We start from the raw sequence: 57017 nt of genomic DNA on the forward strand, positions 1-57017 counted from the left end.
GGCGCCTGTTCCGGGTATGTCCTGCGGAGCGGTACCGCGCGCCGAATTCATCTCGTTTTAGCCCCGGACGACACCCCACCCCGTCCCCGCCCCCTTGCGTCCGTTGTCCGGCCGCCCGCCCGTGGTTTGCCCACGCAGGTGTGCTGCTCCAGCTTGGCCGGCAACTCCAGCCTCGCCGGCGTTTGAGGCGCGGGGGTCTGGGGGCTGGCCCCCGGGAAACGGTCCGCAGGCGGGCGGGCTGCGCAGGCACATCCAGCCTCGCCGGCGTTTGAGGCGCGGGGGCTGGGGGCGGAGCCCCCAGGAGGGGGCCGCGCGGCGCGTCAGGTCAGGGGCAGCGGCAGCGTCGTGGCGTGGACCGCCGTCAGGCCGGACACGGCCCGGGTGAGGCACACGTACAGCCGGCGCAGCCCGGTCCGTTCGTCCGGCTCGCCGTCGACGATCGCCGCCGGCTCGTCCAGGACCACGTAGTCGTACTCCAGGCCCTTCGCCAGCGACGCCGGGACCAGGGTGAGGCGGGACTCCGCCGTGGTTTCCTCGCCCGGGGAGAGGTACGGCAGGCCCGCCGCCGCGAGGGCCTCCGCCAGTACCGGGATCCGGGCGTCGGCCGCGATCAGGCCGATCGAGCCCTCGTGCGCGAGGGAGGCGCGGCAGGCGGCGATGACGTCCGCCGTCAGGTCGGTGGACGGGGTCACCTTCAGGGACCCCGGCGTCTCGCGGACCGAGGAGACCGGGGCCAGCCCCGGCGAGATCGAGGGCAGCAGCCGTGACGCGTACGCGATCACCTCGCGCGGCACGCGGAAGCCCGCCGTCAGCTCCTCCAGCACCGCTTCCGGCTTGCCCAGGTGCGTCAGCGCCTCCTCCCAGCTGCGCGTCGCCCATGGGGTGGTGCCCTGCGCGAGGTCGCCCAGTACCGTCGCCGAACCCGTCGTGCAGCGGCGGCCGACCGCCCGGTACTGCATCGGGGACAGGTCCTGCGCCTCGTCGAGGACGACGTGGCCGAGCGAGGGCGTCCGTTCCACCAGGTCCGCCGCCTCGTCGATCAGCACCAGGTCCGCCGCCGACCACTTCGCCGACTTCACGCTCCGGAAGGGCTTCGGCCACAGCAGCAGCTTCTGTTCGTCGGCCGTGAGGACGCCCTCGGCGTGCAGGGCCAGGAAGTCCGCGTCCGACAGCAGGCGCAGGACCAGCTTCGCCGGCTCGACCGCCGGCCAGACCGCCTTGACCGCGGCCTTCACGGCCGCGTTGCGGGCCACCGCGTCCTGCACCCGGTCGTCCGGCGCCTCGCCCGCCTGCTCCATGCGGACGAGGACCGCGTGCGCGATCCGCTGCGGCAGCGCGTCGCGGGCGGCGCCGTAGCGGATGTCGCGGTCCTGGAGCTCGGTCACGATCTCCTCCAGCTCGTACGCGGGCACCCGCCAGCGGCGCGAACCGCGGACCACCATCAGGGGCTCGGCGGGCGGGGTGACGTGCGAGCGGACGGCACGGCGCAGGACCTCCGCCATCCGGGCGTCGCCCTTGACCACCGCCGTGGCGGCGGAGTCGGTGCCGCGTACCTCCAGGCCGTCGCGGGCGACGAGGTCGTCGACGGTGGCCTGCTTGACCTCCAGCTCGCCCAGCGCCGGCAGGACCTGCTCGATGTAGTGCAGGAAGGAACGGTTCGGCCCGATGACGAGCGTGCCGGTGCGGGCCAGGCGCTCGCGGTGCGCGTAGAGGAGGTACGCGACCCGGTGCAGGCCGACGGCGGTCTTCCCGGTGCCGGGGCCGCCCTGGACGCAGACCGAGCCGGAGAGCCCCGAGCGGACGATCTCGTCCTGCTCGGGCTGGATCGTCGCGACGATGTCGCGCATGGGGCCCACGCGGGGCCGCTCGATCTCCTGCTGGAGCAGCTTGCTGACGGCCGGGGACTCGGCGGGGTCGCTGAGGTGCTCGTCCTCGTACGCGGTCAGTTCGCCGCCGGTGTAGCCGAAGCGGCGGCGCAGCACGACGTCCTGGGGGTCGGCCTTGGAGGCGCGGTAGAAGGGCTGGGAGACCGGCGCCCGCCAGTCGATCACCATCGGGTCGCCCTCGGCGTCGTGGACGTGGCGGCGGCCGATGTAGAACTGCTCGCCCTCAGCGCCCTCGGCGAGCTCCGCGCCCGGGGCGTGCAGGTAGTCGAGGCGGCCGAAGAACAGCGGGGTGTGGGCGAGGTCGGCGAGGGCCTTGATGCGGTCGTCGATCTGGGCCTGGAGGACGATGGCGTTGACCCAGTTCGCGGTGACGTCGCGGATGTCCAGGGCCTCGACGTCCTCGCGCATGGCGCGCAGCGCGGAGCGGGAGGCGGCCAGGTGGGCCCGTTCCCGGCCGAGGGGACCGGTGGTGTCGGGTGCGGTGGTGTCGGGGGCGTGCGCGGACACGGAAGGGCCTCCAGCTGCTGGTCTGTGCGGTACGGAAGCCCCCGGTTTCCGTCCGGAAGGCGGCTCTCCCCGCTGCGGCGGCGGGGGGCGGCAAGAGCGGAGAGTGTAGTCAGCCGGGCGGGGCGGCGCGAATGGATATCCGGGCCGGAAGCCCGGAGGGGGTGGGACCTCCGTACGGGTGTCATACCGGGGAGTGTCAGACCTCCGGCAGAGCCACTAGGGGATGCCATGGGCCGCGAGGAGGAGCCGGGAGAGCTGGGGATTCCATCCCGAGGGCGATGTGCGGGGAGGGGCGGAGAAGGACCATGGACACATGAGCACCGCAACCTTTGTCCCGGTCCAGGGCGGGCCCGGGGCCGGAGGCGCCACCGCCGCCTCCGGCCCCCGTCCCCGCCACCGCGTCGGCGATGTACTGCGCGCCGCCAAGGTCTTCGCCGCCGCCGCCGTGAGCGTCGCCGTCCTCGGTGAGTACGCCCATGACGCGGGCGTCATACGCCGCTGACGGATACGCAGGCTTTGGCCTGAACCCGGCGGCAACCGCACGTTGATCCACTAGGGTCACGCGCGTGACCCGCAGCCCCGATTCCGCTTCCTCTTCCTCACCGCTCGCGGGTGTGCTGGTCACAGGCCCGCTGCTCGCGCTGGGCGTCCTGTGCATCGCCCTGCGCGTCCCCGTCGCCGACGCCGTCCTCAGTGGCTTCTCCGCCGCCGAGTGGCATCCGCCCAGCGCCTATCCGCCGTTCGCCGCGATCCTCTTCACGCCCGCCGCCTGGCTGCCGGCGGGTGTGCTCAAGGCCGTCCTCGTCCTCGGGAACGCCGGCCTGCTCGCCCTGCTGGTCCTGCTGTCCTGCCGGCTCGCCTCGGTACGGGCCCGGCGGGGCCCCGTCCTGGCCGCCACCATCGCCGGGCTGTGGCTGGAGCCCCTGTTCCAGAGCCCGCTGCCCGCCCAGATCAACCTGGCGTTCGCCTGCCTCGCCGTCTGGGACCTCGGCCGGCCGCGCACCGCCCTCGGCAAGGGCTTCGCCCTGGGCATCGCCGCCGGGATCACCCTGACCCCGGCGCTCTTCATCCCGTACCTGCTGCTGACCCGGCGCGTCCGGGCCGCTCTGACCGCCCTGGCCGGTCTCGCCGGCACCGCCCTGCTCGGGCTGCTGGTGCTCCCGGAGGCCTCCGCCGACTTCTGGGCCCACCACGTCCCGCTGACCGGCCGGGCCCTGCTGCGGGAGTGGCCGCACCTGTGGGTGTGGGCCGTACCGGCCCTCACCGCCCTGACGGGCGCGGCCTGCCGACGCATCCGCCACCGCCCGGCGCGGGGCCGGATCCCCGCCCCGCGCCCGGCTCCGGAGGACCGGGTCAGTCGCTCGCCAGCAGCTCGTCCGCGTCCATGATCCGGTAGGCGTAGCCCTGTTCCGCCAGGAAGCGCTGGCGGTGCGCGGCGAAGTCCTGGTCGATCGTGTCGCGCGCGACGACCGAGTAGAACCGCGCCTCGTGCCCGTCCGCCTTCGGCCGCAGCACCCGGCCCAGGCGCTGCGCCTCCTCCTGACGGGAACCGAAGGTGCCGGACACCTGAATGGCGACGGTGGCCTCCGGCAGGTCGATCGAGAAGTTCGCGACCTTGGAGACGACCAGCACGCTGATCTCGCCCTCGCGGAAGGCGTTGAAGAGCTTCTCCCGCTGCGCGTTGGAGGTCTCGCCCTTGATGACGGGCGCGTCCAGGTGCTCGCCGAGCTCGTCGAGCTGGTCGATGTACTGCCCGATGACCAGCGTCTGCTCGCCCCGGTGCTTGCGCACCAGCGCCTCGGTGACCTTCCGCTTCGTCGCGGTCGTCGCGCAGAAGCGGTACTTCTCCTCCGTCTCGGCGGTCGCGTACGCGAGCCGCTCGGACTCGGTCAGATTGACGCGGACCTCGACGCAGTCGGCCGGCGCGATGTAGCCCTGCGCCTCGATCTCCTTCCACGGCGCGTCGAACCGCTTCGGCCCGATCAGCGAGAACACGTCGGACTCCCGCCCGTCCTCCCGCACCAGAGTGGCCGTCAGACCGAGCCGCCGGCGCGCCTGGAGGTCGGCGGTGAACTTGAACACCGGCGCCGGCAGCAGGTGCACCTCGTCGTAGAGGATCAGCCCCCAGTCCCGGGAGTCGAACAGCTCCAGGTGCGGGTAGACGCCCTTCCGCTTGGTCGTCAGCACCTGGTACGTGGCGATCGTGACGGGCCGGATCTCCTTGCGCGTACCGGAGTACTCGCCGATCTCCTCCTCCGTCAGCGAGGTGCGCCGCACCAGCTCGTGCTTCCACTGCCGCGCCGAGACGGTGTTGGTGACCAGGATCAGCGTCGTCGCCTTCGCCTTCGCCATCGCACCGGCACCGACCAGCGTCTTGCCCGCGCCGCACGGCAGGACGACCACCCCGGACCCGCCGTGCCAGAACCCCTCGACGGCCTGCGCCTGGTACGGGCGCAGCGCCCAGCCGTTCTCCTCCAGGTCGATCGGGTGCGCCTCGCCGTCCACGTACCCGGCGAGGTCCTCGGCGGGCCAGCCCAGCTTCAGCAGGGTCTGCTTGATCTGCCCGCGTTCCGACGGGTGCACCGCCACCGTGTCGGCGTCGAGCCGCGCCCCGACCAGCGGGGCGATCCGCTTCGAGCGCAGGATCTCCTCCAGCACGGGCCGGTCGGTGCTGGTCAGCACCAGCCCGTGGACGGGGTGCTTGGACAGGGTCAGGCGCCCGTAGCGGGCCATGGTCTCGGCGACGTCGACCAGCAGCGCGTGCGGGACGGGATAGCGGGAGTACTCGACGAGCGCGTCGACGACCTGCTCGGCGTCGTGCCCGGCGGCCCGGGCGTTCCACAGCCCGAGCGGGGTGATCCGGTAGGTGTGGATGTGCTCGGGCGCCCGCTCCAGCTCCGCGAAGGGGGCGATGGCGCGCCGCGCGGCCCCGGCGAGCTCGTGGTCGACCTCGAGAAGGAGGGTTTTGTCGCTCTGGACGATGAGAGGCCCGTTCACGCCTGTCCCTTTCCGGCGGGGTGGCGGCCGCCCGGGCGCGGGCGGCCAAACCTCCAGTCTGCCGTATCCCGCCCCGGGGTGGAGGGTCCCGCCGGCCCCTGCCGGGAAAACGCGCTGACGCGGCCCACCGGTGCCGCGTACGGTCCGGTCCATGAATGAAGATCAGCAGTCCTTCGTGCCCGACGGCTTCGACGTGCCGCGCACGCTCGCCTGCGACGGTTTCCGGCTGGAGCCGCTCGGGGCGGAGCACAACGCGCGGGACCTCGCCGCCTGGAGCGGGAGCATCGCGCACATCCGGGCCACGCCCGGCTTCGAGGGCCGCGCCTGGCCGCCGCCCGAGGGGATGTCCGTCGAGGCGAACCTGGCCGACCTGGAGCGGCACGCGCGGGACTTCGCGGAGCGGCGCGGGTTCACGTACAGCGTGCTGGAGGGCGCGGACGAGGTCATCGGGTGCCTCTACGTCTACCCCGCCAAGGAGGATCCCCGGCGGGTGCACGTCAGCTCCTGGGTACGGGCCGACCGCGCCCACCTGGACGCCCGCGTCCACGGGGCGGTGAGCGCCTGGCTGCGCGAGGCGTGGCCCTTCGACCCCGCGCTGGTGGACTACGCGCCCCGGTGAGCCGGGGGCGGCGCGGCGGGCCCCGGGGCTCCGCTACGCGCCCAGGTGGGGCAGCGGGCCCGCCGGGTAGGGGGTCTCGGCCGGAAGCAGCGCGCGGGCGGCCCCGGTGTCGCCCGCGCGGACCAGGGCGTGGATCTCCCGGGCCAGCGGGGTGACGTCGCGGATGGACACCGTCCACTCGTCGGCGTACGCCCGCGAAGCCCATCCGGACAGACCCAGTTGCAGGGACCGGTGGGGCAGCGCGTTCAGGTGCAGGTCCCGCTCCGGGTCCCACTGCACCCGGGCCGGGGAGCCGGCCAGGGACGCCCGCCACGCCTCGCGGTCCGCGTGGACGCCGGGCACGTAGTGGGAGAGGCAGGCGCGGGCGAGCGCCCGGTCGAAGCCCTCGCGGGTGACCTCCACCGCCAGGACGGTCTCCTGGTCGGCCTTCGTGGCCCAGCCGCAGCGGTACATCATCCACAGGAACGACGGCTTGATCCACGTCATCCGCTCCCGCTTCCACGCGGGCGGGAAGCGCCCGTCGCGGGCCGCGGGCACGCCGAGCCGCGGGGCGTAGGCCTGGTAGACGGTGACGGTGGCACCGGTGTGGGCGGCGCGGATCTGGTACCGGGGGACGGGCGACGGGGACGGGGCCGGGGACGCGCATCCCTGTGCGGGTGCGGGCGCGGGTGCGGGCGGGGAGGCGGACGCGGATCCCGGTGCGGACGCGGGTGCGGGCGGGGAGGCGGGACCCGGTGCGGACGCGGATCCCGCTTCGGGCAGTGCTTCGGGCATGGCGCCAGAGTGCCGGTCGGCCCCCGCCCCGGCCAGCGGTTTTCCCGCCGGCCGCGTCTAGACCTGGTCCTCCGCCAGCTCCGCCACCCCCGTGATGCGGTGCAGGGCGTACGTGCGGACCTCGTCCGCCGTGTGGTCGTAGCCCGTGACGAAGCCGCCCTCCACCCGCACCGGGGCGATGACCCGCTGGCTCGCCGCGCCGTCGGCGTTCACGTACCCGATCCACACCGCCGACCCCGTCAGCGCCGCCGCCTGCACCGTGGCCAGGGTCTCCGCCGCGCTCGTGCGCGGCAGTTCCCCCGGAGCGCCCGAGGAGGCGGCCGCCGGCTCCTTGCGGACCGCCGTCGCCGCCAGATCGCCCGCACGGATCGCCCGTACCGCCGCCCCCAGCAGCGTCGCGTCCGGCACCGGCGGCCCGTCCGGCACCGGCACCGGCGCCGAACGCGCCGGGGTGCGGTGCGCGTCGGCCCGCGACACCAGCACGTCACCGGTACGGGACTCCGCCGCCGGCGCGTACCCCATCGCCCGCAGCCCGTCGAGCAGCGCCGCCGGATCCGCCTGCGCCGCCAGCACCGTCGGAGCGAGCCGCCGCAGCCCCAGCGACGCCGACCGCTTGTCCGCGAGGATCTCCCCCAGCATCGCGTCGTCGTCGCACCGTACGTACGAGGACGCCGCCCCGACCCGCAGGTGCCCGTGCCGCCGCGCCACGTCGTCGATCAGGTACGCCAGCGGCTGCGGCACCGGCGTACGGCTGTGCTCGGTGAGGAAAGCGTGCAGGTCCGAGGCCGTCTGCCCGGCGTCCAGCGCCCGCCGCACCGAACCGGGCGTGAACCGGTACACCGTCGCCCCGCCCTTGGACTCCACGTCCGCGAGCACGGCCAGCATCTCCGCCAGCGGCCGCAGCAGCGGACCGGGAGCCACCGCCGTCAAGTCCGCCTGCAACAGCACGTGGTCCACCGGCTCCGGCAGCAGCGGCGCCAGCGGCCCCGCCGCATCACGGTGCTCCAGCAGCGCGCGGCCGAACACGCTGAGCGCACCCCGCCCGGTGACCCCCAGCACCTCGGCCTCGTGCAGCGTCCACCGCGCGAGCCGGGCCCGCAGATCGCCCGTACCGCGCGCCGGACGCTCCCACGCGAGCCGCTCCAGGACCGCCTCCGGGTCCGGCACCCCGCCCTCGGGCAGCTCCCCGATCAGCTCCAGGACCCGGCGGCGCACCTCCGGCGCCGCCGAACGGTCCAGGTCGGGGCCGAGCGCCGACAGGGAGCGCCCCTTGGCGTCCTGCTCCCCGACCAGCCCCGGCGTGCGGGTGGCCGGCAGCCAGGCCCGGGCCAGCGCCGCCCACCGCTCGGCGGGCGGCAGCTCGCGCCAGCCGTCGAACGCGGGCGTGGGCGCGTACCGCTCGTCGGCCTCGCCGTCGGTGGCCAGCAGCCCCGCCGCGTAGGCCAGTTCGATCCAGAACGCCGCCGCGCTCTCGGTGGTGTCCAGCGCGGCCGCCGTCCGCTTCAGGTCCCGTACGGCCAGCCCGCCCGCCCGCAGCACCAGCGGTCCGGCGTGCTCCCAGGACTTCACCAGCTCCTCGACGGTCGACAGCGCCGCCAGCGCCTGCCCCGCCGCGTTCGCGTCCACAAGCTGTGGACGGTGCTCCCGGTGCACGCCCACCGGCGGCGGGAGCGGAGCCGTCCGCCGGTGCGCGAGCCCGCCCCGCAGGTGCAGCGCGACCTCCCGGGGCAGTACGACCGTCCGCGGCGAAGCCGGCAGCAACAGTCCCCGGTCGCGCAGCCAGCGCACCGGCGGCGTCGGATTCGGGGTCACCTCTCCGTACGGCGGCCCCCACACGAGCCGCCCCAGCACCTGGTGCGCCTCCGCCGGAGCCTCGTCCAGCAGCGCCGACATCCGCTCCGGGTCGGTGAACAGCCCGGTCAGCGCGGACACCGCGGAGACCGGGTCGTGCGTCGCGGGCAGCCCGGCCGCCGCCACGATCTCCTGGATCCGGGTCGGCGACATCCCCGCCACCGCCTCCGCCACGGTCGGCCCCAGCCCCGTCGGCGAGGGCCGCTGCGCCGACGGGGCGAGCAGCTCCCGGGCGGTGCGGACCAGCCGCAGCCGGTCCTCGTCCCCCCACACCAGAGCCTGGTCGCGCAGGGTCCCCAGAGCCCGGGGGAGCGCGTCGCGGGCCTCGGTGTCCTCGCCGCCGGTCCCGGTCAGCAGCGACTCCAGCACCGGGTACGGGCACGGGTCCGGGGCGACCGCGAGGGCCTCCGCCGTCTGCAGCGCGAACCGGTCCAGACGGTCCAGGGCGCGCACCACGGAGGCGCGGGTGCCGGCGCGGGTGGCCAGCTGGGTGACGTCGCCGGGCACCGGGTTCAGCAGGTCGGGGCGGGCGTGCAGCAGGGCGGCGAGCGCCACGTCGTCGCGGGCGCGGAGCGCCTCGGCGAGGGAGCGCGGGGCGTTCGCCGCAGCGGTACTTGCCTCGGGCACGTTGGTCGCCTCCTGGTCACGCCGGCCGGACCGCCGTCCGGTCCCCATCCGGCCAACGGTATCCGCTGAGCCGTCGGCCGCTCCACGGACGCACGCGCTACCGTCGGGGGCGTGGGGATCGAGAGCGACCATCTGGTCTACGAATACCTGAGCCGCGTCGGGGACTTGGCGCAGCGCCGGCAGCTGTCGTCCGGAGACCGGATGCGGCTGGTCGCGGGGCTGCGGGACGAGATCGACCGCCGGCGCGCCCGATACGAACCGGACACCCCGGCGGCCGTACGCGGCATCCTGGACCGGATCGGCACGCCGGAGGAGGTCCTGGACGGGGTGACCTCCACCCGGTCCGCGCCTCCGGCGGCTCCGGGGGCTCCGGAGGCTCCCGCCGCTCCGGCCGCGGTTCCGGCGCAGCGCGGGCCGCAGAACGTCCCGCAGAACGTCCCGCCGCACCTGGCCGGCCTCGACGAACTCGGCTCCTCCGCCGAAGCCGAACCCGACTGGTGGAGCCTGTCCCCGGGCGCGCTGGGGGCGGGGCCGCAGGTGGAGGGCTTCGCGGGCGGCATCGAGTTCCCGGACCACTTCCGGGAGCGGGGGGACGAGGACGCGGAGAGGGAGGGGGCGGGGGCCGAGCCGGACTCCGCCGCGGGCCCGGGCGCGGCGGCGGGGGGCCTCGTACGGTTCCTGCGCGACCGGCGCCGGAAGAAGAAGGCCGCCGCCCCGGAGGGGGAACCGAGGCCCCGCCCCCACGCGTTCCTCCTGCTGGCGGCGGTAATGCTCCTCGCGGGGGCGCTCACCGCGTACTGGCCGCTGCTCGGCGCCGGCGCGCTGGTGGCGTACGCCTCGCGCGTGCTCGGACCCCGCGAGCGCAAGTGGGTCCTCCTCGGCCTGCCCGCCTCGGTCTTCGCCCTGGCCATGCTCTGGCTCTGGGGCCGCGCCTCCGGCCACTGGGGCACCCCGCTCCCCTCCGACCAGCTCGGGCCGGCCTTCCGCTCCCTCTGGCCCACCCTGGCCCGCACAGCGGCCGCCACCACGGCGGCGTACCTCCTGTGGCGCGCGCGACGACGGTAGGGGGTGGGGGTGGGGCGGGGTTTCGGGGGGCGGGGTTTCGGCGGGGCGGTGTCGGGGCTGGTTTGGGGGTTTCCCGTCAGTCCCATCGTCCTTCCGTGTCGTGCCGGTCCCTCAAGGGCGCTCACTGCGTTCGCGTCGCTTCGCGATGGCCTTCGGCCACCCTTGACCGACCGTCCCGCCCCGGAAAGACAAGGACTGCCGGGAAGCCCCCAAAGGAACGGTCACGGGGCAGGAGAAGGGGAGCGGGTCCCTCAGTGACGAGACGAGGGGCCGGGCGTCGGCCTGCTCCCGGATCCGGGCACGCCAGCCATCGAAATCCGAGCCAGGGGCCCACTACCCGCACCAGATGCCGACCAGAACAGCCAGGGAAGCGGATGGGCGCGTCAGATCGCTACGCGCTCCTCTCGGCATAGCGTCCGACGGCCGTCCGGGGCCGATACCCGCACCAAATGACGAGCAGGGCAGCATCCGGGACTGGTGGGCGCGACAGATCGCTACGCGCTTCTGCCCGGGAGGCGTCTGCGGCCTGCCTGTGGTGATGTGGACCGGCAGCGAGGTTCGTCAACGCCGCTTCCGCGTCAGATCAGGGCCGGGAGTGTGCACCTACGACGTTCACGGGCACAGCGGGCCGCCCGGCCTGTCGTTGCAGTTCATCAGCCAGTCGGTCCACGTGCCGTTGGCCCCCCGCAGACGGAACCAGACCTTGCCGTCCGCGCCGATGGCCGAAATGATGACGGGGTCGGTGCTGCGCTCCTGCCTGGGGGTGGCGGTGATGCGGCTCTTGACCCATCCGCCCATGGACACCCAGCCGTTCCAGGAGCCGCGACCCCAGTTCGTCCACACCGCGTGGTCGGTACCGACGACGAACTCCTGCACCGTCCCGTCGGCGAGTACCGTCCGCGAGACGCCGTACTCACAGATGTACGCACCTCCGTTCAGCTGGCACGTCGAGGCCTGGGCCGGCGCGGTCGACACCGCAAGGCCGGCCAGGGCGGTGACCGCGACGAGGGCGGCCTGCAGTCTTTTCGCTCTGAACAAGGGATGCTCCCGAGGAGGGTGGGGGGCTGTCATGTGCGGAATCGGGCGGGGTGCCGCCGATACCGGTCCCAGTGTCCGGTTCGCCGCTAACGGTCCGCTGACGTTCCTCGGCCGCCCAGCCGATCTGTCAGTAACAGCAGCGCTCAGTAGTCATCCCCGTCACCAACGCCAGCGCACGGGCAATGTCTTCGCCCTCGCCGCAGGCGTCTGCTGCTACGAGCGGCGCGTCCACCTCGCCACATGGGACATCGTCTGAGCCGGGAGGGGCGCGGAGCGATCCGGTGCGCGGGGGTGGACCGTTGAGGGCCCCTGGGGGCCCGGAAGTCCGGCCGGCCGGCGCCCGGCCCGTCGTCTCGTCACCCCAACGCGGCTGTGATGCCGTCCCGACGAAACTCCGGCCCCGCAGCCCCACCCCAGCGGAGAATCCACCACGCAGCAGACATTTCGCCAAATAAGGGCATCTGCTAAGCCAACCTCCGCTTAGCTTCCCTCAGTCCGGTGGAGCCTCGGCACAATGGCGCTATGACCTCCCACATCCCGCAGCAGCTCACCGTCGGCTTCGACCTCGACATGACGCTCATCGACTCCCGCCCCGGCATCAAGGCCGCCTACCAGGCGCTCTCCGCGAAGACCGGGGCGTACATCAACGCCGACGAGGCCATTACGCGCCTCGGGCCGCCGTTGGAGGAGGAGCTCGCGTACTGGTTCCCCGAGGAGGAGATACCGGCGATGCGGGACCTCTACCGGGAGCTCTACGTCGACCACGCCATCGAGCCGACGCCCGCGATGCCCGGCGCCCGCGAAGCGATCAAGGCCGTCCAGGCCCTCGGCGGACGGGCGATCGTCGTGACGGCCAAGAACGAGCCCAACGCCCGCCACCACCTGGAGCACCTGGGCATGGAGCCCGACGCCGTCATCGGCTGGCTCTGGGCCGAGGCCAAGGCCGGGGCGCTGCGCGAGTACGGCGCGCAAATCTACGTCGGCGACCACATCGGGGACGTGCGCGGCGCCCGCACGGCCGGCGCGCTGTCGGTGGTGGTGCCGACCGGCCCGTGCACGGAGTCGCAGCTGCGGGAGGCCGGTGCGGACGTGGTGCTGGGCGACCTCACCGCGCTGCCGCAGTGGCTCGCGGAGTACGAGCGGGCCCGGGCGGCCTGAGGCGCCGGGCGGCGGCGGCCCGTCAGGCGGCCTGCGAAGCGCGGGCCGCCCGGCGCTGGGCGGCGGCCGAGCGGAGTACGCCAGCCGCGGAGATGGCGAAGCCGACGCCCATGAGCATGCAGACGGCCCACGCGTACGACGGGAACGGGTCGGTGCCCAGGAACAGCGGGGCCATCGTCGCGAGGGTCGCCACGGCGCCCACGATGAACACGATGCCGCCGGCCTTGACCAGGCCGTCGCCGGGCCGCGCTTCGTCGGGATGAGGAGTAACAGTCACCCCACCAGGGTAGTTCCCTGGCCGAAGCGGTGGAGCGGGAAGGACCGGGGAACGTCTTGTCAGCGGTTTCTGGACCATTAGCCTGGAGGTGGCGGGTCGGAGGACCCGCTGTACTGCTATCCGGAGCCGTTCACGACGGCCGACCGGACCCGACGAGCACAAGGACAGAGGACGGACGTGCCTACCGGCAAGGTCAAGTGGTTCAACAGCGAGAAGGGCTTCGGCTTTCTCTCCCGTGATGACGGCGGCGACGTCTTCGTGCACTCGTCGGTGCTTCCGGCCGGGGTCGACGCCCTCAAGCCCGGGCAGCGGGTGGAATTCGGAGTGGTCGCGGGACAGCGCGGTGACCAGGCACTTTCGGTGACGGTGCTGGATCCGGCGCCTTCGGTCGCGGCCGCGCAGCGCCGCAAGCCCGATGAGCTCGCCTCCATCGTGCAGGACCTGACGACCCTGCTCGAGAACATCACCCCGATGCTGGAGCGCGGCCGCTACCCCGACAAGGTGCACGGCACGAAGATCGCCGGCCTGCTGCGCGCGGTGGCCGACCAGCTCGACGTCTGACCGGCTCGACGTCTGACCGTCGCGGAACCACGGTGCCCCGCCGCTCCCACCGAGCGGCGGGGCACCGGCGCGTCAGGTCACGGGAAGCGCAGCGCGTCCGCCGGGATGGCCGGTACCAGCCCCTCGGCGGCGGCCCTGGTGAGCAGCCCGCGGACGGCCGCGTACCCGGCGTCGCCGAGGTCGGCGGTGAACTCGTTGACGTACAGCCCGATGTGCTGGTCGGCGACCGCCGGGTCCAGCTCCTGCGCGTGGGCGCGTACGTACGGCCGTGAGGCCTCCGGGTCGTCCCACGCCATCCGCACCGACGTACGGGCCGCCTCGGCCAGCGCACGCAGCCTCTCCGCGCCCAGCGAGCGCTTGGCGATGATCGCGCCGAGCGGGATCGGCAGGCCGGTGGTGGACTCCCAGTGCTCGCCCATGTCGGCCAGCCGGTGCAGTCCGTAGTCCTGGTAGGTGAACCGGGCCTCGTGGATGACCAGCCCGGCGTCCACCCGCCCGTCGCGCACGGCCGGCATGATCTCGTGGAACGGCAGCACGACCACCTTGCCGACCCCGTCCGGCAGTACGTCCGCCGCCCACAGCCGGAAGAGCAGGTACGCGGTGGAGCGTTCGCTCGGCACCGCCACCGTGCCGGTGCCGAGGTCCACGCCGGGCCCGCGCGTCAGCACGAGGGGGCCGCAGCCGCGCCCCAGCGCCCCGCCGCAGGGCAGCAGCGCGTACTCCTCCAGCACCCAGGGCAGCACGGCGTACGACACCTTCAGCACGTCGAGCTCGCCGCGCTCGGCCATGCCGTTGGTGACGTCGATGTCGGCGAAGGTAACGTCGAGGGCGGGTGCGCCCGGGACGCGTCCGTGCGCCCAGGCGTCGAAGACGAAGGTGTCGTTCGGGCAGGGCGAGTAGGCGATCGCGAGCGGTTCAGCGGTGCTCATGGCGTTCTCCCCAATGGACGAGTACGGGTCCCAGCGCGCGGAATCCGGCGGTGAGGGCGTCCATCGCCTCCGCGATCCGCCAGGCGGCCCGGTCACGCGGTCCGACGGCGTTGGACACGGCGCGGATCTCCAGTACCGGCAGCCCGTGCGCGGCGGCGGCCTCCGCCACCCCGAAGCCCTCCATCGCCTCGGCCCCCGCGAGCGGGTGGCGGGCGGCGAGCTCGGCGGCGCGGGAGGCGCTGCCGGTGACGGTGGACACGGTCAGGACGGGCGCCAGCAGGGCCCCGGTGGCCTCGGCGGCGCGGGCGGCGAGCCCGGCGGGCGGCAGGTGCACGTTGCGGCCGAAGCCGAGCTCCTGCACCGGTAGGAAACCCTCGGGGGTCTCGGCGCCCAGGTCGGCGGCGACGAGCGCGTCGGCGACCACCAGCGAGCCGGGCGGGGCGGCGGGAGCGAACCCGCCGCCGATGCCGGCGGAGACGACGAGGGAGTAGTCGGCCAGCGCGAGCGCGGTGGCCGTGGCGGCCGCGGCGGCGGCCGGGCCGACACCGCCGACGAGGACGTCGGCCGCGAGGCCGGGCAGGTCCCGGCGGGTGATGGGGTACCCGCCGGGCAGGGTGCGCGGCTCGGGCGTGACCGGGTCCGGATGAGGGGTCAGGCCGGCGGCCACGGAGTCTGCCTCCGCGGCCACCGCGGTCACGATCAGCGCGCGCACGCCGCCGCCCGCCTTCCGTCCGCTAGTTCTTCAGCTTGAGCTTGAAGGACCAGACGGATAGGGGCTTGCCGTCCTCGCCGACCTGGACGAAGCCCAGCAGCTTCGACTGGGGCGCCTCGCCCTGGCCGCCGGTCGCGAAGACGTCGGCGCCCTGGAAGCTGCGGTAGGTGTTGGCGGAGGGCTCGGTGATCGGCTGGCCGTCGAGGACCGCCTGCCACTTCTTGCCGTCCTCGACGATCTCGGGCTCGACGCCCAGGCGCAGCGTGTCCCCGCGGCCGTACTCGATGGTCTTGGCGTTCTTGGGGTCCGTCAGGCACTCCTGGACCCTGTCCATGGAGAGGTCCTTGCCGTCGGTGCGGCACTCGGACTCGGCGGACACCGACGAGCTGCCGACGGTCACCGTCGCGAGCGGCGTCGGCTTGTCGCAGGCGGACAGGAGGAGGAGGCCGGCGGACACGGCTCCGAGGGCCGCGACGCTGCGGCGGGCCCTACCCGGGAAAAGCGGTGCGGTCATGAGCCGAAGGCTATCGGGCCGGTGGGCCGCACCGCCGCACGGGGGTCCTGCGGCGGGGCGGGCCGCCCCGGCGGGGCTCCCGCGGGCCGGACCGGGGCCCTTACGCCACCCGGGTGCGGGAGGAGCCGTGCTGCCGTTGGTGGTGCGGGGAGGTCAGGAAGCCGCGCAGGGCCATCAGGGTGCCCAGGGCGACCACGGCGGCGGCCACCGACATGCCGAGGACGCCGTTCAGCGGCAGGGCGATCCCGATCGCACCGCCCATCACCCACGCCACCTGGAGCAGCGTCTCCGAACGGGCGAAGGCCGACGTGCGCACGGCCTCGGGCACGTCGCGCTGGATCATCGCGTCCAGCGACAGCTTCGCCAGCGCCTGGCAGAAGCCCGCCGTGCCGGCCAGGAAGGCCATGAACAGGCCGCTGAACAGGATCGCCGCCACGACCGCCACGCCCAGGGTGACCGACAGGACGGACGCGATGATCGCCTCGGGCGCCCGGGCCCGCAGCCACGCCCCGACGGCCGTCCCGCACGCGTTGCCGATGCCCGCCGCGACACCGACGATGCCCAGCGACACCGCCGCGCTCTGCCCGGCCAGCGGGTGCTCGCGCAGCAGGAACGCCAGGAAGAAGATCAGGAACCCGGACAGCCCGCGCATCGAGGCGTTCGCCAGCAGCCCGCACAGCACCGGACGGCTGACCGTCCGCAGCCCCGGCCGCTTCGAATGCGCCTCGTGCGTGGACAGCCGCGCCCGGCGCTCGCCCTTCGCCTCGTCCACCTTGTGCGGCAGCTGGAACGCCGCGAAAGTGCCCCAGACGAAGATCGCGCAGGCCCCGTACAGCGGCCACGGAGGCCCGATCGTGTGCAGTCCGGCCGCCACCGGCGCCGCCGCGCCCGTCGCGAGCAGGCCCGCCAGCGTGACCCGGGAGTTCGCCTTGACGAGTGAGAACTTCGGCGGCAGCAGGCGCGGGACCACGGCACTGCGTACGACGCCGTACGCCTTCGAGGCCACCAGGACGCCCAGGGCCGCCGGATACAGCTCCAGCCCGCCCGTGGCGACCGCGCCGGACATCATCACCGCCAGCAGCGCCCGCGTCAGCATCGCGCCCGCCATCGCCGCCCGCCGGCCGTGCGGCAGCCGGTCCAGCAGGGGACCGATCACCGGGGCCAGCAGGGTGAACGGAGCCATGGTGATCGCCAGGTACAGGGCCACCCGCCCGCGCGCCTCGTCCGTGGGGACGGAGAAGAACACCGTCGAGGCCAGCGCCACGGTGATCATGACGTCCCCGGCGCCGTTGATCGCGTGCAGTTCGATCAGCCGGCCCAGTCCCGACTCACCGGCCCCGTGGGCGTGCGTGGCACGCCGGATCCCGCGCGCCGTACCGGTGAAGGGGAGGTGCAGGGCACGCCCGACAGCCCGGCCGGCCCGCCTGGCCGGTCCCGAGCCGTCTGCGGACGACCGTGCGGGTGCCACGTGGCCCATAGTGCCCCAAGAGGCCGTGCGGAACCCCTCCCGGCACGTCCCCGGTGCGTCTCCGGGAGGTGCCGCACGGACCCGGCACGCCGGCCCCCCGCGCGTGCCGTGTCCGCGAATCGGACCTCGCATGTGGGCCGAAGGCTTCGGAGGAGGTAGCGTGCGTAGCGCGCCACCGGCGGTTGCACTTGGCCGCGCGCCTCTTCGTGATCCCGCAGAATGGATCACAGTGGGGTGCGCCCGAGGCCGATCGGGGCGCGGACGTCGACGCGGCCCTCTGGTCCGCTCCGCCCGCGCTACGTACGGACGAGACCGACGGGTCGTTGTGGACGACAGTACGGACGGCGCACTCGTGAGACGGCGTAGGAGAGAACGAGACCTGTGAGTGCTGCGACGACGCGAAGCCGTACCCCGCGTACCCCGCGTACGCCCGCCCCGGACCGCCTCTGCGCCGAGGCGGTGGAGTTCGCCCGTGCGGCGGCCGAGGAGGCCGCCCACCCCGGTGTGGTGGGCGCGCACGTCTCCGCCGTAGCGGAGGGCGACCGGGTCGTGACGCATTTCTTCGAGTGCAAGGAACCGGGCTACCGCGGCTGGCGCTGGGCCGTCACCGTGACCCGCGCCTCCCGCGCGAAGAACGTCACCCTCAACGAAACGGTGCTCCTCCCCGGCGACGACGCGCTGCTCGCCCCCGAATGGGTGCCGTGGAGCGACCGGCTGCGCCCGGGCGACATGGGCCCCGGCGACCTGCTGCCCACGGACGCCGACGACCTGCGCCTGGAGCCCGGCTGGTCCGGTGAGGACACGCCGCCGCCGAACTCGGTGGTCTCCACCGAGATGGCCGAACTGGTCGAGGCCGAGGACGCCGACGTCACCGACCGGGTGGTCGCCCCGGCGCGCGGCTCCATCACCGCGGTGGCGGAGGAGCTCGGCATGCGCCGCGCCCGCGTCCTGTCGCGGTACGGGCTTCACACGGCGGCCGACCGGTGGGACGAGGCCTTCGGCGCGAAGACCGCGATGGCGCAGGCGGCGCCCGCGTCGTGCGTCTCGTGCGGCTTCCTCGTCGCGATCGGCGGCTCGCTGGGCCAGGCCTTCGGCGTCTGCGCGAACGAGTTCAGCCCGGCGGACGGCCGGCTCGTGTCCCTCTCGTACGGCTGCGGCGGCCACTCGGAGGCCGCCGTCATGCCCAAGCCGCCGCGGCCCGCGCCGCCGGTACTGGACTCGATGGCGACGGACGAGTTCCCGCTGCGCCCCGTCCCCGACACCGGCTCCGTGCCCGCGGCGGACCTCCCCTCCGCCGACCTGGGGCACTCGTAGCGGGAACGGCGGCCGGCGGGCCGCCGGGGGCGGGCACGCCCGCCCCCGCGACCGCCGTCACCGCAGGGTGAGCGCGGTCTCGGCCTCGATCCGGCCCAGCTTCTCGGGGTTGCGGACGTAGTAGATGCCGGTGATGCGGGCGTCCTGGACGTGGAACACCATGACGCCGTCGAGCTCCCCGTCGAGGTACGCGAGGAACGCCGGGCTGCCGTTGGCCACCGTCGGGGTGACGGTGAGCCGGCCCGCGACCTTGCCGGTGCCGCCGAGGATGAAGCGGCCGACCTTGCCGGCGCCGACGACGGGGCGCAGCGCGGCCCGTTTGACCCCTCCGCCGTCGCCCACCAGGACGACGTCGGGGGCGAGGACGTCGAGGAGGCCCTGGAGGTCCCCGCTGTCGAGGGCGTGGCGGAACGATTCCAGGGCAGCCCGGGTCTGGCTCGCGGACACGGTCCGGCGCGGGCGCCGGGCGTCGACGTGGCGGCGGGCGCGGTGCGCGATCTGCCGTACGGCGGCGGGGGACTTGTCGAGGGCGGCGGCGATCTCGTCGTAGCCGACGTCGAAGGCCTCGCGCAGGACGAAGACGGCGCGCTCGGTCGGCGACAGCGTCTCCAGGACGAGCATCATCGCCATCGACACGCTCTCGGCGAGCTCCACGTCCTGGGCCACGTCCGGCGCGGTGAGCAGCGGTTCGGGGAGCCACTGGCCGACGTACGCCTCCTTGCGGCGGCTCAGGGCGCGCAGCCGGTTCAGGGACTGCCGGGTCGTGATGCGGACCAGGTAGGCGCGCCGGTCGTCGACCCGCTCCAGGTCGACGCCGGCCCAGCGCAGCCAGGTCTCCTGGAGGACGTCCTCGGCGTCGGAGGCCGAGCCGAGCATCTCGTAGGCGACGGTGAAGAGCAGGTTGCGGTGGGCGACGAAGGTCTCGGTCGCCGTTTCGCCGGCGTCGCCTCCCCCGCCGGCGCGGCCGTGGTGGCCGTCGTGGTCCGCGAGGTCCTGCTCGTCCGTGCCGGTCGCTCCGTCCATGCCGTCCATGCCGCTGGTGCCGTCGTTCCCGCCGGTCCCCGTGTCCGCCGCGCGCATCAGACGGCCGCCGCTTCCGCCGTGTCCCGCGCCCGGAGCTTCTTCTGGCGTGCCGGGCCGCCGGAGATGCGGTGGAGGCGGTAGCCGCCGGGCTTGCGGGCCTCGTCGGCGAGGTGCTGCACGACGCCCTTGCAGACGGCTTCCTTCATCGTGGCGCCGGGCCGGCCGTCGATGTGGAGCCAGATCGCGGAGTCGCCCCGGTCGGCGAACTGGAAGATGCCGTCGTGGCGGCCCAGGCTGATGCACTGGGCGCCGAAGGCCTGCTTGAGGGTGCCGGGCCGTTCGCCCGCCAGCCGGCTCAGGACGGTGTCGGCGGCCCGCGCGCCCAGGGGCATCGCGGCCTGGCAGCTCATCCGCAGCGGCACGCCCGAAGGCGCGGCCGAGTCCCCGGCCGCCACGATCCGTACGTCGTCGACGCTGGTCAGCGTCTCGTCGGTGAGCAGGCGGCCCGCGTCGTCGGTGGTCAGCCCGCTGCGGGCGGCCAGGTCGGGGACGGCGAAGCCGGCGGTCCAGACGGTGACGTGGCTGGGCAGTTCGCGGCCGTCGGCGAGGCGGACGGTGCGGCCGGTGACGGTGGTGACCTCGGTGCCGGGGCCGTCCACGACGGTGACGCCCAGACGGGCGAGGCGGCGGGCGACCGAGCGGCGGCCGCGGGGGTGCAGGTAGGGGCCCAGGGCGCCGCCGCAGACCAGGGTGACGGTGCGGCCGGTACCGGCGAGTTCGGCGGCGGTCTCGATGCCGGTCGGGCCGCCGCCGATGACGGTGAGGGGAGCGGTGGCGGGCGCGGCGTCCAGGACGGGGCGCAGCCGCTCCACGTCCTCGAGGGTGGCGACGGGGTAGGCGTGCTCGGCGGCTCCGGGTACGCGCGGCTGTGCGCCGGTGCTGCCGACGGCGTAGACGAGGTAGTCGTAGCCGAGGGCGGCGCCGGAGGCGAGGTGCAGGGTGCGGGCGGGGGCGTCGATGCGGTCGACGGTGTCGACGGCCAGGCGTACGTCCTCGGCGAGGACGTCGCGGTAGTCGACGACGGCCGTGTCGGTGCCGCCCACCAGCTGGTGCAGGCGGATGCGGTGGACGAAGGAGGCACGCGGGTTGACCAGCGTGACCGTCACCTCACCGCCCAGCGTCAGACGGTTCGCCGCCATCACGCCCGCGTAACCTCCGCCGACCACGACCACACCCGTCTTTTCACTCATGGTGTCCTCCTCCGGTTCAGGGCTTCGGACACAAGACACCGCGGAACCGGCGCGTGTGACGCAGTGTGAGGCAGGTCACCTTCAGGCGGCTGTACGCGCCTCCGCGCGGCTCAGGCCTTCGGGCGGCGGCGGAACAGCCGCTTGCCCGCCAGGACCACCGCCGTGCCCACCGCGAGGACCAGCGCCCCCTTGGCGAAGCCGCCCGAGTCCTGCCCGGCGGGCGCCCCCTGCGCACCCGGGCCGGCGGGCCCGACGGATCCCGGGGCCGCGGGCTGCTGCGGGGAGCCGGGGCGGGCCGGCCCGGACGGTCCCCCCGCCGGTGCCACCGGTACGGCCACCACCCTGCTGTTCGCGCCCTCCGCCCCGAACATCAGCGTCCGCCCGTCCGGCGCGTACGTCACGGACTCGGCCTGGCCCTGCCAGGGCGCGTCCACCCGCTCGCCCGCGCCGTCCGGGCGGCCGCCCTGCCAGGCGTACGTACGGGCCGTGAAGTACCCGCGCAGCGTCAGCCGGGTCCCGTCCGGCGAGAACGCCCCGTCCGTCACCCACGGCACCTCCGCGATCCGGCGGAAGACGTTGCGCCCGTCCGCCGACAGCCGCTCGGGGCCCTCGTACAGGCCGCCGCCCTGCTCGTTCTTGCTCGCGATGTACACCCGGCCCGTCACCGGATGCACCATCAGCGCCTCCGCGTTGCGCGGCCCGTCCGCGTAGGACACCGTGAACTGCTCCGCCCTGACGGTCTGGTCGCCCAGTTCCGCCGGCTCCTGGAAGCGGTAGATCCACACGCGGTCCCAGGTGCCGTCCCGGTTGTCGCCGATGTCCCCGACGTACAGCCGCCCGTCCGGGCCGAGCGAGATCGCCTCCACGTCGCGCGGGGTCCCGGTCCCCGTCAGCGTCACGCGCGCGACGGTCCTGCCGGTCGCCGAGTCCACCGCGTACACGTACGGGCCGTCGTCGCTGTCGTTGTGCGTCCAGTACACGCCCGGGTGGATCCGGCTGGCCGCGAGCCCGCTCGACTCCTTGATCCGCGGGTCGGCGATGGTGAACCCGGAGGCGGTGCCGGACGCGGCGGGGGTTTCGGCCGCTGCGGCGGCCCCCGGCAGCAGGGCGAGCACGAGAGCGGCGGGAACGGCGGTCGACCGGGGCAGCAGGCGCATCCCCCAAGCCTGCCAGCCCCCCGGGGGTGTCCGGCATCACAGGGGTTCCCGCGGTGTGATCCGCGATGATGACCGGATGCGTTTCATGTTCGTCGGCGACTCCATGACCATCGGACGCGCCGGCGACTACACCTGGCGCTACCGGATGTGGCAGCACCTCGGCGCCACCCTCGGCGAGGCCTCCTTCGAGATCGTCGGCCCGCGCACCGGGCTGTACGGCACCGAGGCCGGCACCGGCACCGGCTCCGGCTATGCCGCCGCGGACTTCCCCGAGCCCGCCCGCCGGCACCTCGCGGGCTGGGGCGAGGGCTGGCAGCACATGGCCCCGCTCATCGGGCCCGCCGCCGGGGACGCCCGCGCCGACGTCCTGCTCGTCTCCCTCGGCCTGATCGACCTCGGCTTCTACACGCGGGCCGACCAGACCGCCGACAACGTCCGCCGCTTCGTCGCGGCCGCCCGGGAGGCCCGCCCTGCCGTCCGGATGGTCTTCCTGCCGGTGATCCCCAACGTCCGGGCCGAGGAGGACGCCCCCTTCGCGGCGGAGGTCGCCCGGTTCAACGAGCTGCTCGCGAAGGCGGTGGCCGACCTCACCACCGACGCCTCGCCGATCCTGCTGGCCGCGCGCCCGGAGGCGTACGACATCCACCGCGACACCTACGACGGCACGCACCCCAACGCCTCGGGCGAGCACCGCCTCGCGGGCGAGTTCGCGGCCGTCCTGCACCAGGCCTGGGGCATCGGCGGCCCCTACCGTCCCGCGCCGGACGCGTAACTCCCCTCCTGGGAAGGGGTCTTGCCTGGAGCGCACTCCAAGCAGTTGGCTAGTGGCCCATGAAGTACACGCAGCTCGGACGCACCGGTCTCAAAGTCAGCCGCCTCGTACTCGGCACCATGAACTTCGGCCCCCAGACGGGCGAGCCGGAAAGCCACGCGATCATGGACTCGGCCCTGGACGCGGGAATCAACCTCTTCGACACGGCCAACGTGTACGGATGGGGTGAGAACAAGGGCCGCACCGAGGAGATCATCGGCACCTGGTTCGCCCAGGGCGGCGGCCGCCGCGACAAGACGGTCATCGCCACCAAGGTCTACGGTTCCATGTCCCGCGAGGGCGAGACCTGGCCCAACGAGGACCGGCTGTCGGCGCTGAACATCCGCCGGGCCGTCGAGGCCAGCCTCAAACGGCTCCAGACCGACCACATCGACCTCTACCAGTTCCACCACATCGACCGCCGGACCCCGTTCGAGGAGATCTGGCAGGCCGTCGAGGTCCTGGTCCAGCAGGGCAAGATCCTCTACGCGGGCTCCTCCAACTTCCCCGGCTGGAAGATCGCCCAGGCCAACGAGACGGCCGCCCGGCGCGGCACGCTCGGCCTGGTCAGCGAGCAGTGCCTCTACAACCTCTCCGAGCGGCGCGCCGAGATGGAGGTCATCCCGGCCGCCGAGGCGTACGGGCTCGGGGTCATCCCCTGGTCCCCGCTGCACGGCGGGCTGCTGGGCGGCGTCATCAAGAAGGAGGCCCAGGGCGGCCGCCGCGCCTCCGGGCGCTCCGCGGACGCCCTGGCCAACACCGCGGTACGGGCGCAGATCCAGGCGTACGAGGACCTCCTCGACAAGCACGGCCTGGAGCCCGGCGAGACGGCGCTGGCGTGGCTGCTGACCCGGCCCGGCGTCACCGGACCCATCGTCGGCCCGCGCACCGCCGGGCAGCTCGACAGCGCCCTGCGCGCGCTGGAACTGGAGCTCTCCGAGGAACTGCTGCGCTCCCTCGACGAGATCTTCCCGGGACCGGGCCCCGCCCCGGAGGCCTTCGCCTGGTAACCGCCGCACCCCCGACGGGCACCGCCCCGCCGGCGCTGCGAGCGCGGGCGGGGCGGGCGGGTACGGGCGTGCGCGGGGCGGCGGGCGTACGGGCTACTGACCCACCGCGGCCGCCACCGCCACGACGACGAACATCAACACGAGCACACCGGCCATGACACGGTTCCTGGTCTTCGGGTCCACCCGTCGAGACTAACGCCCTCCCGCCCCCGCCCCCCGCCGGGGGCTGCGAGACTTCCGTCATGGTCACCGTCGACGACGTACGGCGCCTCGCGCTCGCCCTGCCGCGCACCGAGGAGCACCTCATCCGCGACCGGGTGAAGTTCCGCATCGGCCGGATCGTCTACCTCGCCCTCTCCCGCGACGAGACCGAGCTGGGCTTCGCCTTCCCCAAGGAGGAGCGGGCCGCGCTCGTCGCCTCCGAACCGGAGAAGTTCTCCCTGCCCGGCGCGGGCGACATGCGCTACCACTGGGTGCACGCCCGCATGGCCGCCCTCGGCACCGCGGAACTCGGCGAGCTCGTCACCGACGCCTGGCGGATGTGCGTACCGGCCAAGGTGGCCCGCGCGCACCTGGAGGACGCCCTGCCGCCCGCGCCCGGACTCGACCGGCTGCGGGCCGCCGCCGCGGTGTTCGGGGAGTTCCCCGGCGTGGACCGCAGCTGGCACGCGCTCGTCGCGGACACCGCCCCCGGCCTCGACCTCTCCGGAGCCGCGCACCGCACCGCCCTGCACCGCTGGCTCAACGCCTGGGGCTGCCGCATCCGCTACCCGCGCGAGGGCGAACCGGACCCGCTGGGAGCCGGCCTCGACGCCTGGTGGGCCCGGCACGTGCTGCCCGCCGCCCCGCTCGCGGCCCTGACCGACCGGGAGATCGGCGTGCTCGCGGCCGCATACGCGGACTTGGCCGCGCTGCCGCTGGGCCGGCGCACCCTCGGCCCGACGGCCGCCGCCAAGGCCCTGTTCGCGCTGCGCCCGCGCACGGTCATGCCCTGGGACGCGGCCATCGCGGCCCGCCTGCACGGCGGCCGCGACGAGCGGGCCTTCGGCCGGCACCTGCGCACCGGCCGGGCCTGGGCCCGGGCCGCGCTGGCGGAGAGCGGCCTCGACGAGGACGCGCTCACCGCCGGGCTGGGCCGGCCCGGGCTGCCGCTGGCCAAGGTGCTCGACGAGTACCTCTACGTCACCCTCAGCCACTCACCGCAGAAGGCACAGGTACGGGCGTAGACGCCGACGCCGACACCAGTGCCGGCTCCTCGCTGATCCGGGCCGTCCTCGGCCGTACCAGCGCCCGGTAGCCGCTGGTGCGCAGGGCCACCGACACGTCGAGGCGGCCCGCGTTGAACCAGATCTCCTCGTGCTCCAGCAGCGCCGGGTCGACGACCACCTCCACGGCCGGGTCGAAGCTCACCGGCATGATCGAACCGCTGACGCAGCCCGTCAGCTCCTCGGCGACCTCGCGGACGGCGAAGGAGGCGTTCGTGCCGCCGTACTCGTCCCGTACCGCCTCCAGGTCGACGCGGCAGTGGCCCGGCACCACGGCGATCACGTAGCGGCGCTGTTTGCGTCCCAGCGCGACCCTGATGACCAGGCACTTGGCGGCCTGTTCCAGGCTGTGGCCGCGTATCAGGCTGGCGAGGTCGGTACGCCCCTCCGGGGAGTGGCGCAGCAGCCGGTAGTCGGCTCCCGCGTCGGCCAGGAGGCAGAGCAGGCGGGCGTGGCTGTCCGCGATCGCGGTCGCAGAGGTCACAACGGTCCTTTCCGGAAACTACGTCGGTGGTGACTCAGCGGTCGCGCAGCTCCAGGGTGCAGCACTTCACGCTGCCGCCCGCCTTCAGGAGTTCGGAGAGCCCGACCCCCACCGGCTCGAAGCCGCGCGCGCTGAGCTGGGCCATCAGGCCGGTCGCCGCCTCCGGCAGCAGCACGTGGCGGCCGTCGGAGAAGGCGTTCAGCCCGAAGACCGCGGCGTCCTCGGCGGTGGCGAGGATCGCGTCGGGGAACATCGTGCGGAGCACGGCCCGGCTGCCCTCGGAGAAGGCGGCCGGGTAGTACATGACCTCGTCGTCGGAGAGCACGGCCAGGGCCGTGTCCAGGTGGTAGTACTCCGGGTCGACGAGGGTCAGGCTCGTCACCGGCAGGCCGAAGAACTCCTGGGCCTCGGCGTGCGAGCGCGGGTCGGTGCGGAAGCCGGTGCCGGCGAGCAGCCGGCGGCCGACGGTGAGGAAGTCGCCCTCGCCCTCGTTGACGTACTCGGGCCACAGCACCTCGCGGTAGCCGCGGCGCCGGAACCAGCCCAGGTACGCCGGTCCCTCGGCGGTGCGCTGCGCGTGCCGGAACCGCGCGCCGTAGACCTTGCCGTCGACGACGGTGGCGCCGTTCGCGGCGAACACCATGTCGGGCAGGCCCTCGACGGGGTCGATCTCCTCGACGGAGTGGCCCAGTTCGCGGTACAGGTCGCGCAGCCGCTCCCACTGGCGGACGGCGAGGGCGGGGTCGGTGCTGTGCTCCGGGTGCATCCAGGGATTGATCGAGTACGTGACGTCGTAGTGCCGGGGCCGGCACATCAGCAGCCTGCGGCGGGTGGCGACGCGCGCGGGGGTGGCGGGCGCGGTCGTCGTCGTGTGCGGGGCCGTGGTCGGCTCGGTGAACGGCACGGGGACTCCTTCGAGGGTGGCCGGAGGGACTCCGGGCCGCCCCGCGGGGTGGTGGCGGGGCGACCGGTGGTGCGGTGCGTGCGTGCGTCAGCGGGCGGCTTGCCGGATACGTGTCCGGAGCATGCCGGGATCGCCTCTACTGCTTCTGTTTCACCGGAATCCGGATTCCGCGCCCCGAAGTGCGGGCTGCCGGGGGATGAACCGTGCCGGAACGCCGGGCTCGCGGCGGGGCTCGCGGCCGGTATCAGGGGGTTTCGGCCGGGATTGGCCGGGGATCGGCCGGGGCTCTCAGCCGGGCTCCGTCGGTCTGGCCGGGCTCAGCCCGAGAGGGGCCAGGCCTCGACGACCTCGTAGCGGGGCTGCTCGCCGGGGACCCCGGCGGTGGGGAGGTTGCTGCGGACCAGGCTGAGGGTGCCGACCTGCCAGGGGGTGCCCTCGAAGCCGGCGAGGGCGTTGAGGCAGGGCCGCAGGTCGGTGCCGGGGCGGCCGCGGGCGAGGGTGAGGTGCGGGGTGTAACGGCGGTGGTCCTCCATGGGGACCCCGGCGCGGCGGGCGGCGGCGTGGGCCCGCTCGGCGAGCAGCCGCAGCGCGTCGAGCCCGCCGGCGGCGCCGGTCCACAGGGTGCGGTCACCGAAGTGGCCGATGCCGTGGAGGCGGAGCGGGAAGGGGGTGCTGCGGTGTGCCGCGCGGGCGAGGCGGGCGTACAGGTCGGGGAGGAGGGGGTCGGGGACCTCGCCCATGAAGGCGAGCGTGAAGTGCCAGCCCGCCTCGCCGGTCCACCGCAGCCCCTCGGGGCACGGAGCGTCCGCTAGCGCGGCGCGCAGTTCCGCGGCGGCGCCCGCGGGGGGCAGTACGGCGGCGAACAGTCTCACGCCTGCGACCCTATCCCCGGCCCGGCCCCCGCACCGCCCGGCGCGGGGCCCGCGCGGAACGGCGTACGGCGGGGAAGCGGGGACGGCCTCGCGGGCCGCCCCCTCCCCGCCGGGTGGCCCCCCGGGCCGCGGCTCAGGCGGCGGTGGCCAGTTCGCGGCGGGGGGACGGGACGAAGGCGATGCCGCGGCGGTTCACGCTCAGGCGGAGGTTGCCCACGCGGGAGAGGACCACCGCGACGCCGACCGCCGCCACGAGGGAGATCAGGCCGCCGGAGGCCATGCCGAGGCGGGCCCCGTAGGTGTCCGTGATCCATCCCACCAGCGGGGCGCCGACGGGCGTGCCGCCGGTGAAGACCATCATGTACAGGGCCATCACCCGTCCCCGCATCTCGGGGCCGGTGGCCGTCTGGACGCCGGAGTTCGCCACGACGTTGACGGTCAGGCCGAACATCCCGATCGGCACCAGCAGCGCCGCGAACAGCCAGAAGCCGGGGGCGAACGCGGTGACCAGGAGCAGCACCGAGAAGAGCACCGCCGCCGTCACCAGCAGCCGCAGGCGGGAGGGTCCCCGGCGGGCCGCCAGCAGGGCGCCGGCGAGGGAGCCGGCCGCGATGAGGGTGTTGAACAGCCCGTACGTGCCCGCGTCCCCGTGGAAGACGTCGTCGACGAAGGCCGACAGCCAGATCGGGAAGTTGAACCCGAAGGTGCCGATGAATCCGACGAGCACGATCGGCCAGACCAGCTCGGGCCGGCCCGCGACGTACCGCAGGCCTTCACGCAGCTGTCCCTTGGCGCGCGGCTGCGGGGTGACGGGGCGCAGTTCGTGGGTGCGCATCAGCAGCAGGCCGGCGAGGGGTGCGGCGAAGGACAGGCCGTTCAGCAGGAAGGCCCAGCCGGAGCCGACGGCGGTGATGAGCACGCCGGCGATCGCCGGGCCGACCAGCCGCGCGGACTGGAAGTTCGCCGAGTTCAGGCTGACGGCGTTTGCGAGCTGCTCGGGGCCGACCATCTCGGAGACGAACGTCTGCCGTGCCGGGTTGTCCACGACGGTGACCAGGCCGGTCAGGAAGGCCGCGAGGTAGACGTGCCAGACCTGGACGTGTCCGGCCAGGGTCAGCGCGGCGAGTGCGACGCCGGTGAGGCCCATCGCGCTCTGGGTGACGAGCAGCAGCGGCCGCTTGGGCAGCCGGTCGGCGAGTACGCCTCCGTAGAGCCCGAACAGCAGCATCGGCAGGAACTGCAGGGCGATGGTGATGCCGACGGCCGAGGCGGAGCCGGTCAGGGAGAGGACCAGCCAGTCCTGCGCGATGCGCTGCATCCAGGTGCCGGTGTTCGAGACGACCTGGCCGGTGGCGAAGAGCCGGTAGTTGCGGATCCTCAGCGAGCTGAACGTCCCCCGGCCGCCGCCGGGGGGTGTCCCCGGGCGGCCGCCCGGGGTGCGCGTAGTGGTGGATGTATGGCCGGGTGCGGAGTCTGCTCCGGTTCCCGTACTCAAAAGCGGTCGCCTCCTGGCGTCGTTCCTATAGGTGGGCGAGCTTCTCCAGGACGGGTGCGGCCGCGCGGAGCTTGGCCCATTCGTCCTCGGTGAGCTCGGCCGCGAGCCCGGCCAGGAAGGCGTTGCGCTTGCGACGGCTCTCTTCGAGCATCGCCTCGGCCTCCTCGGTCTGGCGGACCACCTTCTGGCGGCGGTCCTCGGGGTGCGGCTCCAGCGTGACCAGTCCCTTGGCTTCCAGCAGCGCGACGATGCGTGTCATCGACGGGGGCTGGACGTGTTCGCGCCGTGCCAGCTCACCGGGGGTGGCGTGGCCGCAGCGGGCGAGGGTGCCGAGCACCGACATCTCGGTCGGGCTGAGCGATTCGTCGACGCGCTGGTGCTTCAGGCGCCGGCCCAGCCGCATCACGGCGGAGCGCAGATCGTTCACGGCGGCGGCGTCGTCGCCATGGGAGAGGTCATGCATGTATTTAGAATAACTCATTACTCTGTCTAAGGAAAAACGGTTTCAGGGATCCCGTCCCCTCACTCGTACGGGTGAGAGGGCGGCCGAAAGTGACACGCGTCCGCACGGTCTGGCCCGACCCTTTCGGGCATGGGGACACATGTGCTGAGCATGCGCATAGACGGGGAGCTGCTGGACCGGCTCCGGCACCATGCCGCCAAACGCGGAATGAGCGTCCAGGACTATGTCGTCCGGACGCTCATTCGCGATGACTTCGACGAGCGGTTCAAGGCCGCCGTCGACGAGACGGAGAAGTTCTACGGCCTTACGTGAGGCCGAGGGCGGGCATCGCGTAGTAGAAGACGAAGACCGCCGAGACGGCGTACATGGCGGCCGGGACCTCGCGTCCCCGGCCCGTGGCCAGGCGCAGCACGCAGAAGCTGACGAAGCCGATGCCGATGCCGTTGGTGATCGAGTAGGTGAACGGCATCATCACCATGGCCATGAAGGCCGGGACGGCGATGGTGAAGTCGCTCCAGTCGATGTCCCGCACCGAGCCCGCCAGGATCAGGAAGCCGACCGCCACGAGGGCGGGGGTGGCGGCCTGCGAGGGGACCATCGTGGCGAGCGGGGTCAGGAAGAGTGAGACGGTGAAGAGGCCGCCGGTCACCACGTTGGCCAGGCCCGTGCGGGCGCCCTCGCCGACGCCCGCCGTGGACTCCACGAAGCAGGTGGTGGCGGACGAGGAGGTCGCGCCGCCGGAGGCGACGGCCAGGCCGTCGACCAGCAGGACCCGGTTGATGCCGGGGAAGGTGCCGTCCGGCTTCGTCAGCTTGGCCTCGTCGCCGACGCCGAGGATGGTGCCCATCGCGTCGAAGAAGCAGGACAGCAGCACGGTGAAGACGAACAGGATGCCCGTGAGCAGGCCGACCTTCTCGAACCCGCCGAAGAGGCTGACCTGTCCGACGAGCCCGAAGTCGGGCGCGGCCACCGGGTTGCCCGGCCACTGCGGCACGGTCAGGCCCCAGGCCAGGGCGGGGAGGTCGGCGACCAGCTGCACGACGACCGCGATCACGGTCATGACCACGATCGAGATCAGGATGGCGCCGGGCGTCTTGCGGATCAGCAGGGCGAGCGTGAGCAGCACACCGATCACGAAGACCAGGACCGGCCAGCCGTGCAGGTGGCCGTTGCCGCCGAGCTGGAGCGGGACCGTGGTGTGCGCGGCGTCCGGGATGCGGGTGACGAAGCCGGAGTCGACGAGGCCGATCAGCATGATGAAGAGGCCGATGCCGATGGCGATGCCCTTGCGCAGGCCCAGCGGGACGGCGTTCATCACCCGCTCGCGCAGGCCGGTGGCGACGAGCAGCATCACGACGAAGCCGGCCAGTACGACCATGCCCATGGCGTCGGGCCAGCTCATGCGCGGGGCGAGCTGGAGGGCCACGACGGTGTTGACGCCGAGGCCGGCCGCCAGCGCGATCGGGACGTTGCCGATCACACCCATGAGGAGGGTGGAGAAGGCGGCCGTCAGGACGGTGGCGGTGACGAGCTGGCCGCCGTCGAGCTGGTGCCCGTACATGTCCTTCGCGCTGCCCAGGATGATCGGGTTCAGCACGATGATGTAGGCCATCGCGAAGAAGGTGGCGAAGCCGCCCCGGACCTCGCGGGCGACGGTCGAGCCGCGCTCGGAGATCTTGAAGTACCGGTCCAGGCCGGTGGTGGGGGCCGCGGCGGGTGCCGAGGTGCTCATGCGGTCCTCAAACGGTTCTATTGGGCGGTTCATACGAACGAATCCGGTCGCAGGCAAACCGTTTCAGTATGAACACATGAACGAAGCCCAGTCCATCTCCGCGCGTAGACCCCAAAACGCGCCACCTAGACTGGCGCCATGGCGAAGTGGACTGCGAAGCACGAGGCGCCCGAGCCCCTGGAGGGCCCGGTTGTCGCCACCATCACCGGCGGCACGATCCTCTGGTTCGCCCTGTTCCTCGTCCAGCTGCCCTTCTACGGCTGGTTCGCCGACCGCGACCTGCTGTGGTGGGTGTGGACCTGCGCCGCCGGCGGCGGTCTCGGCCTGATCGGCATCTGGTACGTCCGCGGCCGCGACGCCGCGCTCCGGGCCCACGCGGCGGAGCGCGCCGCCCGCGCCGAGGGTGGGGCGGAGGGGGCGGACGGTGCCGGCGGGCCCGGCGGCACCGGCGAGGCCGGACCCGTCGTGCGGCCGCAGAACGACGCCTGACGGGCCGAGCGCCGGCCGACCGCGGGCCGAGCGCAGGCCGACCACGGGGCGACCACGGGACGATCCGGGTCATCCTGAAGTCGGATCTTCCGCCCGCTCGGCGGGTGAAGCGTTCGAACCGCCTCTACCGTCGAAAGCATGACGCAGCGGGCGAGGATCGACCATGACGGGCCGGAACGGGCCGGCGGCGCCGCCATCGACGCGGGAGCCGAGCTCGACCCCGTCCACCCGGTGAAACCCCCCGCCCCCCGGTTCAGGCCGGGCGGCCTCACCACCGCCGAGGTCGCCGAACGCGTGGCGCGCGGCGACGTCAACGACGTCCCCGTCCGCTCCTCCCGCTCCACCGCCGACATCGTCCGGGGCAACGTCTTCACCCGCTTCAACGCCATCATCGGCATCCTGTGGGTGATCATGCTGGTCGTCGCGCCCATCCAGGACAGCCTCTTCGGCTTCGTGATCCTCGCGAACACCGGCATCGGCATCATCCAGGAGCTGCGCGCCAAGAAGACCCTCGACGGCCTCGCCGTCATCGGCGAGGCCAAACCGAGCGTGCGCCGCGACGGCACCACCGCCGAGGTCTCCACTTCCGAGATCGTCCTCGACGACGTCATCGAACTCGGCCCCGGCGACAAGGTCGTCGTCGACGGCGCCGTCGGCGAGGCCGACGGACTGGAGATCGACGAGTCCCTCCTCACCGGCGAGGCCGACCCCGTCCTGAAGAAGCCCGGCGACCAGGTCATGTCCGGCTCCTTCGTGGTCGCCGGCGGCGGCGCCTTCACCGCCACCAAGGTCGGCCGCGAGGCCTACGCCGCCCAGCTGGCCGAAGAGGCCTCGCGCTTCACCCTCGTCCACTCCGAGCTGCGCTCCGGCATCTCCACCATCCTCAAGTACGTCACCTGGATGATGATCCCGACCTCCATCGGCCTGATCATCAGCCAGCTCGTCGTCAAGGACTCCAACCTCAAGGACTCCATCGCCCGCACCGTCGGCGGCATCGTCCCGATGATCCCCGAGGGACTCGTCCTCCTCACCTCCGTCGCCTTCGCCATCGGCGTCATCCGGCTCGGCCGCAAACAGTGCCTCGTCCAGGAGCTGCCCGCCATCGAGGGCCTCGCCCGCGTCGACGTCGTCTGCCTCGACAAGACCGGCACCCTCACCGAGGGCGGCATGGACGTCACCGAGCTGCGCCCGCTCGGCGGCGCGGAACCGGAGTACGTCAAGAAGGTCCTCGGCGCCCTCGGCGAATCCGACCCCCGCCCCAACGCCAGCCTCCAGGCCGTCATCGACGCCTACCCCGACAGCGCCGAATGGCGCTGCACCGAGTCCCTGCCCTTCTCCTCCGCCCGCAAGTACAGCGGCGCGAGCTTCAGCGAGGGCGACGGCGAGAACAACACCTGGCTGCTCGGCGCCCCCGACGTGCTCCTGCCCGCCGGGGACCCGGCGCTCGACGAGATCGACGGCCTCAACGAACAGGGACTGCGGGTCCTGCTGCTGGCCCGCTCCGAGCGCGAGCTCGACGACCCCGCCGTCACCACCGGCGTGCGGCCCACCGCCCTCGTCGTCCTCGAACAGCGGCTGCGCCCCGACGCCGCCGACACCCTGCGCTACTTCGAGGACCAGAAGGTCAAGGCGAAGGTCATCTCCGGTGACAACGCCGTCTCCGTCGGCGCGGTCGCCGGCAAGCTCGGCCTGCCCGGTGCCCAGAACACCGTCGACGCCCGCGAGCTGCCCGCCGAGCGGGCCGGGATGGCCGAGGTCCTCGACGGGAACTCGGTCTTCGGCCGCGTCACCCCGCAGCAGAAGCGGGACATGGTCGGCGCCCTCCAGTCCCACGGCCACACCGTCGCCATGACCGGCGACGGCGTCAACGACGTCCTCGCCCTCAAGGACGCCGACATCGGCGTCAGCATGGGCTCGGGCTCGGAGGCGACGCGGGCCGTGGCCCAGATCGTGCTGCTCGACAACAGCTTCGCCACCCTGCCCTCGGTGGTCGCCGAGGGCAGGCGCGTCATCGGCAACATCACCCGGGTCGCGACCCTCTTCCTCACCAAGACGGTCTACTCGGTGCTGCTGGCGATCCTCGTCGTCTGCTCACAGGTCGAGTACCCCTTCCTGCCGCGCCACCTCACCCTGCTGTCCACCCTCACCATCGGCATCCCGGCCTTCTTCCTGGCCCTCGCCCCGAACAAGGAGCGCGCGAAGCCGCACTTCGTGAAGCGGGTGATGCGCTACGCGATCCCCGGCGGCGCCATCGCCGCCGTGGCCACCTTCCTCACGTACCTGATCGCCCGCGCCCACTACGGCGGCCCGGACGCCCTGAAGGCCGAGACCAGCGCGGCGACGCTGGCCCTGTTCCTGACCTCGATGTGGGTCCTGGCGATCATCGCCCGTCCGTACACGTGGTGGCGGGTGGCTCTGGTCGGCGCGATGGGCGCGGCCTTCCTCGTCGTCCTCGTCGTGCCGTGGCTCCAGGACTTCTTCCAGCTCAAGCTGGAGGGGGTCACGATGCCGTGGATCGCGGTGGCGGTCGCGGCGGCGGCCGCATCGCTGATCGAGCTCGCCTTCCGGTGGGTGGACCGGCGGTTCCCGGCATAAAGGGGGCGGACGCGGGTTGACCCTTCCGGATGATGACAGCGGCCTGCCGGGGTGTCCATAGTTGGAGTATGGCAACCAGGAAGGTCACCATCACCTTGCCGGACGAGGTGCTGGAGTACATCAAGGCGTCCGTGGACGAGCGCGGAGTCTCCGCCTACGTCACCGCGGCCGTGGAGAACCAGGTCAGGATCGACAAGCTGGGAGAGCTGAGCACCCTGCTCCAAGAGGAGTACGGCGAACTCACCGAGGACGAGATGCGCGCCGCCGACGCCTGGCTCGAAGAGCTGGACGCCAAGCACGACGCGATGAGACGCGGAGGGGAGGCGGCCCGGGACCAGGGGAAGGCAGCCGCATGACGCCACGACCCGCAGCCCGGACGGCCCTCCGGGCCAGGGTGATCGTCCTGGACTCCGAGGCGCTGTCCAAGACCGTACGGGGCAACCGCCCCATGCTCGCCCGCATCAACAAGGCGTGGCAGTCCAAGACCCCGGTCATCACCTCGTCGCTCACGACCCTGGAGGCGTGGGATCCACGTCAGGTCAGCGCGGCACGGCTCTGGGACTGGGCGATGTCGAAGATCCAGGTCGTCCACCCCGACGACGCGGGCATCGAGGCGGCCCGCTCCCTGCTGAAGGAAGCCGGCCTGCACGGCCACAAGTACGCGATCGACGCGGTCCTCGCCGCCGTCGCGGTACGAGAGGCGAAACGCGGCAACCAGGTGACCGTGCTCACCTCGGACGTCGACGACCTCCAGCGCCTCCTGCACGGGCAGCGCATCGTCGTCGCACCCGTCTAGGTGTCTCTTCCGGATCTTGCCTGACCCGCGCCGCCCGGCACCGCACCTCGCCGCGTTGTCGCGGCACCCGAGGACGTCCAGTAATCGGGAGCCGCTCCGCCTTGCGATGCACGGCGCCGGAAGACGCGGGCTTGACCGGCAAGATCCGGAAGAGACGACCTAGTCGAACCACCTGTCCCGCGCGAGTTCCGCCGTGCGGGACGGATCCTCCAGCAGGGCCGCCACCTCGAAGCGGCGCGGCCACTGGGCCGCCGCCCAGGCCAGGCCCGCCGCCACGCCCTCCAGGGTCGCCGCGTGCAGGACGCCGTCCGGGGCGAGCCGCCAGTCCAGCTCCGTACCGCCCGCCACCAGCTCCTCGTGCTCCACGTACGTCACCGGCGCCGACGGGCCCAGCAGGACCCGCACCGCGTCCGGCACCTCGTGCTCCTCGCCCGGCGTGCTCACCTCCGCCGGGACCGTCTCCGACAGGCGGCGCACCTGGAGCAGCTCCGCCAGGTCGGCGGCGCGCGCCGGGGACACCGGCAGCAGCGGCAGGCCCCCCGTCAGCGGGAGGAGGTCGGGGGCGTCGGCGACGACCGCCTCGGCCGCGTCCACCACGACCACCTCGCCGTCCACCACCGCCCGCAGCTCGTCCGGCAGGGTGACCTGCTCCGGGTCCAGGTCGGCCAGCGCCCCGTACAGGCCGTGCAGCTGCCGCCCCGACACCTCGCGCTCCGGGTCCGCGAGCCGCGCCAGCAGTTCGGCCGCGCCGCCGGGCTCCTCCAGCAGGGCGCGCACGGAGGTCCGTACGCCCAGGGCCCGCAGGACCTGCTCGTCCTCGAAGCCCGTCGCGTCCGCCGGGGTGTACAGGCCCGCCAGCAGCGGATCGCCGCCGGCCGCCCGCAGCCCGGCGGGACGGCGGCCGTCGAGCACCGGGTGGTCACGCAGCCACCAGGCGGTGTACGGGCGCACCGACCGGGTCGTGCCGTCCGGGAGCAGGATCCGCACCGGCTGGGTCAGGGCGTCGCGCAGCGGCGGCTGCGCCAGCATCGCCAGGGCCTGCGGCCAGCGGTCGTCGTCGACGAGGTCCAGGTCCCGGACGGCGATCAGCTCGGTGGCCACCGGCGGCACCGGGGTGTCCGGCAACTGGTCGAGCAGGTCCTCGCACCACACGTCGACCGCGTCCAGCAGTCCCGCGTCGTCGGGCTCGGCGAAGTCCCCCTCGCGGGGCTCCAGTTCGTCCGGGTCGAGGACCACGTCCGTGGCGCGGACCAGCTGGAACGCCGTCAGCACCCCGCACGCCGCCAGCGTGTCCGCGTCCCAGCGGGCGGCGAACCCGGCGTCCAGGTACGGGACCTCGTCCTCCCGCAGCACCGACGCCAACGGGCTCCCGGCGAGGAGCAGTTCCCCGGCCGGGGTCAGCTCCCCGTCCTCGTCCGGCAGGGCCAGCGCGCCCAGCCAGGGCTCCTCGCCCGGGGCCAGCCCGGCGGCCCGGACCAGCGTCAGGACGGTGTCGGCGAGCTCGTCCGGGTCCGGCGCGTCCTCGTCCCACACCTCGCCCGCGTCCAGGGAGGCGGCCACGGCGGCCCGGACCTGCGGGGCCGACAGCACGGCCCGCGCGGTGGCCGGGAGCGCGCCCAGCTTCTCCAGCAGCGGGTGCGCGGCGTCCGGGTGGGCCACCTTCAGGCCCAGCCGGGCCAGCTCCGCCGGGGTGTCCGGGCCGGGCAGCAGCACGTGACGCGGGCCGATGGCGGTACGGCCGTCGGCGAGCGGCACGGGAAGGCCCGACAGCCGGTCCGGGTCCACCCCGGCCAGGGTGTCGTACAGGCGGTGCCACCAGTCCGGGGTGCGTTCGATGCCCGCGATCCGCTCGATGGCGTCACCGAGCGGGAGCCGGCCCACGCCCAGGGTGCGCAGCTCGGGGCGCCGCTCCAGCCCGGCGGGCAGCAGCGTCGGGAGGACCTCCGCGAGGACCCTTACCGTGTCGGCGCCCGCGCCCTCCACCACCTCGGCCTCGAAGGGGCGCAGCGCCGGCAGCTCCTCGCTGGGGGCGGCCGGGGCGAGGAAGGCGGTGCGGGGCAGCCGCTTGAGCACGGCGGCGCGCAGGGCGCCGTCGAGCGGGCCGCTGCCGAGCGGGCCGGGCACCAGGTCGACCAGGCCGGTGCTCACCGGCTGCCAGGCGCCGAGGAGTTCGGCGTACGCGTCGGCCGCGCGCTCCACGAGGAAGTCGGTCAGCGGACCGGGCGCCGGGTGGCGGCGGGTGGTGTCCAGCGGCAGGGAGGCGATGAGCAGCGCGGGGATGCCGAGGGGCTCGTCGGTGGGGGTCGGGGCGTGCACCACGGGCGCGGTCCGGGGCCGTACGGGTGCGCCGTCGGCGTCGACGGGCGCGGCCCAGGTGACCGTCCAGTCGGGCCGCAGCCGCTCCTCGACGGGCCGGTCCGCGAGCAGCGCCGGCTCGATGGGGCCGGTGTGGCGGACGGTGCGCCAGCGGTGGGTGCCGGAGGCGGAGTCCTCGATGACGGTGTACGGGCCGTCGGTCCGCCGGTAGAGCACCCGGTGCCCGCCGGACGGGGTCTCGACGACGACCTCGCGCAGCCCGGGCAGGGTCAGCAGCAGCGCGTCGTCGATGCCGGACAGCAGGCGTTCGGTGAGGTCCTCGGCGGCGGCGTCGCGCAGCGGGAGGACCACGACGGTGTCGTACCCCTCGGGGGCGGTGCCCTCGGCCGGCAGCGGCAGCCGCAGCAGCGGTACGTGGCCGTCGCGGCGGCGGAGTTCGTCACCGAGGCCGGGGCTGCCGTTGGCGGCGTCCCGGGCCAGCTCGCGGGCCTCGGCGAGGGACCAGCGGACGCCGCCGTGGCGGCCGAGCACCGCCGGCTCGTCGGAGACGGCCAGTACGGCGGCGAAGCCGACGCCGAAGCGGCCGACGGAGCCGTGGCCCGCGTCCCGCTTGGCGGAGGCGCGCAGGGTGCTCAGCGACTCCACGCCCGTCGCGTCCAGCGGGGCACCGGTGTTGGCGGCGGCCAGCACGGCGGGGCCGTCGGGTCCGGCGGGGTGCAGGGTGAGGCGCAGCCGGCCGGGGACCCCGGCGCGGGCCGCGGCGTCGGCGGCGTTCTGCGCCAGCTCGACGACCAGCCGGTCCCGGTAGCCGCCGAGCGCGAGGTCCTCCTCGGCGTTGGCGTCCTCGCGGAAGCGGGCCGGGCCCGCGCCCCACGCGTCGAGCACCCCGCGCCGCAGCCGGGCGGTACTGAAGGGGTCCACGCCGCTCTGGGCCGCCGTCACTCGCACGTTCACGCCGCTGCCTCCACGCTGCCGCTGCCTCTGGAGTGCTGAAGGTACCGCGTGTTGAGGCCGCCCCCGCCCGTGAGGTGGGTGAACACGGCGAGGCCGCGGTCCCGTCGGCGTCCCGCGCGGGCGGCCCCGGCACGGGAGCCCCCGGCGCCGGGAAGGCGCCGGGGGCTCCACATGTCAGGACGACACGTGCGTCACGCCCGCCCGAAGGCGGGAGCCGCGGTGAAAGCCGCGGTCAGAGCCGCTCGATCACGTAGTCGACGCAGGCGGTCAGCGCCTGCACGTCCGCCGGGTCGATCGCCGGGAACATCGCGACGCGCAGCTGGTTGCGGCCCAGCTTGCGGTACGGCTCGGTGTCCACGATGCCGTTGGCGCGCAGCACCTTCGCCACCGCCGCCGCGTCGACGTCGTCGGAGAAGTCGATCGTGCCGATGACCGCGGAGCGCTTGTCGGCGTCCTGGACGAAGGGGTTGGCGTACTTCGACGCCTCCGCCCAGCCGTACAGGTTGCGCGCGCTGGCCGCCGTGCGGGAGGTCGTGAACTCCAGGCCGCCCTGGGAGTTCATCCACCGCAGCTGCTGGTCCAGCAGGAACAGCGTGGACAGCGCCGGGGTGTTGTACGTCTGGTTCTTCAGCGAGTTGTCGATCGCCGTCGGCAGCGAGAAGAACTCCGGGATGTGCCGGCCCGAGGCGTGCACGCGCGCGGCACGCTCCAGGGCGGCCGGGGAGAACGCCGCCAGCCACAGGCCGCCCTCGGAGGCGAAGGACTTCTGCGGGGCGAAGTAGTAGACGTCCGTCTCGGTGATGTCCACCGGAAGACCGCCGGCACCCGAGGTCGCGTCCACCAGGACGAGGGACCCGGCGTCCGCGCCCGCCACGCGCCGGACCGGAGCCGCCACACCCGTCGAGGTCTCGTTGTGCGTGTACGCGTACACGTCCACGCCCGCCTCGGCGACCGGCTCGGGGTGCGTACCCGGCTCGGAGGAGATCACGGACGGCTCGTCCAGCCACGGCGCGAGCTTCGCGGCCTTGGCGAACTTCGACGAGAACTCGCCGAAGGTGAGGTGCTGGGACTTCCGCTCGATCAGACCGGCGGTCGCGACGTCCCAGAAGGCGGTGGAGCCGCCGTTGCCCAGGATCACCTCGTAACCCTCGGGCAGGGAGAAGAGGTCCCGGAGGCCCTGACGCACCGAGCCGACCAGGTTCTTGACCGGGGCCTGGCGGTGCGAGGTGCCGAGCAGGGAGGTACCGGTGGCGGCGAGGGCGTCCAGCGCCTCTGTCCGCACCTTGGAGGGGCCCGCGCCGAAGCGTCCGTCGGCGGGCTTGATGTCAGCGGGAATCTGGATCTCAGCCACGAGCGGAGCGTATCGGGTACCGGACCGGGCGTCGGAGCCGCGTCCACCCGGTGAGACGGACACGGGTGGGAAGGTGGGATCCGTGACGTCTCCAGGGAAACTCGAGCGGACCTTGCGGGCCGAGCTGCGCGGGGAGGTGGACTTCGGCGCCGCCGCACGGGCCCTCGCCACCATGGACGCCTCGAACTACCGGCGGGTACCGGTCGGCGTGGCCGCCCCGCGCGACGCCGACGACGTGGCGGCCGCCCTGCGGATCTGCGCCGACGCCGGCGTGCCCGTCGTACCGCGCGGCGGCGGCACCTCCATCGCCGGGCAGGCGACGGGAGTCGGGGTCGTGCTCGACCTCACCCGGCACATGAACGCCCTCGTGTCCGTCGACCGCGACGCCCGCACCGCCGTCGTCCAGCCCGGCCTGGTGCTCGACCGGCTGCGCGACGCGCTCCGCCCGTACGGGCTGGCCTTCGGACCCGACCCGTCCACCCACTCCCGCTGCACCCTCGGCGGAATGATCGGCAACAACGCGTGCGGGGCCCACTCGGTGGCCTGGGGCACCACCGCCGACAACGTCGCGGAGCTGAACGTCACCCTCTACGGGGGCGCCGCCCACCGGATCGGCACCGGCTGGAACGGGGCCCCGGCGGGACTGCGGGAACTCGTCGAAGGCAACCTGGCCGTACTCCGCACCGGCCTCGCCGCCGGCTCCTTCTCCCGCCGGATCTCCGGCTACGGCGGACTCGACGCGCTGCTCCCCGAACGGGGCGTCCGTCTCGCCCGGGCCTTCTGCGGCAGCGAGGGCACCCTCGGCGTGGTCACGGAGGCGGTGGTGCGCCTCGTCGAACCGCCGCCCGCGCCGGTCCTCGCGGTCCTCGGCTACCCCGACGAGAGCGCGGCGGCCGACGCCGCCGCCGGACTCCTCGGACACGGGCCGCTCACCGTCGAGGGCATGGCCGAGGACCTGGTGCGCGGCGCCCGCGGGCTCCCCAGGGGCGGGGCCTGGCTGTTCGTGGAGATGCCGGACGAGGGAGCGGCCCGGCGCCTGCTGCGGGAGGCCGACGCCCTCGACGCGGCCCTGGTGACGGACCCGGAGGTGCAGCGCGCCCTGTGGCGGATCCGCGAGGACGCGGCCGGCACCGCCACCCGGACCCCGGACGGCGGCATGGCCTGGCCGGGGTGGGAGGACTGCGCGGTCCCGCCGGCCCGGCTCGGCGCCTACCTGCGCGACTTCCGGGCCCTGCTGGCGCAGCACGGGCTGCACGGGACCCCGTACGGGCACTTCGGGGAGGGCTGCGTCCACGTCCGCATCGACTTCGACCTGGTCTCCGCGGCCGGAGTGGCCCGCTTCCGCTCCTTCTCCGGAGACCTGGCCGACCTGGTCGTCTCCCACGGCGGCTCCCTGTCGGGGGAGCACGGCGACGGACAGGCCCGCGCGGAACTGCTGCCGCGGATGTACGGGCCGCGGGTCATGGAGCTCTTCGGCGCGTACAAGGACGTGTGGGACCCGGCGGGCGGCATGAACCCCGGGATCCTGGTCCGCCCGGCGCGGCTGGACGAGAACCTCCGCTTCGCGGCGGTGGCGCGGGGCGCCGCGCTGGGCGAGGAGGTGGCCCGCTGCGTCGGCGTCGCCAAATGCCGGACCGCCGAACCCGGCGGGCCCGGGGTGATGTGCCCGTCGTTCCGGGTCACGGGAGAGGAACGGCACTCCACGCGCGGCCGGGCCCGGCTGCTGCACGAGATGCTGACCGGGGAGGTCATCACCGACGGGTGGCGCTCGGAGGAGGTCGCCGAGGCCCTGGACCTCTGCCTGAGCTGCAAGGGCTGCCGCAGCGACTGCCCGGTGGGCGTGGACATGGCCGCGTACAAGGCGGAGTTCCTGCACCGCCACTGGTCCGGCCGGCTGCGCCCCCTGGCCCACTACATCCTCGGCGGCCTCCCGGCCTGGCTCCGCCTGATCTCCGCCCTGCGCGCGGCCCGCCTCGTCAACGCGGCCGGCCGCACCCTGCGCGTCCCCGGCCTGGCCCCCGAACGGCAACTGCCACCACTGGCACGGGTGCCGTTCACGCGGGGGTTGGGGCGGGGTGGGGGTCGGGGCCTTGGGGAGTGGGAGCGGGGCCGGGGGGTGCGGGAGGCGGGCCGGGGGGTGCGGGAGGCCGGCGCGGCGGCGCCCGGTCCCGACGGGGCGGTGACCGTGACCCTGTGGCCCGACACCTTCACCGAACACCTCGCCCCCGAGGCCGGCCGCGCCGCGGTCCGGGTCCTGGAGGCGGCCGGCCTCGACGTCACCGTCCCCACCCGCCGCCCGGTGTGCTGCGGGCTGACGTACGTCTCCACCGGCCGCCTGGACCGCGCCCGCAAGGTCATGCTGCGCACCCTCGACACCCTGGGGGAGGTACGCGACCCCGTGCTGCTCCTCGAACCCAGCTGCGCGGCGGCCCTGCGCACCGACCTCCCCGCCCTCCTCCCCGACGACCCCCGCGCCCACCGCCTCGCCGCAGCCGTCCGCACCTTCGCGGAGACCCTGGAGGAGTACGCCCCCCACTGGACCCCGCCCCGCCTGGACCGGCCCCTCGCCGGCCAGACCCACTGCCACCAGCACGCCGTCCTCGGGGACGCCCCCGACCGGCGGCTGCGCGAACGCGCGGGGCTCACGGGGGAGCTGAGCGGCGGCTGCTGCGGCCTCGCGGGGAACTTCGGCTTCGAACCCGGCCACCACGCCGTCTCCGTGGCGTGCGCGGAGGAACAGCTGCTGCCGTCGCTGCGCAACGCGGCACCGGACGCGGCGGTACTCGCGGACGGGTTCTCCTGCCGCACCCAGATCGCGCAGCTCTCCGGACGCCGGGCGCGGCACCTGGCGGAACTGCTCGCGGAGGGGATGGGGGATGGGGAGAGGGGAGGGCCGGATTCCGGGGCCGATGTAAGGTAAAACACGGCGGGATGGTCCTTACGGACCCCTTAGTCTGGATTCATGCCCGCGCCCTCCTCCTCGTCCCCGACGACCCCTGCCATTTCCGGTTCCGGTCCGGGTTCCGGACCGGTTTCAGGTTCCGTTTCCGGTTCCGTTTCCGGTCCGGTCGTTTCAGGTCCGGGTTCAGGTGCGGGTTCAGGTGCGGATTCCCGCCGGGGCTCCGGCGCCGCCCGGGACTCGCGGTTCGGGCCGATCGCACTGGTCGTCGCGGCCGGCGTGTCGGTGCAGTTCGGAGCCGCCCTCGCGGTGATGGTCATGCCCAGGGTGGGTGCGGCGGGCGTGGTCACGCTGCGGCTCGCGGCCGCCGCGCTGGTGCTGCTCGTCCTGTGCCGGCCCAGGGTGCGCGGGTACACGCGTGCCGACTGGGGCACCGTCGTCGCCTTCGGCGCCGCCATGGCCGGCATGAACGGCCTCTTCTACCAGGCCATCGACCGCATCCCGCTCGGCCCCGCCGTCACCCTGGAGGTGCTCGGCCCGCTGGCCCTGTCCGTGATCGTCTCGCGTCGCCTGGTGAACCTGCTGTGGGCCGCCCTGGCCCTGGCCGGCGTCGCCCTGCTGGCCGGACACGGCGGAGGGGGCATCGGCGGGCTCGACCTGCTCGGCGCGGGCTTCGCGGTGGGCGCTGGCGTCATGTGGGCGGCGTACATCGTCTTCAGCGCCCGGACCGGCCGCCGTTTCCCGCAGGCGGACGGACTGGCCCTGGCGATGGCGGTGGCCGCGGTCATCTCGCTCCCGCTGGGCGTGGTGGACGCGGGCTCCGCCCTCCTCACCCCGAGCACGCTGGCACTGGGCCTCGGCGTGGCGGTGCTGTCGTCGGTGCTCCCGTACACGCTGGAGCTCCTCGCCCTGCGCCGCCTCCCGGCCCCCACCTTCGCGATCCTGATGAGCCTGGAGCCGGCCATCGCGGCGACCGCGGGCTTCCTGCTCCTGAGCCAGGGCATGTCGGCGCTCGACGCGCTGGCGATCGCCCTGGTGATCGCGGCGAGCATGGGCGCGGTCAGGTCGCAGAGGGGGACGGGGCCCCGCGAAGCGGGGTGAGGGGCGGGGTGCCGGCGGGCGGTGTCAGGGCTGGTTCGGGGGTTTCCCGTCAGTCCCATCGTCCTTCCGGTTCGTGCCGGCCTGTCAAGGGCGCTCCTTCGTCGCGTCGCTTCGCGATGTCGCTTCGCTCCACCCTTGACAGGCCGTCCCGCCCCGGAAAGACAAGGACTGCCGGGAACCCCCCAAAAGAACGGCACGGTCCATGGCCGAAGGACGGGCGTCTCAGCGATGAGACGGGCGGCCGGGCGTCGGTCCGCCGGGCATCCGGGCCCCGCAGATCCCCGGCGGTCCACCCCCGCGCGTCAGATCGCTACGCGCTCCTCCCGGCTTGGCGTCCGGCGACCGTCCGTGGCTGACACCCGCACGAAATGACGATCAGGGCCCCTTTCGGGACCGGTGGGCGCGTCAGATCGCTACGCGCTCCTCAGATCTCGGCGTCTGCCAGCAGTCTTGGGCTGATACCCGCACCTCATGCTGACCAGGGCAGCATCCGGGAGGGTCAGGGGGCGATGGGGAGCTGGCGCTTGTGCTCGGTGAGGCGGTAGCGGTGGACGATCGTCTCGAAGGCGCGCTCGTTCACCGGCTTGCCCTCGAGGAAGTCGTCGATGTCGTCGTACGTGACGCCGAGGGCGTCCTCGTCGGCCTTGCCCGGGTCGAGGGTTTCCAGGTCGGCCGTCGGGGTCTTCCACACCAGCTCGGCGGGTGCGCCCAGCGCGTCCGCGACGGCGCGCACCCGGCGCTTGGTCAGACCGGTCAGCGGGACCACGTCCGCCGCGCCGTCGCCGAACTTGGTGAAGAAGCCCGAGATGGCCTCGGCGGCGTGGTCGGTGCCGACCACCAGACCGGCGTGCGCGCCGGCGACCGCGTACTGGGCGATCATCCGCTGACGGGCCTTGATGTTGCCGTGGACGAAGTCCTGGTGGTGGGCGTCGCGGAAGCCCACACCGGCGGCCACTGACGCGTCGAGCGCAGCATCGCTGGCGGGCTTGATGTCCACGGTCAGCACGTGGTCGGCCTGGATGAAGGACAGCGCGAGCTGCGCGTCGTGCTCGTCGGCCTGGACGCCGTAGGGCAGCCGCATCGCGTAGAACTGCGCCTCGTGCCCGGCCGCACGGGCCCGCTCGACGGCGAGCTGGCAGAGCCGGCCCGTGGTGGTCGAGTCCACGCCGCCGCTGATGCCGAGTACGAGGGACCGCAGACCGGTGGAGGTCAGCCGCTCGGTGAGGAAGGCCACCCGGCGCTCGATCTCCCGCTCGGCCTCGAAGGTCTCGGCGACCTGGAGTTCCCGCGCGATCTCCTGCTGCAGGGCGATGGCACTCACGTCTGCTCCTTGTTCCGGTTCACGATGTGCCGTTCACCCTAGCCGGAAGAGCGTTTTCCGCGAGGAACCGGTGGGCGGCCCGCAGACCCGCCTCGTCCCGCGCCCAGAGTCCCCACTGCGCCAGCCGCTCCTGCTCGAAGAGCTCCGCGAACGTCCTCCACAGGTGCACCCGGAACCCGTCGGACTCCCACCACCACTCCGTGTGGCCTGAACCCTCGATCAGCGGCAGCCGTGACGCCGCCTCCCACACCCCCGCCGTGGACTGCCGTGGCTCCGGCTCGATCACTGGAATCCACCTCTCGCACTCCCAGTACAGGGCGTCCGCCTCGATGAGGGCGTCGGGATCCGGAAACACCGCCACGTCCCGCCCGAACCGGTACACCACCGTGCCGTCACCCCGGAGCGCGACGGTGTAGGGATGCGCCACCTCGTGGTCGATGAACTCTCCCAACGGCCCGTGTTCGGCGCTGTCCACGTAGTACGGCCAGGGCTGGAAGCGGATCTCCTCCTTGAACGACCACGCCGAAGACCTGTAGACCAGCCCGCCGTAGCGGGCCTGTGCGCGCCGGAGCCCGGCGAGGACCATCGCCGTGTCCACGCCGGGGAAAGCCGCGAGCCGCTCGGCGACCTCGCCCGGGTTCTTCCTCACGGGGAAAGGAACGGCGCGGCCCTGCGCGGACAGGAAGCGCCGCCCCCTGTCGGTGAGCGCTCCTGGCGCGTTGAGTATGTGCGGCACCTCCCCATGATGGCCCTCACTCGTCAGCGCGGACAGCAACCCCAGACGGCCGTCAGCCGCCGAGAAATGAGGAGCGCGTAGCGATCTGATGCGCCCATCCGTCCCGGAATGCTGCCCTGGTCGACATGTGGTGCGGGTATCGGCCGAGGACGGTCGTCGGACGCTATGCCGGGAGGAGCGCGTAGCGATCTGTCGCGCCTGCCGGTCCCGGATGGGGTCCTGATCGTCATGTGGTGCGGGTAGCCGGGCCCCTGGCCTGGCCGGGCAGTACACGGGCCCGGATGCGGGACGTGGCCAGGGCCCGGCCGCCCGTCTCATCGCTGAGGGGGCCGCTCCCCTTCTCCTGCCCCATGACCGTCCTTTCGGGGGGGGTTCCCGGCAGTCTTTCGGCTTTCCGGGGCGGGTCGGTCGGTCAAGGGTGGCCGAAGGCCATCGCGAAGCGACGCGACGAAGGAGCGCCCTTGACGGGCCGGCCTGAACCGGAAGGACGATGGGACTGCCGGGAACCCCCCAAACCGTCTCCGAGACCGCCCCACCAGCATCCCGCTCCCTAAACACCGCCCCGCCCCGCCCCCTCCAGGAACCGGCGCACCACCGCAGCGAAGGCCTCCGGGGCGGCGGTGTGGACGAAGTGGTCGGTGTCGAGTTCCGTCAGGGTGGTGCCGGGGCGGCGCTCGGTCATCGCCCGGGCCTGGTCGGCCGGGATGACCCCCCTGGTGCCGCGGACGAGCAGTGCCGGGCAGGTGCCCGCCGTCCAGTCCGCCCAGTGGTCGCCGTGGACGTGGTGCTCGGAGTCGTACATCTCCGGGGGGCGGAACGGCAGGCGCCAGCTGCCGTCGCCGTTCTCCCGGAGCCGGTCCGCGAAGTACGGCGCGGCCGCCCCGAGGCCCGCGAGCAGCGCCTCGCGGGTCGGGGCCTCGTGGGGCAGGTCCAGCAGGAAGCCCAGCGGGTTCGAGCCGTCCAGCCCGAGCGCAGCCGGGCCCTCGGCGTTCACGAGGGCACTCACGCGCTCGGGGTGGCGTGCGGCGAACTGGTAGGCGTTGATGGCGCCGAGGGAGTGCCCGAGCAGGACGACGCGGTCCAGTCCGAGGTGGTCCAGCAGGCAGCCGATGTCGGAAAGGTAGCCCTCCCGCGTGTAGTCGGCGGCGCTGTCGGACTCGCCCTGGCCCCGCTGGTCCGGGGCGATCACCCGCCACTCGGGACCGAGGGCCCGGGCGAGGGCGGCGAAGGTGACGCCCTCGGACAGGTGGCCGTGGAGGGCGACCAGCGGACGGCCGGTGCCGCCGAAGTCCAGGTACGACAACCGCCGTCCGCCGATCAGCAGTTCAGAGCGGCTGGCGGCGGTGGTGGCGGTTTCGGCGGCCATGGTGGGTCCCTTCGCGGTTCGTTCACGCCTTGACCTGATGAACCCTACCCAGGATCTATACGGTTGTTCAATACGTTCGTATAGACATCTGTCCCGGCCTAACCCCACCGGCACCCCTCGCCCCACCGGCACCCCTCACCCCACCGGCACCTCCACGTACGACGGCGTCGGCTCCGGCGAGGTGAACGCCAGCGTCGCGCGCGGCAGGTTGGCGTCCCCGTAGAAGGGGTCACGGGCGGTCGCCACCAGCAGGAGGCGGTGCCCGCGCGGGACGTCGTACGCCGTGGCCTGGAGGTCGATGTCCGCGCTCACCAGGCTGTCGGGCGGGGAGTGCGGGTCGCTGAACGGGGCGTGGCAGATCAGCCGGGAGGAGCCGTCCGGGGCGAGGTCCAGGAGGTACGCGACGAAGGTGGAGCCGGAGTTCGCGGCGCGGTACGTGACGCGCAGGCGCGGGATCCCCCGTACGCGGAGGGTCGCTTCGGCGGCGGGGCCGGTCCAGGCGGCGGTCACCGACGAGGCCGCGGCGGCGTCGATCTCCCCGGCCGGGTACGACTTCGGCCGGCCGGCCATCTCCGCGTACCCGGAGCGCACGACCGCGTCGGCCGCGGTGACCGGGGTGTCCACCCCGCACAGCAGGTTCGCCGTCCAGCCGTGCTCGGGCTCGCCGGCCAGTTCCCCGCGCCCCGTCAGGTACAGCCGGCGGACCTCGCTGCCGGGGGCGGGCAGACCGTCGGCGGGTTCGAGGGCGCGGGTCCACATCACCTCGGAGAGCACCCGCGCCTCCCCGTCCACCCCGTTGGCGGCGTCGCGCAGGTGGTGGTCGAACCAGCGGTGCGCGTCCGTCCACACCGTGCTCGGCAGTCCGAGCAGGCCCGCGCTCTCGGGGCCTGCGTGGTCCCCGACGGACAGGTCGAGGCGCTTGGGGCCGGTGAGTTCGTCGAACAGCCGCAGCGTCTGGTTGGCGGGGAAGAGCGTCTCGTGCCAGGCGTGCGAGAAGAGGACGGGCAGCCGCCGGCGGTTGAACTCCTTGACGTGGCCGAAGGGCGAGCGCCGCTGCGCCCAGAGCAGGGTCCCCCCGGCGTCCCGGCCGGCCAGGACGTCCTCCAGGGCCCCTTCCGTCTCCGGGCTCAGCCGGGCCCGCTCCGCCGCCCTGAGCAGGGCGTGCACGGCGGCGGTACGGCGGGTGGAGTTCTCGTGCAGGACGGCGCCGAGGTCGCCCCAGGTGCTGAGCGCCGCCACCGCGTCGACCCGGGGGTCGTGCGCGGCGGTGAGCAGGCCGATGCCGGCGCCGTAGGAGACGCCGAGGAAGCCGATCCCGGTGACCGGGCCGGCGGCGCGTTCCAGGAGGTGGTCCAGGGCCCGTCGGCCGTCGGCCACGTCCAGCGGCCCGGCGAAGTCGGCCTGGCCGTCGGAGCGGCCGAACCCCCGGGCGGTGTAGGCGAGGACGTCGTAGCCGCGCGCCGCGAACGCCGTGGCCTGGACGGCGTACGCGGTCCAGCCCAGGCCGGTCCACGGCGAGGGCATCACCACCGCCGCCCGCGGCCGGGGCCCGGTGTGGCACCAGAGCGCGGCGTCGAGCAGGTCGCCGCAGGCGCCGGTCACCTCGCCCCGGCTGAAGACGGCCACGGCCCGTAACGCCTGGACCTCGGCGGCGCGCGCGGGCGGCAGGGCGCTGAGGTCGCCGCTCTCCAGGGCGGTGGCGAAGGCGGTGAGGGCGGTCGCGTCGAGCTCGGGGTAGAGGGAGGGGGCGTGGGGCGGGGAGGGGAAGGAGGCTGGGGCAGCGGGGTTCTTCACGGCGGACCGTCCTCGTCGTCGGTGGCGTGGAGGGGCGCGTGGAGGGAGGCGGTGCGGAGCCCGGCGCGGCGGCCGCACGGGCGGGAAGCCCCCAGTATCGGCCCGGGCGGGCGCCGTCAGGCCGCCTTCCCGGCGTACGGCCGGAACCGTCCCTGATCGTTGCGGACGTGGCCCGCCGCTGTCCTCGTCCGGGCCTCGGGGGATGTTCGGTACGCCCCAAATCCCCGACCGGCAGCGTGCGTTGACGGCCCTGGCGTGAATGCCGTCCACTTCAGCCAAATCATGCAAGCACGCTTGATTGTTTTAGTGGAGGCTGCCAGGCTTCCCCGCACGCCGAGAGGGGAGCACGCCGTGCCCGATCCGTCCGCCGTCGACGCCGCCGCCGTTTTCACCGGTCTTCTCGCCGACCTCCGGGAGGAGGGCCGCGAACTCGAAGCGCTCGTCACCGGGTTGTCCGGCCCCGCCTGGACGCGGCCGACGCCCGCGCCCCGGTGGAGCGTCGCCCACCAGATCGCCCACCTGCACTGGACCGACCGGGCCGCGCTGCTCTCCCTCACCGATGCCGGGGCGTTCGCGCGCATGGTGGAGCAGGCGCTGGAGTCCCCGGAGTCGTTCGTCGACGAGGGCGCCGAGGAGGGGGCCGTGCTGGCGCCCGCCGAGCTGCTGGACCGGTGGCGGGAGGGCCGGGCCGCCCTCGACGCGGCGCTCGCGGCCGCCTCCCCCGACGTCCGGTTCCCCTGGTACGGGCCCCCGATGAAGGCCGCCTCCATGGCGAGCGCCCGGCTCATGGAGACCTGGGCGCACGGCCAGGACGTCGCCGACGCGCTCGGCGTACGGCGGACCCCCACGGCCCGGCTGCGGCACGTCGCGCGGATCGGGGTGCGGGCGCGCGACTACGCGTACGCCGTCCGGGGCCTGCCGGCGCCGGACGGCGAGTTCCGGGTCGAGCTGACGGCTCCGGACGGAGACGGGGTGTGGACGTACGGCCCCGCCGACGCCCCGCAGCGGATCACCGGACCCGCGCTGGACTTCTGCCTGCTGGTCACGCAGCGCGCCCACCGCGCCGACCTCGGCCTCACCGCGACCGGCCCCGACGCCGACCGCTGGCTCGGCATCGCCCAGGCCTTCGCCGGTCCCGCGGGACCGGGCCGGGAGCCGCGGGACCGGGGGGCGCCGCCGGGGGCTCCCGGGGGAACGCCCCGGACGGCTACCGGGGGGACCGTGCGGGGGACCGCCCCGTGACGCGCCGGGCCCTGCGCGTCGGCAACGCGTCCGGCTTCTACGGGGACCGGTTCGACGCCGTGCGCGAGATGCTGACAGGCGGACCGCTGGACGTGCTCACCGGCGACTACCTCGCCGAGCTCACCATGCTGATCCTCGGCCGCGACCGCCTGAAGGACCCCGCCCTCGGCTACGCGAAGACCTTCCTGAAGCAGCTGGAGGAAGGCCTCGGGCTCGCGCACGAGCGGGGCGTGCGGATCGTGACGAACGCGGGCGGGCTGAACCCGGCCGGGCTGGCCGCGGCCGTACGGGCGCTGGCGGCCGAGGTGGGGGTGCCCGTCTCCGTCGCGCACGTCGAGGGCGACGACCTGATGCCGTACGGGAAGGACGCGCTCACCGCCAACGCCTACCTGGGCGGTGCCGGGATCACCGCCTGCCTGCGGGCCGGCGCGGACGTGGTCGTGACCGGCCGGGTCACGGACGCGGCCCTGGTGAGCGGGCCGGCCGCCTGGTGGTTCGACTGGGGCCCGCACGAGTACGACCGGCTGGCGGGGGCGGTGGTCGCGGGGCACGTCCTGGAGTGCGGTACGCAGGCCACCGGCGGGAACTACTCCTTCTTCACCGGCCACGACGTCCGGCGGCCCGGCTTCCCGCTCGCGGAGGTCTCCGAGGACGGTTCGGCGGTCGTCACCAAGCACCCGGGCAGCGGCGGGGCCGTCACCCCGGGCACCGTCACCGCCCAACTCCTGTACGAGACGCAGGGCGTGCGCTACCTGGGCCCCGACGTCACCGCCCGCCTGGACACGGTCCGCCTCGCCCCGGACGGCGAGGACCGGGTCCGGATCAGCGGGGTCCGGGGGGAGCCCCCGCCCACCACCCTCAAGGTCGGCGTCAGCCGCGTCGGCGGCTGGCGCAACGAGGTGGTCTTCGTCCTGACCGGCCTCGACATCGAGGCCAAGGCCGCCCTGGTGCGGGCACAGCTCGCCGAAGCACTGCGCGGGGTGGACTCCGTCCGCTGGACCCTCGCCCGCACGGACCACGCGGACGCCGACACGGAGGAGGCGGCGAGCGCCCTGCTGCGGCTGGTGGTGCGCGACCCCTCCCCGGACCGGGTGGGGCGGGCGCTGACCTCGGCGGCGGTCGAGCTGGCCCTCGCCAGCTATCCGGGCTTCCACGTGACGGCCCCGCCGGGCCCCGCGCAGCCGTACGGGGTGTTCACCTCGGCCCTGGTCCCGGCCGGGTCCGTCCCGCACATGGCGGTCCTGGACGACGGCACCCGCCTGCCGGTCCCGGCCGCGCCGGCCCTCTCCCTGTCTCCGGCCCCGCCGCCCACTGCCCCGGACCCGGCCCCGCCGGTCCTCTCCCCGGCCCCGCCGCCCGCGGCACCGGAGCCGGGGGCCGCCGGCGCGGCCCGGGGCGGCCACGGGCCGACCACCCGTGCCCCGCTCGGGTCGGTGGCCGGGGCCCGGAGCGGGGACAAGGGCGGCGACGCCAACGTCGGGGTGTGGGTGGAGGACGACGCCGCCTGGCAGTGGCTGTGCCACGCCCTGACGGTGGAGGCGTTCCAGAGCCTGCTCCCGGAGACCCGGGGGCTGCCCGTCGCCCGCCACGAGCTGCCGAACCTGCGCGCCCTGAACTTCACCGTCCCCGGCCTCCTCGGCGACGGCGTCGCCTCCGGCCACCGCTTCGACCCGCAGGCCAAGGCCCTCGGCGAATGGCTGCGCGCCCGCCACCTCGACGTCCCGACACACCTCCTCCCCACCGCCCCGCCCCGGCCCGGGCCCTCCGCCGGCCCGCCCCCCGCTGCCCCGCCCCCGCCCGGGCTTTCCGACAGCTCGCCTCCCGCACCTGAGGGGACCCGATGACCCGCCTCGGTACCACCGTCGATCCGCTCGCCGCCGAGCACACGAAGGCCCGTACCGCCGCCCTGGAGCGGCTCGCGGAGCTCGCGGCCGAGCACGCCAAGGCCCTCGCCGGCGGCGGCGAGAAGTACACCGCCCGGCACCGTGACCGCGGCAAACTGCTGCCCCGCGAGCGCGTCGAGCTGCTCCTCGACCCCGACACCCCGTTCCTGGAGCTGTCCCCGCTCGCCGCCTGGGGCAGCGACTACCCGGTCGGCGCCTCGATGGTCACCGGCATCGGCACCGTCGAGGGCGTCGAATGCCTGATCACCGCCAACGACCCCACCGTGCGCGGCGGCGCCAGCAACCCCTGGACCCTGAAGAAGGCGCTGCGGGCCAACGAGATCGCCCGGCAGAACCGGCTGCCCCTGGTCAGCCTCGTCGAGTCCGGTGGTGCCGACCTCCCCTCCCAGAAGGAGATATTCATCCCGGGCGGCGCGATCTTCCGCGACATCACCCGGCTCTCGGCCGAGGGCGTCCCGACCGTCGCCGTCGTCTTCGGCAACTCCACCGCCGGAGGCGCGTACGTCCCCGGGATGTCCGACCACACCGTCATGATCAAGGACCGGTCCAAGGTCTTCCTCGGCGGCCCGCCCCTGGTCAAGATGGCCACCGGCGAGGAGAGCGACGACGAGTCCCTCGGCGGCGCCGACATGCACGCCCGCGTCTCCGGCCTCGCCGACCACTACGCCCTCGACGAGTACGACGCCATCCGCCAGGCCCGCCGCATCGTGGCCCGGCTCAACCACCGCAAGCCGTACGCCGAACCGTCCCGCGCCGAGGAGCCGCTGTACGACCCGGAGGAGCTCCTCGGCATCGTCCCGGCCGACCTGAAGACCCCCTTCGACCCCCGCGAGGTCATCGCCCGCATCGTCGACGCCTCCGACTTCGACGAGTTCAAGCCCCTCTACGGCACCAGCCTCGTCACCGGCTGGGCCACCCTGCACGGCTACCCGGTCGGCATCCTCGCCAACGCCCAGGGCGTGCTGTTCAGCGCCGAGTCGCAGAAGGCCGCCCAGTTCATCCAGCTCGCCAACCAGCGTGACATCCCGTTGCTCTTCCTCCACAACACCACGGGCTACATGGTGGGCAAGGAGTACGAGCAGGGCGGCATCGTCAAACACGGCTCGATGATGATCAACGCGGTGTCCAACTCCCGCGTCCCGCACCTGTCCGTCCTCATCGGGGCGAGCTACGGGGCCGGGCACTACGGCATGTGCGGGCGCGCCTACGAGCCCCGCTTCCTCTTCGCCTGGCCCAGCGCCAAATCCGCCGTCATGGGCCCCCAGCAGCTCGCCGGAGTGCTGTCGATCGTCTCCCGCCAGTCCGCCGCCGCGAAGGGCCTCCCGTACGACGAGGAACAGGACGCCGGGATGCGGGCCTTCGTGGAGGCGCAGATCGAGTCCGAGTCCCTGCCCCTCTTCCTGTCCGGGCGGCTGTACGACGACGGCGTCATCGACCCCCGCGACACCCGCACCGTCCTCGGCCTGTGCCTGTCGGCCGTCCACAACGCCCCCGTCGAGGGCGCCCGCGGCGGCTTCGGCGTCTTCCGGATGTGAGCCCCCACATGACCGCACCCATCACCTCCCTCCTCGTCGCCAACCGGGGCGAGATCGCCGTCCGGATCTTCCGAACGGCCCGCGACCTGGGCCTGGCCACGGTCGCCGTCCACTCCGACCCCGACGCCGACGCCCTGCACGTCCGCAGCGCCGACGCGGCCGTCCGCCTGCCGGGAGCCGCACCCGCCGACACCTACCTGCGCGGGGACCTGCTGATCGAGGCGGCCCGCGCGGCCGGCGCGGACGCGGTGCACCCCGGGTACGGCTTCCTCTCCGAGAACGCCGACTTCGCCCGCCAGGTCCTGGCCGCCGGCCTGACCTGGGTCGGGCCGCCGCCCGCGGCCATCGAGGCCATGGCCTCCAAGACCCGGGCCAAGGACCTCGTGCGCGCCGCGGGCGTCCCCCTCCTCGACCCCGTCGACCCGGCCGCCGCCACCGCCGCGGACCTGCCCCTCCTCCTCAAGGCCGCCGCGGGCGGCGGAGGCCGCGGGATGCGCGTCGTACGCGACCTGGACTCCCTCAAGGAGGCCCTGGAAGCGGCCCGCGCCGAGGCACGGTCGGCCTTCGGGGACGACGAGGTCTTCGCGGAGCCGTACGTGGAGCGCGGCCGCCACGTCGAAGTGCAGGTCCTGGCCGACGGCCACGGCACCGTCTGGGCACTCGGCACCCGCGACTGCTCCCTCCAGCGACGCCACCAGAAGGTCATCGAGGAGGCCCCGGCCCCCGGCCTGCCCGCAGCGCTGCGCGAGCGGCTCGCCACCGCCGCCGTGGCCGCCGCCCGGGCCGTCTCGTACCGGGGCGCGGGCACCGTCGAGTTCCTCGTCGGCGCCGACGGCCGCCCGTACTTCCTGGAGATGAACACCCGCCTCCAGGTGGAACATCCCGTCACCGAAGCCGTCCACGGCCTCGACCTGGTCGCCCTCCAGCTGCGGATCGCCGAGGGCGCAGCGCTGCCCGCCACCCCGCCGGAGCCCGCCGGCCACGCCGTCGAGGCCCGCCTCTACGCGGAGGACCCCGCCCGGGACTGGCGCCCGCAGACCGGAGTCCTGCACACCCTCGACGTGCCCGGCCGCGTCCGCGTCGACTCCGGCTTCGCCGCCGGGGACACCGTCGGCATCCACTACGACCCCCTGCTGGCCAAGGTCGTCGCGCACGCGCCCACCCGCACCGAGGCGGTCAGGATCCTCGCGGACGCCCTGACGCGGGCCCGGATCCACGGGCTCACCACCAACCGCGATCTCCTCGTACGCTCCCTGCGCCACCCGGAGTTCGCCGCCGGCCGGCTCGACACCGGCTTCTACGAACGCCACCTCGCCGCCCTCCTCCAGGACGCCCCGGACCCCACGCTCGCCTGCCTCGCCGCAGCGCTCGCCGAAGCGGCCCCGGCCGCCGGCGCCGGCCTCGCCGCCCGCCTCGGCGGCTGGCGCAACCTCCGCTCCCAGCCGCAGAGCCGCCGGTACACCGTGGCGGGCACCGTCCACGAGGCCCGCTACGCACCCGTGGAACAGCCGGGCGTCCGCGTCCTGGCCGCCACCCCGGAGGCGGTCACCCTCGAAGTCGACGGTGTCCGGCGGGTGTTTCACGTGAAACACAACGCGAACGACGAGGTCTACGTGGACTCCCCGCTCGGCTCCCACACCCTCGTGCCCGTCCCCCGGTTCCCCGACCCCCAGGACCGCACCGAACCGGGATCGCTGCTCGCCCCCATGCCCGGCACCGTCGTCCGCATCGCCGAGGGCCTCGCCCCCGGCAGCACCGTCACCGCCGGGCAGCCCCTGCTGTGGCTGGAGGCCATGAAGATGGAGCACCGCATCCTCGCCCCCGCCTCCGGCACGCTCACCGCGCTCCACGCCGTCACCGGCCGACAGGTCGAGTTCGGCGCCCTGCTCGCCGTAGTCCAGGAGGAACAGCCGTGATCGAGACCGAAGAGCACCAGGCCCTGCGCACCGCCGTCGCCGCCCTCGGGCAGCGCTACGGCCGCGACTACCTCGCCCGCGTCGCCCGCGAGGGCCGCCACCCCGACGAACTGTGGGCCGACGCCGCCAAGCTCGGCTACCTCGGCGTCAACCTCCCCGAGGAGTACGGCGGCGGGGGCGGCGGCATCACCGAACTCTCCATCGTCCTGGAAGAACTGGGCGCGGCGGGCTGCCCCCTGCTGATGATGGTCGTCTCACCGGCCATCTGCGGCACGGTCATCGCCCGCTTCGGCACCGAGGCCCAGAAGAGCGCCTGGCTCCCCGGCCTCGCCGACGGCAGCCTCACCATGGCCTTCGGAATCACCGAACCCGACGCCGGCTCCAACTCCCACCGCATCACCACCACCGCCCGGCGCGACGGCGACGACTGGATCCTCACCGGCCGCAAGGTCTTCATCTCCGGCGTGGACATCGCCGACGCCACCCTCGTCGTCGGCCGCACGGAGGACGCCCGCACGGGCCGCCTGAAGCCCTGCCTGTTCATCGTCCCCCGCGACTCCCCGGGCTTCTCCCGCTCGGTCATCGACATGGAACTGCAGGCGGCGGAAAAACAGTTCGATCTGGTCATCGACGAGGTCCGGCTGCCGGCCGAAGCCCTGGTGGGCGACGAGGACGCGGGCCTGCTCCAGCTCTTCGCCGGGCTCAACCCCGAGCGCGTCATGACGGCCGCCTTCGCCATCGGCATGGGCCGCTACGCCCTGTCCAAGGCGGTGGAGTACGCGAGGACCCGCCAGGTGTGGAAGGAGCCGATCGGTGCCCACCAGGCCGTCGCCCACCCCCTGGCGGCGGCGCACATCGACCTGGAACTGGCCCGCCTGATGATGCAGAAGGCGGCGCACCTGTACGACGCGGGGGACGACATGGGGGCCGGGGAGGCGGCGAACATGGCGAAGTACGCGGCGGGGGAGGCGTGCGTCCGCGCGGTGGACCAGGCGGTGCACACCCTCGGCGGCAACGGGCTCACCCGCGAGTACGGGCTGGCGTCACTGATCACGGCGGCCCGTGTCGCCCGCATCGCCCCCGTGAGCCGGGAGATGATCCTCAACTTCGTCTCCCACCAGACCCTGGGCCTCCCCAAGTCGTACTGACCGGCCCGCGCGTCTCCGGCCGGCTGCCGCTGCGCGGAGTCCCCTACCCACCCTTCGCCCGTTCCCCGGAGCTCCGCCCCGGCCCCCCTCCTGGGGGCCAGCCCCCAGACCCCCGCGCCTCAAACGCCGGCGAGGCTGAAGTTGCCGGCCGAGCTGGAGCAGCACACCTGCGTGGGCAAACCACGGGCGGACGGGCGGCCGGACAACGGACGTAAGGGGGCGGGGACGGGGTGGGGTGTCGTCCGGGGCTAAAACGAGATGAATTCGGCGCGCGGTGCCTCGTACGACTCAGACCCGGAACGGGCGCCGAACATCGAAGCCCGCCCCGGACGACACCCCACCCCGGCACCGCCCCCGACCCACCCGAAGCCACCCCACCGAACCCGGCCCGGCAGGGCAACACCGCACCCCGGCACCGTCCCACAGGGCAACCGCCCCGACAGCGCAACCCCCACCCCCACCCCCACCCGCACCCCGCCCAGCCGGGCACCCCGCCCCACCAGACAACCGCCCGGCCAGGGCAACGGCAGCCGCGTACCCTCCCCCCAGGGGGTCCGGCCGGGCCCGCCCGCAGACCCCTCCGGAGGAGACATGGCCCCACTCGTGCACGCCGCCCCGCCGGCGACCGGCATCACCACCCTCACCCTCGACTCCCCGGCCAACCGCAACGCCCTCTCCGCACGCCTCGTCGCCGAGCTCCGCGAGGCCCTCGCGCAGGCGGCCGCCGACCCCCGCACCCGGGCGGTGCTCCTCACCCACACCGGCAACACCTTCTGCGCCGGCGCCGACCT

Annotated in this window: 48 protein-coding genes (1 of these 48 running past the window's edge); 23 read left to right on the plus strand and 25 right to left on the minus strand. The window is 74.0% G+C overall.

Annotated features, from left to right (window positions below; all coding sequences use genetic code 11):
* Positions 1–320 precede the first annotated feature (320 nt).
* Positions 321–2294, minus strand: a complete 1974-nt coding sequence (locus tag ACZ51S_RS32505) for a HelD family protein (RefSeq protein WP_468480103.1) — start codon at positions 2292–2294, stop codon at positions 321–323.
* 412 nt (positions 2295–2706) lie between these two features.
* Here ACZ51S_RS32505 and ACZ51S_RS32510 point away from each other — a divergent pair, with 412 nt between their 5' ends.
* Positions 2707–2895, plus strand: coding sequence for a hypothetical protein (locus ACZ51S_RS32510; RefSeq protein WP_388942305.1), 189 nt, complete (start codon positions 2707–2709; stop codon positions 2893–2895).
* A gap of 64 nt (positions 2896–2959) precedes the next feature.
* The gene (locus tag ACZ51S_RS32515; RefSeq protein WP_468480098.1) at positions 2960–3781 is read left to right on the plus strand and encodes a glycosyltransferase family 87 protein; all 822 of its coding nucleotides are present in this window, start codon (positions 2960–2962) and stop codon (positions 3779–3781) included.
* On the opposite strand, the gene ACZ51S_RS32520 is transcribed toward ACZ51S_RS32515, so the two are convergent.
* On the minus strand, positions 3747–5390 hold the full coding sequence (locus ACZ51S_RS32520) for a DNA repair helicase XPB (RefSeq protein ID WP_388942299.1): 1644 nt from the start codon (positions 5388–5390) through the stop codon (positions 3747–3749). The genes ACZ51S_RS32515 and ACZ51S_RS32520 overlap by 35 nt on opposite strands.
* A 151-nt stretch (positions 5391–5541) precedes the next feature.
* On the opposite strand from ACZ51S_RS32520, the gene ACZ51S_RS32525 reads away from it, so the two are divergent.
* Positions 5542–6009 (plus strand): GNAT family N-acetyltransferase, encoded by a 468-nt coding sequence (locus ACZ51S_RS32525; RefSeq protein WP_468886759.1) that lies wholly within the window; start codon positions 5542–5544, stop codon positions 6007–6009.
* A gap of 33 nt (positions 6010–6042) precedes the next feature.
* Here ACZ51S_RS32525 and ACZ51S_RS32530 read toward each other — a convergent pair whose 3' ends face one another.
* Together ACZ51S_RS32530 and ACZ51S_RS32535 are read right to left on the minus strand one after the other, a co-directional pair.
* On the minus strand, positions 6043–6783 hold the full coding sequence (locus ACZ51S_RS32530) for a DUF4291 domain-containing protein (RefSeq protein ID WP_468962858.1): 741 nt from the start codon (positions 6781–6783) through the stop codon (positions 6043–6045).
* 57 nt (positions 6784–6840) lie between these two features.
* Positions 6841–9309 (minus strand): helicase-associated domain-containing protein, encoded by a 2469-nt coding sequence (locus ACZ51S_RS32535; RefSeq protein ID WP_468962860.1) that lies wholly within the window; start codon positions 9307–9309, stop codon positions 6841–6843.
* 63 nt (positions 9310–9372) lie between these two features.
* Here ACZ51S_RS32535 and ACZ51S_RS32540 point away from each other — a divergent pair, with 63 nt between their 5' ends.
* A complete protein-coding gene (locus tag ACZ51S_RS32540; protein WP_468886754.1) occupies positions 9373–10326 on the plus strand; it encodes a hypothetical protein in 954 nt (317 codons plus the stop codon).
* A 612-nt stretch (positions 10327–10938) separates the two neighbouring features.
* Here ACZ51S_RS32540 and ACZ51S_RS32545 read toward each other — a convergent pair.
* The gene (locus ACZ51S_RS32545) at positions 10939–11364 is read right to left on the minus strand and encodes a DUF8189 domain-containing protein (protein WP_468962862.1); all 426 of its coding nucleotides are present in this window, start codon (positions 11362–11364) and stop codon (positions 10939–10941) included.
* A 522-nt stretch (positions 11365–11886) separates the two neighbouring features.
* Here ACZ51S_RS32545 and ACZ51S_RS32550 point away from each other — a divergent pair.
* Complete coding sequence (locus ACZ51S_RS32550; RefSeq protein ID WP_388942279.1) at positions 11887–12522, plus strand: HAD family hydrolase; 636 nt, start codon at positions 11887–11889, stop codon at positions 12520–12522.
* Positions 12523–12544: 22 nt separating this feature from the next.
* Here the strand turns inward: ACZ51S_RS32550 and ACZ51S_RS32555 are convergent, their stop codons facing one another.
* The gene (locus ACZ51S_RS32555; RefSeq protein ID WP_344162807.1) at positions 12545–12799 is read right to left on the minus strand and encodes a hypothetical protein; all 255 of its coding nucleotides are present in this window, start codon (positions 12797–12799) and stop codon (positions 12545–12547) included.
* Positions 12800–12976: 177 nt separating this feature from the next.
* On the opposite strand from ACZ51S_RS32555, the gene ACZ51S_RS32560 reads away from it, so the two are divergent.
* Positions 12977–13360, plus strand: coding sequence for a cold-shock protein (locus tag ACZ51S_RS32560; protein ID WP_030012939.1), 384 nt, complete (start codon positions 12977–12979; stop codon positions 13358–13360).
* A 77-nt stretch (positions 13361–13437) separates the two neighbouring features.
* Here the strand turns inward: ACZ51S_RS32560 and ACZ51S_RS32565 are convergent, their stop codons facing one another.
* The 4 genes from ACZ51S_RS32565 to ACZ51S_RS32580 all read right to left on the minus strand — a co-directional run bounded on the left by ACZ51S_RS32565 (position 13438) and on the right by ACZ51S_RS32580 (position 16992).
* The gene (locus tag ACZ51S_RS32565; protein WP_468480080.1) at positions 13438–14289 is read right to left on the minus strand and encodes a 1,4-dihydroxy-6-naphthoate synthase; all 852 of its coding nucleotides are present in this window, start codon (positions 14287–14289) and stop codon (positions 13438–13440) included.
* Positions 14276–15001, minus strand: a complete 726-nt coding sequence (locus ACZ51S_RS32570; RefSeq protein WP_468480079.1) for a futalosine hydrolase — start codon at positions 14999–15001, stop codon at positions 14276–14278. The genes ACZ51S_RS32565 and ACZ51S_RS32570 overlap by 14 nt, the downstream gene beginning before the upstream one ends.
* A gap of 22 nt (positions 15002–15023) precedes the next feature.
* Positions 15024–15515, minus strand: a complete 492-nt coding sequence (locus ACZ51S_RS32575) for a DUF2771 domain-containing protein (protein ID WP_388942269.1) — start codon at positions 15513–15515, stop codon at positions 15024–15026.
* 100 nt (positions 15516–15615) lie between these two features.
* Positions 15616–16992, minus strand: a complete 1377-nt coding sequence (locus ACZ51S_RS32580; RefSeq protein WP_468480078.1) for an MFS transporter — start codon at positions 16990–16992, stop codon at positions 15616–15618.
* A gap of 372 nt (positions 16993–17364) precedes the next feature.
* Between ACZ51S_RS32580 and ACZ51S_RS32585 the strand changes: the two genes are divergently transcribed.
* Positions 17365–18297, plus strand: coding sequence for a DUF3027 domain-containing protein (locus ACZ51S_RS32585; protein WP_388942263.1), 933 nt, complete (start codon positions 17365–17367; stop codon positions 18295–18297).
* 57 nt (positions 18298–18354) lie between these two features.
* Here the strand turns inward: ACZ51S_RS32585 and ACZ51S_RS32590 are convergent, their stop codons facing one another.
* The 3 genes from ACZ51S_RS32590 to ACZ51S_RS32600 all read right to left on the minus strand — a co-directional run bounded on the left by ACZ51S_RS32590 (position 18355) and on the right by ACZ51S_RS32600 (position 21727).
* Positions 18355–19377, minus strand: coding sequence for an RNA polymerase sigma-70 factor (locus tag ACZ51S_RS32590; protein ID WP_468962864.1), 1023 nt, complete (start codon positions 19375–19377; stop codon positions 18355–18357).
* Entirely contained in the window at positions 19377–20570 is a 1194-nt protein-coding gene (locus ACZ51S_RS32595) for an NAD(P)/FAD-dependent oxidoreductase (RefSeq protein WP_468803694.1), read from the minus strand. Before ACZ51S_RS32595 ends, ACZ51S_RS32590 begins: the two co-directional genes overlap by 1 nt.
* 110 nt (positions 20571–20680) lie before the next feature.
* A complete protein-coding gene (locus tag ACZ51S_RS32600; protein ID WP_468480075.1) occupies positions 20681–21727 on the minus strand; it encodes an SMP-30/gluconolactonase/LRE family protein in 1047 nt (348 codons plus the stop codon).
* Positions 21728–21803: 76 nt separating this feature from the next.
* On the opposite strand from ACZ51S_RS32600, the gene ACZ51S_RS32605 reads away from it, so the two are divergent.
* The 3 genes from ACZ51S_RS32605 to ACZ51S_RS32615 all read left to right on the plus strand — a co-directional run bounded on the left by ACZ51S_RS32605 (position 21804) and on the right by ACZ51S_RS32615 (position 24774).
* Positions 21804–22499 (plus strand): GDSL-type esterase/lipase family protein, encoded by a 696-nt coding sequence (locus ACZ51S_RS32605; RefSeq protein ID WP_468962867.1) that lies wholly within the window; start codon positions 21804–21806, stop codon positions 22497–22499.
* Positions 22500–22558: 59 nt separating this feature from the next.
* Positions 22559–23548 (plus strand): aldo/keto reductase, encoded by a 990-nt coding sequence (locus ACZ51S_RS32610; protein ID WP_468803697.1) that lies wholly within the window; start codon positions 22559–22561, stop codon positions 23546–23548.
* Between the two features lie 242 nt (positions 23549–23790).
* Positions 23791–24774 (plus strand): MmcQ/YjbR family DNA-binding protein, encoded by a 984-nt coding sequence (locus ACZ51S_RS32615; protein WP_468479405.1) that lies wholly within the window; start codon positions 23791–23793, stop codon positions 24772–24774.
* Here the strand turns inward: ACZ51S_RS32615 and ACZ51S_RS32620 are convergent.
* The 5 genes from ACZ51S_RS32620 to ACZ51S_RS32640 form a co-directional block, all read right to left on the minus strand.
* A complete protein-coding gene (locus tag ACZ51S_RS32620) occupies positions 24737–25297 on the minus strand; it encodes a YbaK/EbsC family protein (RefSeq protein WP_468479404.1) in 561 nt (186 codons plus the stop codon). The genes ACZ51S_RS32615 and ACZ51S_RS32620 overlap by 38 nt on opposite strands.
* A 34-nt stretch (positions 25298–25331) precedes the next feature.
* Entirely contained in the window at positions 25332–26201 is an 870-nt protein-coding gene (ddaH, locus tag ACZ51S_RS32625) for a dimethylargininase (protein WP_468479403.1), read from the minus strand.
* 317 nt (positions 26202–26518) lie between these two features.
* Entirely contained in the window at positions 26519–27073 is a 555-nt protein-coding gene (thpR, locus tag ACZ51S_RS32630) for an RNA 2',3'-cyclic phosphodiesterase (RefSeq protein ID WP_468962869.1), read from the minus strand.
* Positions 27074–27206: 133 nt separating this feature from the next.
* Entirely contained in the window at positions 27207–28568 is a 1362-nt protein-coding gene (locus tag ACZ51S_RS32635) for an MFS transporter (protein ID WP_388942225.1), read from the minus strand.
* 25 nt (positions 28569–28593) lie between these two features.
* Positions 28594–29031: a MarR family winged helix-turn-helix transcriptional regulator gene (locus ACZ51S_RS32640; RefSeq protein ID WP_361602399.1), complete on the minus strand. Its 438-nt coding sequence runs from the start codon at positions 29029–29031 to the stop codon at positions 28594–28596.
* A gap of 129 nt (positions 29032–29160) precedes the next feature.
* Here ACZ51S_RS32640 and ACZ51S_RS32645 point away from each other — a divergent pair, with 129 nt between their 5' ends.
* A complete protein-coding gene (locus tag ACZ51S_RS32645; protein ID WP_249767154.1) occupies positions 29161–29343 on the plus strand; it encodes a BrnA antitoxin family protein in 183 nt (60 codons plus the stop codon).
* Here ACZ51S_RS32645 and ACZ51S_RS32650 read toward each other — a convergent pair.
* Complete coding sequence (locus tag ACZ51S_RS32650) at positions 29336–30763, minus strand: NCS2 family permease (protein WP_468479400.1); 1428 nt, start codon at positions 30761–30763, stop codon at positions 29336–29338. The two genes, ACZ51S_RS32645 and ACZ51S_RS32650, sit on opposite strands and share 8 nt — an antisense overlap.
* A 138-nt stretch (positions 30764–30901) precedes the next feature.
* Here ACZ51S_RS32650 and ACZ51S_RS32655 point away from each other — a divergent pair, with 138 nt between their 5' ends.
* The 4 genes from ACZ51S_RS32655 to ACZ51S_RS32670 all read left to right on the plus strand — a co-directional run bounded on the left by ACZ51S_RS32655 (position 30902) and on the right by ACZ51S_RS32670 (position 34643).
* Entirely contained in the window at positions 30902–31252 is a 351-nt protein-coding gene (locus ACZ51S_RS32655; RefSeq protein ID WP_468962871.1) for a DUF2530 domain-containing protein, read from the plus strand.
* A 138-nt stretch (positions 31253–31390) separates the two neighbouring features.
* A complete protein-coding gene (locus ACZ51S_RS32660) occupies positions 31391–33847 on the plus strand; it encodes an HAD-IC family P-type ATPase (protein ID WP_468962873.1) in 2457 nt (818 codons plus the stop codon).
* A 68-nt stretch (positions 33848–33915) separates the two neighbouring features.
* The gene (locus tag ACZ51S_RS32665) at positions 33916–34203 is read left to right on the plus strand and encodes a CopG family transcriptional regulator (protein WP_468479397.1); all 288 of its coding nucleotides are present in this window, start codon (positions 33916–33918) and stop codon (positions 34201–34203) included.
* On the plus strand, positions 34200–34643 hold the full coding sequence (locus tag ACZ51S_RS32670; protein WP_468803700.1) for a hypothetical protein: 444 nt from the start codon (positions 34200–34202) through the stop codon (positions 34641–34643). Before ACZ51S_RS32665 ends, ACZ51S_RS32670 begins: the two co-directional genes overlap by 4 nt.
* A gap of 159 nt (positions 34644–34802) precedes the next feature.
* Here the strand turns inward: ACZ51S_RS32670 and ACZ51S_RS32675 are convergent, their stop codons facing one another.
* Positions 34803–37913, minus strand: coding sequence for a sacsin N-terminal ATP-binding-like domain-containing protein (locus ACZ51S_RS32675; RefSeq protein WP_468962875.1), 3111 nt, complete (start codon positions 37911–37913; stop codon positions 34803–34805).
* Positions 37914–38145: 232 nt separating this feature from the next.
* Positions 38146–39264: a phosphoserine transaminase gene (serC, locus tag ACZ51S_RS32680; RefSeq protein ID WP_388942204.1), complete on the minus strand. Its 1119-nt coding sequence runs from the start codon at positions 39262–39264 to the stop codon at positions 38146–38148.
* On the opposite strand from serC, the gene ACZ51S_RS32685 reads away from it, so the two are divergent.
* Together ACZ51S_RS32685 and ACZ51S_RS32690 are read left to right on the plus strand one after the other, a co-directional pair.
* Complete coding sequence (locus ACZ51S_RS32685; protein ID WP_468962877.1) at positions 39236–42184, plus strand: FAD-binding and (Fe-S)-binding domain-containing protein; 2949 nt, start codon at positions 39236–39238, stop codon at positions 42182–42184. The two genes, serC and ACZ51S_RS32685, sit on opposite strands and share 29 nt — an antisense overlap.
* Before the next feature lie 42 nt (positions 42185–42226).
* Positions 42227–43264, plus strand: coding sequence for an EamA family transporter (locus ACZ51S_RS32690; protein WP_468962879.1), 1038 nt, complete (start codon positions 42227–42229; stop codon positions 43262–43264).
* 499 nt (positions 43265–43763) lie between these two features.
* Here ACZ51S_RS32690 and nadE read toward each other — a convergent pair whose 3' ends face one another.
* The 4 genes from nadE to ACZ51S_RS32710 form a co-directional block, all read right to left on the minus strand.
* Positions 43764–44585, minus strand: coding sequence for an ammonia-dependent NAD(+) synthetase (nadE, locus tag ACZ51S_RS32695; RefSeq protein ID WP_468479392.1), 822 nt, complete (start codon positions 44583–44585; stop codon positions 43764–43766).
* A 19-nt stretch (positions 44586–44604) separates the two neighbouring features.
* Positions 44605–45234, minus strand: coding sequence for a hypothetical protein (locus ACZ51S_RS32700; protein WP_468803704.1), 630 nt, complete (start codon positions 45232–45234; stop codon positions 44605–44607).
* Positions 45235–45871: 637 nt separating this feature from the next.
* On the minus strand, positions 45872–46687 hold the full coding sequence (locus tag ACZ51S_RS32705; protein ID WP_468886720.1) for an alpha/beta fold hydrolase: 816 nt from the start codon (positions 46685–46687) through the stop codon (positions 45872–45874).
* A gap of 135 nt (positions 46688–46822) precedes the next feature.
* Positions 46823–48481 carry an alpha/beta fold hydrolase gene (locus tag ACZ51S_RS32710; protein ID WP_468962882.1) on the minus strand — a complete coding sequence of 553 codons (1659 nt, stop codon included), beginning with the start codon at positions 48479–48481 and terminating at the stop codon, positions 46823–46825.
* 351 nt (positions 48482–48832) lie between these two features.
* Here ACZ51S_RS32710 and ACZ51S_RS32715 point away from each other — a divergent pair, with 351 nt between their 5' ends.
* From ACZ51S_RS32715 to ACZ51S_RS32740, 6 genes are all read left to right on the plus strand, one after another.
* Positions 48833–49723: a TIGR03084 family metal-binding protein gene (locus ACZ51S_RS32715; protein ID WP_468962884.1), complete on the plus strand. Its 891-nt coding sequence runs from the start codon at positions 48833–48835 to the stop codon at positions 49721–49723.
* Positions 49724–49791: 68 nt separating this feature from the next.
* The gene (locus ACZ51S_RS32720) at positions 49792–51567 is read left to right on the plus strand and encodes an acyclic terpene utilization AtuA family protein (protein WP_468962888.1); all 1776 of its coding nucleotides are present in this window, start codon (positions 49792–49794) and stop codon (positions 51565–51567) included.
* On the plus strand, positions 51564–53162 hold the full coding sequence (locus ACZ51S_RS32725; protein WP_468886714.1) for an acyl-CoA carboxylase subunit beta: 1599 nt from the start codon (positions 51564–51566) through the stop codon (positions 53160–53162). Before ACZ51S_RS32720 ends, ACZ51S_RS32725 begins: the two co-directional genes overlap by 4 nt.
* Before the next feature lie 8 nt (positions 53163–53170).
* Positions 53171–55078, plus strand: coding sequence for an acetyl/propionyl/methylcrotonyl-CoA carboxylase subunit alpha (locus ACZ51S_RS32730; protein WP_468962886.1), 1908 nt, complete (start codon positions 53171–53173; stop codon positions 55076–55078).
* Positions 55075–56226 (plus strand): acyl-CoA dehydrogenase family protein, encoded by a 1152-nt coding sequence (locus ACZ51S_RS32735; protein ID WP_468803708.1) that lies wholly within the window; start codon positions 55075–55077, stop codon positions 56224–56226. The genes ACZ51S_RS32730 and ACZ51S_RS32735 overlap by 4 nt, the downstream gene beginning before the upstream one ends.
* Positions 56227–56817: 591 nt before the next feature.
* Positions 56818–57017: the beginning of an enoyl-CoA hydratase family protein gene (locus ACZ51S_RS32740; protein ID WP_468479384.1), read on the plus strand. It continues 544 nt past the right edge of the window; the window shows 200 of its 744 coding nt (coding positions 1–200); its start codon is at positions 56818–56820; its stop codon lies off the right edge, out of view.

The organism is Streptomyces sp. NPDC034043, from assembly GCF_055575675.1.

Bases quoted from the DNA above. Each gene is read 5' to 3' on its own strand.
- ACZ51S_RS32575 (WP_388942269.1), bottom strand. From the start codon at position 15,515: ATGACCGCACCGCTTTTCCCGGGTAGGGCCCGCCGCAGCGTCGCGGCC.
- ACZ51S_RS32650 (WP_468479400.1), bottom strand. From the start codon at position 30,763: ATGAGCACCTCGGCACCCGCCGCGGCCCCCACCACCGGCCTGGACCGG.
- ACZ51S_RS32720 (WP_468962888.1), top strand. From the start codon at position 49,792: ATGCTGACAGGCGGACCGCTGGACGTGCTCACCGGCGACTACCTCGCC.
- ACZ51S_RS32505 (WP_468480103.1), bottom strand. From the start codon at position 2,294: ATGCGCGAGGACGTCGAGGCCCTGGACATCCGCGACGTCACCGCGAAC.
- ACZ51S_RS32660 (WP_468962873.1), top strand. From the start codon at position 31,391: ATGACGCAGCGGGCGAGGATCGACCATGACGGGCCGGAACGGGCCGGC.
- ACZ51S_RS32640 (WP_361602399.1), bottom strand. From the start codon at position 29,031: ATGCATGACCTCTCCCATGGCGACGACGCCGCCGCCGTGAACGATCTG.
- ACZ51S_RS32530 (WP_468962858.1), bottom strand. From the start codon at position 6,783: ATGCCCGAAGCACTGCCCGAAGCGGGATCCGCGTCCGCACCGGGTCCC.
- ACZ51S_RS32590 (WP_468962864.1), bottom strand. From the start codon at position 19,377: ATGCGCGCGGCGGACACGGGGACCGGCGGGAACGACGGCACCAGCGGC.
- ACZ51S_RS32580 (WP_468480078.1), bottom strand. From the start codon at position 16,992: ATGGGCCACGTGGCACCCGCACGGTCGTCCGCAGACGGCTCGGGACCG.
- ACZ51S_RS32730 (WP_468962886.1), top strand. From the start codon at position 53,171: ATGACCGCACCCATCACCTCCCTCCTCGTCGCCAACCGGGGCGAGATC.
- ACZ51S_RS32525 (WP_468886759.1), top strand. From the start codon at position 5,542: ATGAATGAAGATCAGCAGTCCTTCGTGCCCGACGGCTTCGACGTGCCG.
- ACZ51S_RS32705 (WP_468886720.1), bottom strand. From the start codon at position 46,687: ATGGCCGCCGAAACCGCCACCACCGCCGCCAGCCGCTCTGAACTGCTG.
- ACZ51S_RS32690 (WP_468962879.1), top strand. From the start codon at position 42,227: ATGCCCGCGCCCTCCTCCTCGTCCCCGACGACCCCTGCCATTTCCGGT.
- ACZ51S_RS32610 (WP_468803697.1), top strand. From the start codon at position 22,559: ATGAAGTACACGCAGCTCGGACGCACCGGTCTCAAAGTCAGCCGCCTC.
- ACZ51S_RS32535 (WP_468962860.1), bottom strand. From the start codon at position 9,309: ATGGGGACCGGACGGCGGTCCGGCCGGCGTGACCAGGAGGCGACCAAC.
- ACZ51S_RS32565 (WP_468480080.1), bottom strand. From the start codon at position 14,289: ATGAGCACCGCTGAACCGCTCGCGATCGCCTACTCGCCCTGCCCGAAC.
- ACZ51S_RS32665 (WP_468479397.1), top strand. From the start codon at position 33,916: ATGGCAACCAGGAAGGTCACCATCACCTTGCCGGACGAGGTGCTGGAG.
- ACZ51S_RS32725 (WP_468886714.1), top strand. From the start codon at position 51,564: ATGACCCGCCTCGGTACCACCGTCGATCCGCTCGCCGCCGAGCACACG.
- ACZ51S_RS32655 (WP_468962871.1), top strand. From the start codon at position 30,902: ATGGCGAAGTGGACTGCGAAGCACGAGGCGCCCGAGCCCCTGGAGGGC.
- ACZ51S_RS32595 (WP_468803694.1), bottom strand. From the start codon at position 20,570: ATGAGTGAAAAGACGGGTGTGGTCGTGGTCGGCGGAGGTTACGCGGGC.
- ACZ51S_RS32605 (WP_468962867.1), top strand. From the start codon at position 21,804: ATGCGTTTCATGTTCGTCGGCGACTCCATGACCATCGGACGCGCCGGC.
- ACZ51S_RS32550 (WP_388942279.1), top strand. From the start codon at position 11,887: ATGACCTCCCACATCCCGCAGCAGCTCACCGTCGGCTTCGACCTCGAC.
- ACZ51S_RS32615 (WP_468479405.1), top strand. From the start codon at position 23,791: ATGGTCACCGTCGACGACGTACGGCGCCTCGCGCTCGCCCTGCCGCGC.
- ACZ51S_RS32685 (WP_468962877.1), top strand. From the start codon at position 39,236: ATGTCAGCGGGAATCTGGATCTCAGCCACGAGCGGAGCGTATCGGGTA.
- ACZ51S_RS32645 (WP_249767154.1), top strand. From the start codon at position 29,161: ATGGGGACACATGTGCTGAGCATGCGCATAGACGGGGAGCTGCTGGAC.
- ACZ51S_RS32510 (WP_388942305.1), top strand. From the start codon at position 2,707: ATGAGCACCGCAACCTTTGTCCCGGTCCAGGGCGGGCCCGGGGCCGGA.
- ACZ51S_RS32600 (WP_468480075.1), bottom strand. From the start codon at position 21,727: ATGCGCCTGCTGCCCCGGTCGACCGCCGTTCCCGCCGCTCTCGTGCTC.
- ACZ51S_RS32670 (WP_468803700.1), top strand. From the start codon at position 34,200: ATGACGCCACGACCCGCAGCCCGGACGGCCCTCCGGGCCAGGGTGATC.